Consider the following 56608-nt stretch of genomic DNA (forward strand, 5'->3'; position numbering starts at 1 on the left):
GGTGACCTTCAGGGTGCCGTCGGGGCGCAGCGTGGACTCGCCGATGCCGCCCTTGGTCTGCGAACCCTGGGTGATCTTGGTGGGGGCGCCGGTCGTACGTGTGGATCCCATGGTCAGACCGCCTCTTCCTGCCGGTCCTGGCGGGCGGCCGCGAGGCGGACGGCGTCCAGGATCTTCTCGTAACCGGTGCAGCGGCAGAGGTTGCCGGAGAGCGCCTCGCGGATGTCCGCGTCGGTGGGCTGCGGGTTGTGCTCCAGCATCTCGTCGGCCGCGATGAGCAGGCCGGGGGTGCAGAAGCCGCACTGGACGGCGCCCGCGTCGATGAACGCCTGCTGGATTGGAGAGAGCGTCGCACGCGGGAAGGAAGCGGTGCCCTCGCCGGTCTGCGAGTCCGTCGCCTTGGCCGGATTCGCCCGCCACTGCTGGGCTTCCTGAAGCGACGTACCGCAGGCGCCGGACGCGCAACCGCCGTGCTCCTCGCGCTGCTTGGCGAAGTCGGCGAGACCCTCGACGGTGACGACCTCGCGGCCCTCCACCTGCCCCGCCGCGACCAGACACGAACACACCGGCACGCCGTCGAGGCGGACCGTGCAGGAACCGCACTCGCCCTGCTCGCAGGCGTTCTTGGAACCCGGCAGGCCCATGCGCTCACGCAGGACGTACAGCAGGGACTCGCCCTCCCACACGTCGTCGGCTTCCTGGGGACGGCCGTTGACCGTGAAGTTGACACGCATTACGCGACTCCCTCCGTGCTGCGGCCCTTGCCGCGATAGGACTCCCACGTCCAGCCGAGCGTGCGGCGGGCCATGATGCCGACGGCGTGGCGGCGGTAGCTCGCGGTGCCGCGGACGTCGTCGATGGGGTTGGCGGCACCGGAGCAGAGCTCCGCGAACTGCTTGGCGATCGACGGGGTGATGATCTTCTTGCTGTCCCAGAAGCCGCCCTCTTCGAGCGCCGCGTTCAGGAACTCCTCGGCGGCCTCGGCACGGATCGGCGTCGGGGCGGCCGAGCCGATGCCGGTGCGCACCGTGCGGGTCTCGGGGTGCAGCGCGATGCCGAAGGCGCACACGGCGATGACCATCGCGTTGCGCGTACCCACCTTCGAGTACTGCTGCGGCCCGTCGGCCTTCTTGATGTGGATGTTCTTGATCAGCTCGTCCGGCGCGAGGGCGTTGCGCTTGACGCCGGTGTAGAAGGCGTCGATCGGGATCAGCCGGGAGCCGCGTACGGACTCCACCTCGACCTCGCAGTCGGCGGCGAGCAGCGCAGGGTGCGCGTCACCGGCGGGCGAGGCGGTGCCGAGGTTGCCGCCGACGCCGCCGCGGTTGCGGATCTGCGGCGAGGCGACGGTGTGCGAGGCGAGCGCCAGGCCGGGCAGCTCGGCGCGCAGGTTCTCCATGATCTGGGTGTACGGAACCGAGGCGCCGAGCCGGACGGTGTCCGCACCGACCTCCCACTCCCGCAGCTCACCGATGCGGTTGAGGTCCAGCAGGTACTCCGGACGACGGTGGTCGAAGTTGATCTCGACCATGACATCGGTGCCACCCGCAATCGGCACAGCGGTGGGGTGCTCGGCCTTCGCGGCGAGCGCCTCCTCCCAGCTGGCGGGGCGAAGGAAGTCCATGAGTGGCTCTCTCTTCGTAATCGTGCCTGGCGGCCGGGCTCCCGCGGGGAGACCGGCCGGGGCTCACTAGGCTGACGAGCCGGGGCGAGTGATCCGGCCAAGCTGGCCCTTCGCCTCTCGACTACTCGTTCATGTGCTGTTAACGCGGAGTGGGGCAAGTACACCGCCCGGTCGTCCGATGGGGTCAGTCACCGAAACCATGAAGGAGTTGGCTGGCCAAGGCGCGAGTCTTGTAGATTCGTATGAAGAACGGGCCTCAGTAACCTCGCGGAATCCCCCTGGAAACCGTGGCGCCTTTGGGGCACCGCGGCCCCCGGACCGCCGGGAGCCACGGCCACACGTGAAATCGAGACAGATCGGCGGCGACGACACCATGCGGCTGCGCGCACTCCTTGACACCGACGCGCTGGGCCTCAGGCTGCTCGGCGGCGAGGACGAGCTCGATCGCACCGTCCGTGGCGTGATGACCACGGACCTGCGCGACCCCAGCCGCTATCTCGCGGGCGGGGAGCTGGTGCTCACCGGTCTCGCCTGGCGCCGGGACGCCTCGGACAGCGAGCCTTTTGTCCGTATTCTCGCAGCCGCCGGGGTCGCGGCGCTGGCCGCCGGCGAGGCGGAGCTCGGCGACATCCCCGACGACCTCGTGGAGTCCTGCGCCCGGCACCGGCTGCCGCTGTTCGCAGTCAACGAGTCGGTGGCGTTCGCGACGATCACCGAGCATGTCGTGCGCCAGGTGTCCGGCGAGCGGGCCGGTGACCTGGCGGCCGTGGTGGACCGGCACCGCCGCCTGATGACGTCGGGCCCCGCGGGCGGCGGCCCCGACGTGGTCCTCGACCTGCTCGGCTCGGACCTGGACCTGCGCGCCTGGGTGCTCTCCCCCGCGGGCCGCCCGGTCGCCGGATCCAGCACGGCTGGGCCCGCCCTGCCCAAGGCGGTCTGCGCGCGGCTCGCCGGGGAGCACCTGGCCGCCGCCCGCACCGGCCGCCGCGGCCCGCACCGGGTGAACGTGGACGGCGTGACGTACTCGCTGTTCCCCATCCGCTCCAGCGGCCGGGGCGCGGTGAACGCCTCCCGGGACGTGCGCGAGACGGTCCTGTCGGACTGGCTGCTCGCCGTCGAGGCGGACGCGGGCGACTGGCCCGAGGAGCGGCTCGACCTGCTCCAGGGCGTCACCCAGCTCATCGCGGTGGAGCGGGACCGCAGGGACGCGGCGCGGACGGTGCGCCGACGCCTGGCCCAGGAGGTCCTCGAGCTCGTCCAGACGGGTGCGGCGCCCGCCGAGATCGCGGCGCGGCTCCGGGTGGCGGCGCCGGTGCTGCTTCCGGGGCTCGGGGCGGCACCGCACTGGCAGGTGGTCGTGGCGCGGGTCGAGTGGGACGGCGGGAGCGCCGGGGAGATCGAGGGCGGGCCTGTGGCCCAGGCCCTCCTGGAGGAGATCCTGGTCGACCCGGCCACATCGGGACCCGACCCGTCCGACCGCATCGCGGTGGCCCACACCGGCGACGAGGCCATCGCCCTCGTGCCGCTGCCCGCGCTGCCGGCCGAGGCCGAGGGAGCCGAGCCGGGGCTGCTCGCCGACTCGCTGCTCGCGGCCGTGCGGGACCCGCTGTCGGCGGGGCTCGCGGACGACGGGCGGCTCACGCTCGGCGTCAGCGCGTCCGTGCACTCCGCGGAGGGGCTGCGGGGCGCCCTGGAGGAGGCGCGGCACGCCCGCAGGGTCGCCGCGGCGCGGCCCGGCCGGGTGTGCGCGGCGGGCCACCAGGAGCTGGCCTCGCACGTCCTGCTGCTCCCCTTCGTTCCCGACGACGTCCGCCGCGCCTTCACCGCGCGGCTCCTGGACCCGCTGCGCGAGTACGACCGCAGGCACCGCGCCGAACTCATCCCCACCCTGGAGGCGTTCCTCGACTGCGACGGCTCCTGGACGCGCTGCGCGACGCGGCTGCACCTGCACGTCAACACGCTGCGCTACCGGGTCGGGCGTATCGAGCAGTTGACGGGCCGTGACCTTTCCCGACTTGAGGACAAGCTGGACTTCTTCCTGGCCCTGCGCATGAGCTGAGCCCCGGGGGCCGGTCCGCACGGGCCCCGCCGGTCCCGCCTGCCCCTCGCTCCCCCCGCGCCCGCCTCTCGATTGCCCCTCGCCTGCCCCTGAATTGCCCCGCGATCTCCCCGCGCCCCTTCCCCCTCCTTTGTGAAATCTTTCACCCATCCCCTTGGCCGGGCGCGCCGATCCGTGCTGAGATGCGCCCACGACTCAACAGCTCAATGGCGCGCTAGGGGAGGGCAACGTGGCGCATACCGCCATGTCTGGTACCGGAACGAACGCAGGGCACGATCCACTCCAGACCGCGGTATGGCGGCTGCGCTCGCGCGGCTGCTGGACCGACGCGGCGGCGCTGCTCGCCACCCGTGAGGGCGCGGACGCCGCCGTCCAGAGAACCTCGCTGCTCGTCGAGCGGTGCCTGTTCACCGGGGACGGGTGGGACGAGGCGGAGGACAGCCTGCGCACCGCGGAGGCGGTGGCCGACGACGACGAGGCGCGCGGCGCCGCGGCGTGCGAGCGCGGCCAACTCGCGTACGCCGCAACCGTATTGAACGTACGAGACCGGGCCGACGAAGCCCGCACGGCACTCGGCCGCGCCGCCGCGCTCCTCGCCCCCGGCTCCGCCGGGCGGCCCCTCCTGGACTTCCGTCGCGGCCTGATCGCCGAGCACATCGCGGACTCGCCGCAGGCCGCCCGGGCCGCCTACCGCCGCGCCCACGCCGGCGCGACCGCCCACGACGACCCGCTCCTGCTCTCCTTCACCTGGCGCCACCTGGCCGGACTCGCCCTGCGCGAGGGCGAGTTGGCCGACGCCCGGCACGGCTTCGGCGAGTCCCTGCGGCTGCGCGAGGAACTCGGCTTCCTGGTCGGCACGGCCCCGGCCCTCGCGGCCCTGGCCGACGCCGAACCCGAACCGGAGGCCACCCGCCTCCGCGCCGAGGCCACCCGCCTGTTCCGTCTCCTCGGCGGGGTGCCGTCCTGGCTGGCGACCCAACTGACGCCACCGGCACCGGCGGCGTGAGGATCGGGGTTCAGGCGTCTCCGCCCGCGAAGTGTTCGCGCACCAGGGACTGGACGACCGGCAGGTCGCGGGCGACCAGGGCCTCCAGGAGGGCCGTGTGTTCGGCGGCGTCGGCGACCAGGTCGGCGCGGCGGCCGGTGACGGGGCCGGTGACCAGGGGCCACTGGGAGCGGCGGTGCAGGTCGTCGGCGACCTGGACGAGCTGCCGGTTGCCGGAGAGGCCGAGCAGGGCGCCGTGGAAGGCACGGTCCGCCTCGGCGTAGCGGGCGAGGTCGGCGCAGGCCGCGGCGGCCACGGTCGCCTCGGCCAGCGGGCGGAGCCGGGCCCACTGTTCGGCGGGCACGCTGCGGGCGAGGCGCAGCATCACGGGGACCTCGATGAGCGCCCGCACCTCCGCCAGTTCCCCGAGTTCGCGCGCGCTGCGCCGGGTGACCCGGAAGCCGCGGTTCGGGACGACCTCCACCGCGCCTTCGAGGGCGAGTTGCTGCATCGCCTCGCGCACCGGCGTCGCGGAGACGCCGAAGCGGTCACCGAGGGCGGGCGCGGAGTAGACCTCGCCCGGGGCGAGTTCGCCGCCGACGAGGGCGGCACGCAGGGCGTCGAGCACCTGGCCGCGTACGGAGGTGCGCTGCACGCTCCTGCGCGGGGCCGGGACGCCGTGCTGCTCACTGTGCTCACCCGGGGCCGGCACGCCTCGCCCGCCCGGGGCCGGAGCGCCGCGCTCGCTCGGGGCCGCGGCGCCCGGCTCACCGGGCGCCGACTCGTCGAGCAGCGTGGACTTCCCCAGCTCCCCCAGCTCCCCCAGCTCTCCGAGCTCCTCCAGCGTCAGCTCGTCGGACGCGGTGCGGTCGTCGCAGGGCTCACCGTGCGTGTGCTCGCCGCGCGCCACCCGCTCGCCGCGCTGCGCCCCCGGCTGCTCCGGCACACGCACAGCGGCGCACCGGGCGGCGACGTCCGCCGCTCGCGCTCTCGCCCGCTCCACCCATGCCTCCCGCGATCCCGTGCCCCGACCGTCCGAAACGTACGAGAAGCACCATAGGCGGACAGGACCGCAGTTGAAACCTCGATCATGTTGGGTAAGGTTAGGCTAACCTGCAATCGATCGTGATTCGGTGGTCCCCGCGCATGTCCGTTCCCACCCTGGAAAGCGGCGCCCGACGTACGGAGCGCGCTCAGAGCCCCGTCAGCGCCGCCTATGCCCGCCTCACCGAGGTGTTCCCCGGGCTGCGCGTCCAGGAGCTGGCCGAGGACGAACAGGCACCCCGGGGCGGCGGCTGGGTGAGCGCGGCGCGGCTCGCGGAGGGCGGCGCCGAGTTCGAGGAGTTCCTCGCCTGGGACGACGCGCAGGTTCTGAAGGACTACGGACAGCAGGCCCGGCCGGACGTCGTCGCCAGCTTCGCCCTGCACCGCTATGCCTGGCCCGCCACGCTGCTGTTCACCGTGCCGTGGTTCCTGCAGCGCCGCGTCCCCCGTTACCCCGTCGGCCAGGTCTCCTTCCAGCGCGCGTCCGGCAGGCTGGCCGTGCACACGGAGGCCTTCGCCTGCCTGCCGGACGACCCGGCGGCCACGCTGCCCGGCGCCCGCGTCGTACCGGACGAGGAGGCGCTGCGCGCCGAGGTGCGGGCGGCCGTGGCGGAGCACATGGGCCCGCTGCTCGACGGCTTCGGGCCGCGCATGCGGCGCCGGGGCCGCGCGCTGTGGGCGGTCGCCACGGACGAGATCGTCGAGGGCCTGTGGTACGTCGCCCATCTGCTCGGCGAGGAGCAGCGCGCGACGGCCGAGCTGGAGCAATTGCTTCCGGGCGCCACGAAGCCGTACGTCGGCACGGCCGCCTTCCGCGAACTCACCGGGCCGGACGGCGAGAAGCTGCCGACCCGGGACCGCGCGAGCTGCTGCATGTTCTACACGCTGCGCCCCGCCGACACCTGTGTCACCTGTCCGCGCATGTGCGACGCGGACCGCGTCGCACGACTGACGGCCGAGGCCACGGCGGCGTAGGCGGCAGCGGCGCCGCAGAACTGACGCCCCGCCCCCGTCTCGCCGCACCCGCCACACCCCAGGCCACGCCTCGCTCCACCACACCACGAGGCCTACCTTCGCGCGAATTAATCGAACTCAACCCCCGCCCCTCTCGCATGAGTTCGAGGTATTCGGCGCTCGGTACGGCATTCACCACCCCCTTGGCGTCCTCTTGCCGGAAAACCGCCTTGAGCGCCGTGCGGCGTGGGCCACTATGGCGCCCGAAAACGCCCTACCGCGACGCAAGGGACGCCAGATGAAACTGACCGAGATATCGCTGGACTGGCTGCTGCCCGGCGGCATCCTGCTCCTGGGCATGGCAGTGGCGGTGGCGGTGCTCGCGCGGGGCAAGAAAGCCCAGGCGAAGGGGGCCCGCTCCGCCATGGACGACTCGTGGGAGCGCAGCGAGGAGCGCCGCCGCCGCAAGGAAGCCGTCTACGGCACCGCCTCCTACGTCCTGCTCTTCTGCTGCGCGGCCGTCGCCGCCGCCCTCTCCTTCCACGGCCTGGTCGGCTTCGGCCGGCAGAACCTGAACCTCTCCGGCGGCTGGGAGTACCTGGTCCCCTTCGGCCTCGACGGCGCCGCCATGTTCTGCTCCGTCCTCGCGGTGCGCGAGGCCAGCCACGGTGACGCGGCGCTCGGCTCGCGCCTGCTGGTGTGGACGTTCGCGGGTGCCGCCGCCTGGTTCAACTGGGTGCACGCGCCGCGCGGCATCGGGCACGCGGGGGCCCCGCAGTTCTTCGCCGGGATGTCGCTGTCGGCGGCGGTCCTCTTCGACCGCGCGCTGAAGCAGACCCGCCGCGCCGCCCTGCGCGAGCAGGGCCTCGTACCGCGGCCGCTGCCGCAGATCCGCATCGTGCGCTGGCTGCGGGCGCCCCGGGAGACGTTCGGCGCGTGGTCGCTGATGCTGCTCGAAGGCGTACGCACGCTCGACGAGGCCGTCGAGGAGGTGCGCGAGGACCGGCGCGAGAAGGAGCAGGCGCGGACACGGCGCCGGGACCAGGAGAAGCTGGAGCGGGCGCGGCTCAAGGCCATCAGCCGGGGGCACGGGCCCCGTGGGTACCACGGGCGTGCCGGGCGGCAGGTCGAGGTGCAGGTCGGCTCCGCGGGCGGGTCCGCGCAGGTCGGCGCGGACCCTGCCATAGTGGCGCCGCCGCCCTCCCCACCACCGCAGGAAGAGCTGCCCGTACGGTCCCGGCCCTCCCTTCAGGCCGTCCCGAATGACCCGGCCGCCGGTCCCGTGACCGTCGACCTCACGGCCGAGGACGACACCCAGACGCTGCCGCGTCTGGACTCGCTGGAACAGAAACTGAAGGACCTGGAGCAGCAGTTCGGCTGACCGCGTGCCGTGGTCACCGCCACGGGGGCTCCGCCCCCGAACCCCCGCTCCTCAAACGCCGGAGGGGCTATATCCCCCACCCACCCGCCCTTTCATCGCGCTGCCGCGCTCGTCCTCAAACGCCGGACGGGCTGAAATCCCCCCGGTCCGGCTGTTCCGGAAGGTAGTAAGGGCGGGTGGGTGGGAAAAGCCCGTCCGGCGTTTGAGGACGAGCCGCGAAGCGGCGACAGCCGGGGGTCCAGGGGGCAGAGCCCCCTGGTTACGGGAAGGGGCGCCCGCGCGCGGAGCGCGCTGATGGATGCAGCGGGGAAAGCCCCGCAGGGCCTCACCCCCCACCCCCCTCCAGCTCGAACCACACCACCTTCCCCACCTCCTGCGCCCGCACCCCCCACGCGTCCGCGAGGGACTGGACGAGGAGGAGCCCCCGCCCGTGGGTGTCCTCGCCGTCGTCGGGGGCACCCGGCCGCGGCCGGCACCCCACGAAGTCGCGGACCTCGACCCGCAGCCGCCGCACCCCCACCGTGGCAGTGAGAACCGCCTCCCGATCGGTGTGCACGAGCGCGTTCGTGACCAGCTCGCTCGCGAGCAGCTCCGCGGTCTCGGCCCGCCCCGGCCGCCCCCAGTGCCGCAGCAGCTCCCGCAGCTCCCCCCGGACCTCGGACACTGCCCGCAGGTCGGCGCGCCCCAGTCTGCGCCGCAGCTGGACGCCGCCGGCAGCGAGGGCGCCCGCGGCCGGCTCGTCCGCTGGTTTCGGAACGGACGCCTCCACGCCGATGGAACCGATGGAGGCGCCTCCTCTTAGGTGTCTCGTCATGAACCCCGCCCACCCGATGACCAAGCCCCCCGCCCGGCCGCTGCACTCAACTCGAACACGCTCACGGAATGCATGCCCGCCCCTCCAGACGGCACGCATGTCCATTCGTCAACCAAAGAAGCGGATGCGCCGATGGGTTGAGGGGAAGTGAAGCCGAGTACTCCCCGATCGACCCACGACCGACAGGCAACCGATCCACCATCGGCACCCGATCGGCCCGTGCCCCCCGATCGATCCACCCACGTGAGCGACCACGCGAAGGAGCCGCCGTGCACGACGACCGACAGCTGGTGGAGGAGCGCCTGGACCGCGCGCTGCGGCAGTTCATCCGGCCCGCCCAGTACGCGGCCCGGGCACCGCTCGCCCTCTCCGTGTGGCACGCGCCGGGCGAGCCGGTGCCCGTGCTGGACGCCCTCGCGGCCGCGTACGAGCCCTTCGAGGCCGGGAGCGACTGGGGGAAGCCCTGGTCGACGAGCTGGTTCCGGCTCGAGGGCGAGGTGCCGCAGGAGTGGGAAGGGCGGCATGTGGAGGTGGTGATCGATCCAGGGTTCACCGGGGACGGGCCCGGGTTCCAGGCCGAGGGTCTGGTGTACGACGCCTCGGGTGTGCCACTGAAGGGCATTCACCCGCGCAACCGTCATGTGCCGGTGGCCACCCGCGCGCGGGGCGGCGAGCCGGTACACCTGCTGCTGGAGGCAGCAGCCAACCCGGCCGTGCTGCACGACTTCGTACCGACCCCGCTCGGCGACGTCCTGACGGCCGGCGATCGGCCCATCTACCGATTCGCGGCTGCCGACCTCGCCGTACTGGACGAGGACGTCTGGCAGCTCGTCCTGGACATCGAGGTCCTGTCGGAACTCATGCGGGAGCTGGACGCGGGGCGGCAGCGACGCCAGGAGATCCTGCGGGCGATCGAGGACATGCTGGACGCGCTCGATCTGCACGACGTGTCCGGCACCGCCGCCGCGGCCCGCGCCGAGCTCGCCGAGGTGCTCGCGCGGCCCGCGCACGCCAGCGCCCACCGCGTATCGGCAGCCGGGCACGCGCATATCGACTCGGCGTGGCTGTGGCCGCTGCGCGAGACGGTGCGCAAGGCGTCCCGGACGTTCGCCAATGTGACGGCGCTCGCGCGTGACTATCCGGAGCTGGTGTTCGCGTGCTCGCAGGCGCAGCAGTACGCGTGGGTCAAGGAACACCAGCCGCACATCTGGGAGCGCATCAAGAAGGCCGTGGCGGAGGGCAATTGGGCGCCGGTGGGCTCCATGTGGGTGGAGTCGGACGCCAACATGCCGGGCGGTGAGGCGCTGGCCCGGCAGATCGTGCACGGGAAGCGGTTCTTCCAGGAGGAGTTCGGGGTCGAGACGGAGGAGATCTGGCTGCCGGACTCCTTCGGATACACCGCCGCTTTCCCGCAGTTGGCGAAGCTCGCGGGCGTACGGTGGTTCCTCACGCAGAAGCTGAGCTGGAACCAGTCCAACAAGATGCCGCACCACACCTTCTGGTGGGAGGGCATCGACGGGACCCGGGTCTTCACGCACTTCCCGCCGGTGGACACGTACAACTCGCAGCTCCACGCCTCCGAACTCGCCCACGCGGAGCGGAACTTCGCCGACAAGGGCCGTGCCACCCGCTCCCTGGTGCCGTTCGGCTGGGGCGACGGCGGCGGCGGTCCGACCCGCGAGATGCTGGAGCGGGCGCGCCGGCTGCGCTCCCTGGAGGGCTCGCCGCGCGTCGAGGTCGAGAAGCCGTCGGCGTTCTTCTCGGCGGCCGAGGAAGAGTACGGCGAGCGGGCGCCGGTGTGGTCCGGCGAGCTGTATCTGGAGCTGCACCGGGGGACGTACACGTCGCAGGCCGCCACCAAGCGCGGCAACCGGCGCAGCGAACACGCCCTGCGCGAGGCCGAGTTGTGGTGCACGGCGGCCGCCGTGCGGGACCCGGCGTACGCCTATCCGTACGACGACCTGGACCGGCTGTGGCGGACGGTCCTGCTGCACCAGTTCCACGACATCCTGCCGGGCTCGTCCATCGCCTGGGTGCACCGGGAGGCCCGCGACACCTATGCGCGGGTGCTCGCCGAGCTGGACTCGCTCACCGCGGAGGCGGTGCGGCACCTCGGTGGCGGCGAGGCCTCGGTGCTCAACGCGTCGCCGTACGAGCGCGGTGACGTAGTCGAGCACGAGGGGCGGCTCGTGCACGTGAACGTCGGCGGGTTCGGCACCCAGGAGCTCGCGCGGGCCGCCGGGCAGGAGCGGGACGCGGGCGCAGTGACGTCCGCGACCCGGACCGGGCAGGAGATCGTGCTCTCCAACGAGCATCTGCGGGTGACCGTCGACTCCGACGGGCTCCTCGCCTCCGTGCTCGACCGGGCCGCCGACCGCGAGGTCCTGGCCCCCGGCAGCCGCGGCAACCTCCTCCAGCTCCACCCCGACCACCCCACGCACTACGACGCCTGGGACCTCGACCAGCACTACCGCCACCGGCACACCGACCTCACCGGGGCGGAGTCGGTGGAGCTGGTGGAGGACGGGCCGCTGCGGGCGTCCGTGCGGGTCGTGCGGTCCTTCGGGGCCGGGTCGCGGATCACGCAGGAGCTGCGGCTCGCCGCGGGCAGCCGGCGCCTCGACGTGGTCACGGAAGTGGAGTGGCACGAGTCCGAGAAGGTGCTCAAGGCCGCGTTCCCGCTGGACGTGCAGGCCGAACGGTCGGCTGCGGAGATCCAGTTCGGGCATGTGCACCGGCCCACGCACGCCAACACCACGTGGGACGCGGCGCGGTTCGAGATCTGCGCGCACCGGTGGCTGCGGGTCGCCGAGGACGGGTACGGGGTCGCGGTGCTCAACGACTCCACGTACGGGCACGACGTGACCCGCGCCCCGCACGCCGAGGGGCTCGGCACGACCGTCCGCCTCACCCTGCTGCGCGCGCCCCACAGCCCCGACCCCGAGACCGACCTCGGCACCCACCACTTCACGTACGCGCTGCTGCCCGGGGCCGAGACCGGCGACGCGGTCGCCGAGGGGCTCGCCCTGAATCTGCCGCTGCGGGTCGCCGCGGCGCCCGCTGTGGCGCCCCTCGTGCGGGTCGATCATCCCGGGGTGACCGTCGAGTCGGTCAAGCTCGCCGAGGATCGCAGTGGCGATGTGGTGGTGCGGTTGTACGAGTCCCGGGGCGGGCGGGCCCGTACCGTCCTGACGACGTCGTTCCCCGTCACCCGCGCCGACGTCACGGACCTCCTGGAACGCCCCCTCCACGCGGCAGCCACCTCCGGCGCGGGGCTCTCCCTGACCTTGCGGCCCTTCCAGGTGGTGACTCTGCGACTGCGTCCGGCGTAGCCCTCGCGGGTGCGCCCCGCTGCGTCCATCAGCGCGCTCCGCGCGCGGGCACCCCTTCCTGGCTGCGACACTTCGCGGCTCCGCCGCGCGGGGGGGGCTCCGCGCCGCCGGAGGGCTCCGCCCCCAGACCCCCGCTCCTCAAACGCCGGAGGGGCTATATTTCCCCGCCCACCCACCCCACCACGCCCGAAGGGCGAAAAGGGCGGGCGGGTGGGGGAAAGCCCGTCCGGCGATTGAGGACGAGCCGCGGAGCGGCGATACGGGGGTCCAGGGGGCGGAGCCCCCTGGTTACGGGAAGCCCCGCCCTCCGGCGAGGGTGGCGGTTGCGCGGCTGGCGGCACGGGGGGCCAGAGCAGTGCGTACGGCGCGCGATGGCAGGATGGCGGCATGGGGACGATTCAGGCGTGGACGGGGCTTCACGGTGATCTGCTGGCGGCGAAGGCGCTGGTGTACGACGCGTGCGGCTTCGCCTGCTCGGAGCCGGTGCCCGAACCGGAGAGCGCCGAGTACGCGGCGTGCGCGTTCACGCTCGACGGCCGCTCGGTCCGGTTCCGCGTGGCCAGGACCACCCCGACGAAGGTGGGCCAGTTCGTCACGGTGTGGCAGCGGTCCGAGGAGGGGCCGATCCGGCCCTTCGACGCCGACGACGGGGTGGACCTCTTCGTCATCAGCAGCCGCGACGACGACGGCTTCGGACAGTTCGTGTTCCCGCGCGAGGTGTTGTGCGAGCGCAACATCGTCTCCCGCGACGGCTCCGGCGGGAAGCGCGGATTCCGCGTCTATCCGCCGTGGGTGAGGACGACCAGCAGGCAGGCCCGCAGCACCCAGGCATGGCAGGTGGATTATTTCTTCAGCCTCGGCCAGGCCCAGGCCGGGCACGCCGACCAGTCGCGCGCCCGCGCCCTCTACCACCCCTAGGCGCCCGCTGGGCCACGGTGTCCGGTCACGCAGCAGAGAGCCCCGGCTGTCGCGGGGACAACCGGGGCTGTTACTGCTTGGCGCGCGTACCTGCGTACTAGTTCGAGCAGGAACCTTGGCCAAGGATCCCGAGACCGCAGAGGAGATTGAGGCCGATACCGGTGGGGCCGTCGGGGTGGGGGTCGGAGTCAGAGGCGGCTGCGGCGCCGGAGCTTCCCAGAACGGCGGCAGCGGCCAGAGCGACGGACACGAGTGCGGTTCGGATACGCATGGGCCCTCCAAGGGGTCGCGTGCTGGGTCAATGATCAGGCTGCCTCACGGATCCCACGCGCACGACATGAGCCGTGCAATCGGGTGACCAGCGCGGATGAGCTGCACGGATCAAGGCCTCGGCACGTTGCGCAAGTTGGAGCGGGCCATCTGGAGCATGCGGCCCACGCCGCCGTCCAGGACGATCTTGCTGGCGGAGAGGGCGAAGCCGGTGACCATTTCCGAGCTGATCTTGGGCGGGATGGACAGGGCGTTGGGGTCGGTGACGATGTCGACGAGGGCGGGGCCCTTGTGGGAGAAGGCGTCCTTGAGGGCGCCCGCGAGCTGCTTGGGCTTCTCCACGCGGACTCCGTACGCCCCGCAGGCGCGGGCGACGGCCGCGAAGTCGGGGTTGTGGTTGGCCGTGCCGTAGGACGGCAGTCCCGCCACCAGCATCTCCAACTCCACCATTCCCAGTGAGGAGTTGTTGAACAGGACCACCTTCACCGGCAGGTCGTACTGCACGAGCGTGAGGAAGTCGCCCATCAGCATGGCGAAGCCGCCGTCGCCCGACATCGAGACCACTTGGCGCTTGCGGTCGGTGAACTGGGCGCCGATCGCCTGCGGCAGCGCGTTGGCCATGGAGCCGTGGCTGAAGGAGCCGATGATGCGGCGCTTGCCGTTGGGTGAGATGTAGCGGGCCGCCCAGACGTTGCACATGCCGGTGTCGACGGTGAAGACGGCGTCGTCGGCGGCGAGTTCGTCGAGGACGGAGGCGACGTACTCGGGGTGGATCGGGATGTGCTTCTCGACCTTGCGCGTGTACGCCTTCACCACGCCTTCGAGGGCGTCCGCGTGCTTCTTCAGCATCTTGTCGAGGAACTTGCGGTTCGACTTCGGCGAGACGCGCGGGGTCAGGCAGCGCAGGGTCTCGCGTACGTCGCCCCAGACGGCGAGGTCCAACTTCGAGCGGCGGCCGAGGTGTTCGGGACGCACGTCGACCTGGGCGATCTTGACGTCGTCGGGCAGGAAGGCGTTGTACGGGAAGTCCGTGCCGAGCAGGATGAGGAGGTCGCACTCGTGGGTCGCCTCGTACGCGGCGCCGTAGCCGAGCAGTCCGCTCATGCCCACGTCGTACGGGTTGTCGTACTGGATCCACTCCTTGCCGCGCAGGGCGTGCCCCACCGGAGACTTGATCTTCTCGGCGAACTCCATCACCTCGGCGTGGGCGCCCGCCGTGCCGCTGCCGCAGAAGAGGGTGACCTTGTCGGCCTCGTCGATCAGCGCGGCGAGCTTGTCGATCTCGGCGTCGCCGGGGCGCACGGAGGGGCGGGAGGTCACGAGGGCGCTCTCGGCGGCCTTCTCCGGGGCGGGCTCGGAGGCGATGTCGCCGGGCAGCGACACCACGCTGACGCCCGACTGGCCGACGGCGTGCTGGATGGCGGTCTGGAGCAGGCGTGGCATCTGCTTCGGGCTGGAGATCAGTTCGCTGTAGTGGCTGCACTCGCGGAACAGCTGGTCCGGGTGGGTCTCCTGGAAGTAGCCGAGGCCGATCTCGCTGGAGGGGATCTGGGAGGCGAGGGCGAGGACGGGCGCCATGGAGCGGTGGGCGTCGTACAGGCCGTTGATGAGGTGCAGGTTGCCGGGGCCGCAGGAGCCCGCGCAGGCGGCGAGGGAGCCGGTGATCTGGGCCTCCGCGCCGGCCGCGAAGGCGGCGGTCTCCTCGTGCCTGACCTGGATCCAGTCGATCGCCTTGGTGCGGCGGATCGCGTCCACGACGGGGTTCAGGCTGTCCCCGACGACTCCGTAGAGGCGTTTGACTCCGGCGCGGACGAGGATGTCGACGAACTGCTCGGCGACGTTCTGCTTGGCCATCTCTTCATGCACCCCTTCGCTCTCTTTGGGTCCATGAATTCACAGCGAGCGCGCTCACGCCTCCCAAACGGCGGCAGCCGTGCGGTCGTCCGCGTAGCCCTTGACCCGGACCTGGGTGTCGGCGAGGAACGCGGCGAGGCCGGGCGGGCCGCCTTCCGCCCACCGGCGGGTGAGGTGGCGGGCCAGCTCCGGCTCGCCGCGCAGGGGCTCGGCGAGGCCGCCGCTGCACAGCAGCAGCGTGTCACCCGGGCGGGCGACGGAGGCCCGGAAGCGGAACGGGTCGCGCTGCGGGACGGGCGCGGGTTCGTACGGGCTCGGGGGCGTCGTGATGCCCAGGTCCATGGTGAGCCGGTCGCCCTCGGGGGTCTCGGCGGGCGGCGAGCCGAAGCCGACGACGGGCTCGCCCGCGAGGTCCGCCGCCCGTGGCTCGATGTCCTGCCACTCGCCGCCGCGCAACCGGAACAGGCCGCCCGCGCCGACGCCGAAGAACACCCGGGTGCGGCACTCCGGGTCTGCCGGGAGCAGCAGGCAGCGCAGCGATGCCGTGTACTCGTCCGGTCCCAGGCCGAGTTCGGCGGCGCGGGCGCGGAGTCTGCCGAGGCTGCGGTCGGTGAGGCGGTGCAGGCCGGACTTCAGGTCGCCGCGCCGGGCGGCGCGGATGTCCTGGGCCAGGCGGGCGTGGCTGCGGCCGACGGCCCGGCCGAGCCACGCGCAGGCGTCGGCCGCCGCCCGGTGCGCGCCCGGCGCGGCGCGGGCGCCGGTGGCCATGGCGACCAGGACGAGGGCGTCGTCGCCGGTGCCGAAGCGGGCGGTGAGCAGGGCGTCGCGGCGGGGTTCGCCGCGGAACCGGGCCGAGTCGCCGCGTACGGACGCGGCGCGCAGCGTGGACGTCCCGTAGCGGGCGCCGTCCAGGACGGTGTCCGCGACGAGTTCCCCGAGGGCGTCCGGGTCCGCCGCGGGCAGCCCCGTCGGCTCCGCCTCGTACGTGGGCGGCCCGTCCCCCACGTACGCGGGCACGCGCCCCGGAGGATCATCGCCCGCGTTCCCCGTCCCTCCGACAGCCCCCGAACTCCCCTCGCTTGACGGCGCCCCCTCCGCCGTCGAGCCCTCGAACGGCCCTTCCGCGACGTCCGGTTCAGGCTCGGGCTCGGGCTTCCGCGCCGCCGGAAACGTCACGGGCCCGCCGGACGCGGCGGAGGGCGCCCAGGGGGCGGGGGCACGGTAGGCGGGCGGGTCGTGGGGTGGCGTGGGCGGGGGTGCGGCCTGCCCTGGTGGCTCGGGGGTCGGGGGCTGGGGAGCCTGCGGCGGCTCCGGGACCGGGCGCTCAGGTCGCTCGGGCGCCGCAGGCCGAGGTGGCTGCGGGGGCTCCGGGGTGGGCCGTTGGGGTGGCCGAGGCACGGGGTTCGTCAACCAGTCCGGGAGGACGCCCCGTTGAGGTGTGCGGGTGGGCCGCTGGGCCAGGTCGGCCGCACGGTGGCCCGAGTCGGCTTCGGACCGGGCGGCCTGGTCGGCCCCACCCAGCCCCAGGTCGGCATCCCGGTGAGCCGAAGTCGCCTCCCCCGCCGCCGCGCCCCGTTGGCCGGGAACACCCCCCGGCTCGCCGGAGCCCCCGGGAGCGTACGCAGTACTCCCCTCGTCGGCAGAGGCCGCTGGAGTTCCGTCCGGTGCGCCCCCGCCAGACAAGGCGCCCTCGTCGGAAACAGTGACCGCCGCCGAAGCGAACCGGTCGTCCAGAGAATCAGCCGCGGCCGCAGGCCCCGCGTCGTCCTTCGACTCGTCGTACAACTGCCCCCACCAGTCGTCCTCCTGGCCGGAACTGGCCCCGCGACCGGTGTGCCTCTCCCCCTGCTGGCTCATGCCCCTATTGTCCACCGCACAGGGCGTACGAAAACGGTGCATCCGGAAATTTCAGCGAGGGGCGGGCCGCGGTGGCGCGCCGAGCGCCGGGCGGCCCCACCCCCCACGGGAGGACCGCCCGGCGCGGGGGACACCTTGGCAGACCGGCGGGTACTGCGGGGATGATGTCCGCGGCGGGTTTACGCCGTGGCTGTTTTCCGCCACGGGAGAGCGGAACCCGCCGGCACCATCGGGAGGCCGGGCCTGCCCGGAGAGCCATCGGGGAGGGACGTCGCCGCATGCTGGCTGCGATAGGTCTGGACGAGACGCACGAGGCGGCGTACCGGGCGCTGGTGTCCGTGGGCGCCGCCGACGTGCCCGACCTGGCGCGCCGCCTCACGCTGGGCGAGCCGGAGACCGAGCGCGCGCTGCGCCGCCTGGAGCGGCACGGCCTGGCCGCGCAGGCGTCGGGCCGGGCGGGCCGCTGGGTGGCGGCGCCGCCCGGCGTGGCCCTGGGCGCGCTGCTCACCCAGCACCGGCACGAGCTGGAGAAGGCGGAGCTCGCGGCGACCCTGCTCGCCGAGGAGTACCGGGCGCGGGCCGCCGAGCCCACCGTGCACGACCTGGTCGAGGTGGTGACCGGCGCGGCCGCCGTCTCGCAGCGCTTCCTCCAGCTCCAGCTCGGCGCGAGCCGCGAGGTGTGCGCGCTGGTCACGGGCAGGCCGGTCGCGGTGACCGGCGTGGAGAACGTCGCGGAGGAACAGGCCGCCAACCGGGGCGTGCGCTACCGCGTGGTCATCGAGCGCGAGGTGCTCGCCGCGCCCACCGGCCTCCTGGAGGTGTCCGCGGCGATGCGGCGCGAGGAGCGGGTGCGGGTCGCCGACCGCGTACCGACGAAGCTGGTGGTCGTGGACGGCTCCCTGGCGATGGTGCCGCTGACGTCGCGCACGGCGGAGCCCGCGGCGCTCGTGGTGCACGCGAGCGGCCTCCTGGAGTCCCTGACGGGCCTCTTCGAGGCGGTGTGGCGCACGGCACTGCCGCTGCGCCTGGGCGAGGACGGCGCGGTGCGCGAGGCGGACACCGAAGGGCCGGACAGCACGGACCTGGAGGTCCTGTCGCTGCTGCTCGCCGGGATGACGGACGCGAGCGTCGCCAAACAGCTCGACCTGGGGCTGCGCACCGTACAGCGCCGGGTGAAGCGGCTGATGGAGCTGACCGGCGTGACGACGCGGCTGCAGCTGGGCTGGCACGCGTACGAACGCGGCTGGGTGGCCCGCGAGGCGGCCGCGCCCACGGCCGCGGCCACAGCCACAGCCACAGCCACAGCAGCGGCTGCCCCCACGAGCCCGCGGGACTGACCCCGACCTGCGGTTTCGCACCCGCTCCTGCACCCTGGGCAGATGGGAGCGTGGGAACTCCTGCTGGTCGGCGTGGTGATGCTGCTCGGCCTGTGCGGAGTGCTGGTGCCCGGCGTACCGGGGTCCTGGCTGGTGTGGGCCGCGACCGCGTGGTGGGCGCTCCAGGACCCGAGAGGGCTCGCCTGGGGGGTCCTGGTCGGCGCGACCCTGGTTCTCCTGCTGTCGCAGGCGGTGCGCTGGCAGTTGCCGCCGCGGCGGCTGCGGGCGTCCGGCGCGACCCGGCGCATGGCGGTGTTCGCGGGCGGGGGCGCGCTGCTCGGATTCTGCGTCGTGCCGGTGCTCGGCGCGCTGCCGGGGTTCGTCGGCGGTCTGTACGTGGCCGAGCGGGTGCGGCTCGGCGGGCACGGTGAGGCGGTGACGGCAGTGCGGACGGCGCTGCGGGCCGGGGGGTGGAACGTGTTTGTGGAGCTGTTCACGTGCCTGCTGATCGTGGGGGCGTGGGTGGGGGTGGAGGTCTGGGGCGGCTGAGGCTCCCGGTACCGGGTCTCCGTACCGGGTCTCCGAGTCTGGATCTCCGTACCGGGTCTCCAGGCCTCCGTTTTACATCCGATCTCTCCCGACTCATTGACGTACCTGTATGCCAACTCTAGCTTTCAGCGGCAGATACCTCCGATGACTCAGCCGGGAGGCCTCATGCCCAGACCGTCCAGAAGAGCCGTGCTTGCCACCGGACCCGCGCTCGGCGGGGCGATGCTCGTCGGCGGCCTCCCCGCACAGGCGGCGGCGGACGCGGCAGACGCGCCGGACGGGATGGCCGCGCCAAAGCAGCCGGAACAGTCCGCCCCCGACCCCTGGCGCACCGTCCTCGACGACGCGGACATGGTCTGGCAGCGGATGCCGAAGACCTGGTACGAGGGCCCGTTTCTGGGCAACGGCTTCCTCGGCTCGGGGATCTACGCGGAGCCGGGCCGCGAGACGAAGGCGGTGCGCTTCAACGTCCAGCACTCCGAAGTACAGGACCACCGCCCGCAGTTCGGCTCCCTCTTCGGTCTCGCCCGGCTGCCGATCGGCCACTTCACGCTGGAGCCGGTCGGTACGGTCACCGGCCTCGACTGGCGGCTGCGGCTGCGCGACGCCGAGCTGACGGGGACGCTCACCACGGACCGCGGCACGCTCCGCGTCCGCGCGCACGTGCACAGCTCGCGCGCGGTCCTGGCGGTGGAGGTGACCGCGAGCGCGGGCGAGCGCGGCTTCCGCTGGGTGTTCCACCCGGCGGCGGCGATCAGCCCGCGGGCCGCGTTCAAGCCGGTGCCGACGGGGTACGAGGGCAACCCGCCCGCGCGCGTCGAGCAGCACGACGGCGTGTCCGCGGCCGTGCAGCCGCTGCTCGCGGGCGGCCAGCACGTCACCGCGTGGCGCGAGCAACAGCGGGGCGGAGCACGGACGTTGTACGTCCACGTGGCGCACTCGCACCCGAAGAACACGGCCCGCGACCGGGCGGTGCGCGCGGTGCGGTCCGCCGCCCGGCTCTCGTACGACGCCTTCGCGGCGCCGCACCGCGCGTGGTGGCACGCCTACTACCGGAAGAGCTTCCTGTCGCTGCCGGACGCCCGGATGCAGCGCTTCTACTGGATCCAGCTCTACAAGGCGGCGGCCGCGGCCCGCCGCGACGCCCCGGTGATGGCGACCTGCGGCCCCTGGCTGGAGCCGACGCCCTGGCCCAACACCTGGTGGAACCTGAACGTGCAGTTGGAGTACTGGCTGATCCACGGCTCCAATCACGTCGAACTCGACGCCGTGACGCGGGCGTTGAGCGAGTTCCGGGACAACCTGGCCAAGGAGGTCGCCGCGCCGTACCGCGCCGACTCCCTCGGCGTGCCCCGCACCACCGACACCCGCCTGGTCAACGGCGCCTCCGTCACCAACGGCGGCTACGGCGTGGGCATTCCGGGCCAGGACCCTCCGACGCCCGAGGTCGGCAACCTGACCTGGGCGCTGCACAACGTCTGGCTGAGCTACCGCCACACCATGGACACCGCGATCCTGCGCGACGTCCTGTTCCCCCTCCTGCGCGGCGCCATCACCTACTACCTGCACTTCCTCCAGCCCGGCCCCGACGGCAAACTGCACCTGCCGGCGACCTTCTCCCCCGAGTACGGCGGCAACAGCCGCGACTGCAATTACGACCTGATGCTCCTCACCTGGGGCTGCCACACCCTCCTGGACACGGCCGAACTCCTCGGCGTCGACGACGAGTTGGCGCCGCGCTGGCGCGAGGTCCTGACCAAGCGCGTCGCGTACCCGACGGACGCGAACGGCTACATGATCGGCGCGGACATCCCCTTCGCGAAGTCACACCGCCACTACTCCCATCTGCTCGCGGTCTATCCGCTGTACGAGGTGACGGGCCGCACCCCGGCCGAGAAGGCGCTGATCGAGAAGTCCCTGGCGCACTGGGTCGGCTTCGAAGGCGCCTTGCAGGGCTATACGTTCACCGGCGCGGCGTCTGTCTCGGCGCTGCTCGGCAAGGGCGAGGACGCCCTGAAGTACCTCGGCGAGCTGATGAGCCGCTTCATCCAGGCCAACACCATGTACAAGGAGTCGGGCCCGGTCATCGAGACTCCGCTGTCGGCCGCGCAGTCGCTGCACGACATGGTGTGCCAGTCGTGGGGCGGCGTCATCCGCGTGTTCCCGGCGCTGCCCGCCGCCTGGGCGGACCTCGCCGTGCACGACTTCCGTACGCAGGGGGCGTTCCTGCTCGGCGCGGTGCGCGAGAAGGGGGCGACACGGTGGGTGCGGCTGGTGAGCGAGGCGGGCGCGCCGTGCGTCGTGCGCCACGGGATCGCCGGGCCGATCGAGGTCCGGGACGGGCGGGGGCGGCCGCTGCGGTACGAGGACGCGGGCGGCGGCGCGATCCGTATCGCGCTCGGCAAGGGCGGATCGGCGCTGATCACGGCGCGCGGCGACCGGCCCGACCTGCGGATCAGACCGGTCGAGCCGCATGCCGAGGCGCCGCGCTGGGGACTGCCCGCGGCCAACACCGAAGTGACGGGCAGGCGTTGACACGGACCGCCAGAGCGACTTAGGTATGCCTTACCTAAGTAGAGGCTCGCTCCGGCGTTCCTCTTCCCCGACACCCCGAGAGGTGCCGTCAACCATGCCCACCCGTACCCGCGTTCGCACCCGCGCCTACGTCACCGCCCTCGCCGCCGCCGCGCTCACGGCCGCCTTCGCCGGAACCGCGACGGCGGCCGACGTCACGGCCGAGCGCACGATCACCGACGGCGGCACGACGTACCACCTGAAGCTCACCGGCCCTGACAGCGCCGCGGCCGGGGGCGCCAACGTCACGGTGTCCGGGGTGGGTTACAACACCGGGCAGGGCGTGTACGTCGGCCTGTGCGCGGTCTCCGGGGCGCCCGGCGCCAACAAGCCGACGCCGTGCCTGGGCGGCCAGGACCAGTCCGGCACGACCGGCGCCTCGCACTGGGTGTCCAACACCGGCGGCGGCACCGTACCGAACAGCTCCCGCTTCGGCGCGGGCGGCAGTTTCTCGGTGAAGATCCATGTGAAGGCCGACCTGGGCAACGGCCAGGTGTGCGGCGAGACGGTGGAGTGCGCCATCGTGACGCGCGCCGACCACTTCGACTCCGGCGACCGCAAGTACGACGTGCACATCCCGGTGACCTTCCAGTAGCCCGGGGCGGCCACGCGATGAGACGCAGCTCCTTGCTGACGGCGTCGGCGCTGACGCTCGCCACGCTCACCACCGGCTTCGCGCCCGGGTCCGCCAACTCTCCTGAGGAGAAGGAGAGTTACCGGCGCACCGGCGACTTCACCACGGCGGGCAAACCCCTCGACGTACTGATCCACCCCGACTCGAAGAAGCTGTACGTCGGCTCCGACGACGACGCGGGCACGGCGGACGTCAACGAGATGGGCCTGTACGTCCTCGACCGTTCCGACGGCGCCGTGCGCGGCTGGACCGGCAAGGCGCCGGGCTCGAACGGCGTGCCGCGCGAGTCGGCCGTCCGCAGGATCGCCGGTCCACTGCCGGGCGACGGCGTCGTCTTCCACTACCCGCTCAAGGGCCTCGGCACGGCCAAGGACGGCGACAAGGAGGCGAAGGGCGTCTGGCTCGCGGGCGCCAAGGTGACCGATGTCGGTCCGGGCACGGCGGAGGGAACGACGCTGGTCGCGCAGGGCGCCGCGCTCACAGAGGTCGAGACGGCCACCGGCACGGTCAAGCGGTCGCTGACCCTGCCGGGCGCCGGGCAGTTCGCGGTCGACGCCCGGCGGGGCGCGGTGTGGTCCGCGGACCTCGCGCAGAACAAGCTGCACCGCGTCGACACGGCGTCGTTCACCGTGGCGAAGACCGTCGAACTCCCCGTGTGGGAAGGGTCGGAGGGCTTCACCGCGGTCGATCCGGCGACTGGCTCGGTGTGGGTCGGACGACAGGACGAAGTGATGGTGTTCGGCCCGGATGGCTCGCCGCGCGGGAGCATCAAGGGCACGGACCTGGCACGGGACGTGGCCTTCGACGGCACGCGCGCGTACGTCGCCCGGCAGGACGTCGGGGACCCGGGGGCGCCCGGCTACGACGGGCGGGGTTCGCTGACCGTCGTCGACACCGTCACCTTGAAGGAGGCCGCCGAGCCGGTCGCGCTGCCCGGAAACGAGGCCCAGCTCGGCTCCGCGGCGGTGGCCGTGGCGCCGGGCGGCGCCGAGGTCTTCGTGACGAGCCCGGCCCAGGGCCGCGTCACCCGGATCGAACGGAACACGGCCCCTCACATCACCGAGTCGCCCTCAAACACGACGGTCACCGCCGGGTCCGAGGTCACGTTCACCGCCCGGGCCGAGGGCTCCCCGGAGCCTTCCGTGCGGTGGCAGGAGAGCACCGACGACGGCGCTTCGTGGCACCCGGTCGGGGGCGCCACCGAGCCCTCGTACACCTTCAAGTCCCGTACGACGCAGGACGGTTACCGCTACCGCGCCGGGTTCACCAACGACGCGGGGACGGCCCGCACGGAGCCGGTGACGCTGAGGGTGCGCGCGAAACCGGGTGGCGGGGGGCCTGGTGCGGGGCCCGGCGCGGGGGACGGCGGACCTGGCGAAGGATCCGGTGACGGTTCCGGCGACGACTCCAGCAGCGGAGGTGTCAACGGCGGGGCTGCCGTGGGCAGTTCGGCCGGCGGCGGCTCCGGGGGCGGGACGTCCTCCGCAGGAGCCGGGGCGTCCGGCGCGGCAGGCGGATCGGGCGGCAGCGCGGCGTCGGACGTGTCCGCCGGGTCCGTCGGCGGACCGGGGCCGGACGGCAGCCTGGCGTCCACCGGTCAGACGGGGACCGGGGTCGCGGCACCGGGCGGCAGCGCGGCGTCGGACGTGTCCGCCGGGTCCGTCGGCGGACCGGGGCCGGACGGCAGCCTGGCGTCCACCGGTCAGACGGGGACCGGGGTCGCGGCACTGGCGGCGGTGCTGACGGCGGCGGGCTGGTACGCGGTACGGCGGGCGCGCCGGTCGGGCACCCTCCCGGAGTGAACTCACGTACTCCGCAAGGAGGTTGAAGCACCCTGCGGCACAACCGGGTCCACTACGCCGTGAGCAGCCGGTCCTCCTCCGCCCGCGGCCCCCGCCGTCCCGCGTCCGTCCGCAGATGGCGCACCGCGTACGACCGCCAGGGCCGCCAAGCGTCCGAAACCGGCTCCCCCGGCGGCGCCACGTCCGGGTCTCCGAGAGCCCGCGTCCGGATGGCCGCAACCGCCCCCGCGTCCACTCCGGCCACCGCGCGCAGCTGCCGCTCGGCGTCGTCGCGGTCGGCGCCCGCGTCCAGGCGGACGGTGCCGTCGGCGAGGGCGGCCGCGAGCGGCAGCCGGTGGGCGAGGGCTTCGGGCGCGGGGAAGACGTGCGTGAGCGTGCCGCACGGCGACGGCAGCGGCGTGCCGTGCTCGACGACTAGGCGCCGCGCCTCCTCCTTGCTCACGACCGCTCGCACGGCGAACTCCTCCGGGTCGGCCGCGCCCGGTGAGCGCAGGCCGGGGCGGGCGCGGACCAGCGGGGCGAGGCGGGGGGCGGCGGCCAGGCGTTCGTCGACGGCGTACGGGTCGGCGTCCAGGTCGAAGAGGCCGCGCAGCCGCTGGACGGCGGTCGTCAGGTCCCGCAGGTCGGTCAGGTGGAGGCGGGCCTCCAGCCAGCCGCAGCGGTGGGTGTCGCCGCCCCGGCGCGCGTCGCGCTCCTCGACGGCCACGATCCCGGAGGCGTACGGCAGCCGCAGCGTACGCCGGTACGTGCGGGCGCCGCGCTCTCCGCCGACGTCCTCCACGCCCGGCAGGGCCTCGTGGGCAAGCAGGTCGAAGACGGCGGCGGCCTGGTAGGGGCCGCGGTGGGCCAGGCGCAGCGGGATACCGGCGGACGGGGTGCCGCGGCCGCCGCCCCGCTTGGGCGCGGCGGCGCGCAGGCCGGTGGGCGTCAGCTCGTACACGGCGCGGATGGTGTCGTTGAACTGCCGGACGCTGGCGAATCCGGCGGCGAAGGCGATCTCGGTGACCGGCAGGTCGGTGGTCTGCAGCAGCACGCGGGCGGTGTGGGCGCGCTGGGCACGGGCGAGGGCGACCGGGCCCGCGCCGAGCTCGGCGGTGAGCTGGCGCTGGACCTGGCGGGCGCTGTAGCCGAGGCGGACGGCGAGGCCGCCGACGCCCTCGCGGTCGACGACGCCGTCGCCGATCATCCGCATGGCGCGGCCCACGACGTCCGCGCGGACGTTCCACTCGGCGGAGCCGGGCACGGCGTCCGGGCGGCAGCGGCGGCAGGCACGGAAGCCGTTGCTCTGCGCGGCGGCGGCCGTCGGGTAGTAGCGGACGTTCTGGCGCTTGGGGGTGACGGCCGGGCAGCTCGGCCGGCAGTAGATGCCGGTCGTCTCGACGGCGAAGAAGAACTCACCGTCAAAACGCGCGTCGCGGCTGCGCACGGCCTCATACCTGGTGTCCTGATCACTCACGTAACCCAGTGTGGGCCAGGGCGAGCACCCGGGCTAGCGGAAATCGGACATGACGCTCCCCACCGCACCGGGGACCAAGCGGCCCCGGTGCGGCAGGGCGCCCCGCAAGGGGCGCGGGGAACTGCGCGACAAGCCCCCACCGACCCGCAGGTCAAATCACCGCCCGGCCCCCGGGACACTCAGCGAAGCCGCCCACGCTTCGCCTCCATCGCAGCCTTCCCCTCGGCGCCCCGCCGCTTCCACTCGCGGCGCATATCCGCCCGGAGGCGCGCATCGGTCTTGGCGACAATGCGCTGATTCTCACGGATCAACTTGCGGTAACTGTCCAACCGCCGCTCAGGAAGAGTGCCGTCCTCAAGGGCGGCAAGCACAGCGCAGCCGGGCTCCGCGACGTGCGCGCAGTCCTGGAAGCGGCAGCCCTCGGCGAGCTCCTCGATCTCGGCGAAGACCTGCCCGACGCCGGTCCCGGCGTCGTAGAGGCCGACACCGCGCAGCCCCGGCGTGTCGATGAGGACACCGCCGCCGGGCAGGACGAGCAGGTTGCGGGTGGTGGTGGTGTGCCGCCCCTTGCCGTCGACGTCACGGATCGCCTGTACGTCCATGATGTCGGCGCCGACGAGCGCGTTGGCGAGGGTGGACTTGCCCGCGCCGGACTGCCCGAGCAGCACGGACGTACCACCGGACACGACCGCCGCGAGGACGTCCACGCCGTCGCCGTGGGCGGCGCTGACGGGCAGCACCTGCACGCCGGGCGCGGTCGTCTCCACGTCCTCGACGAGGTACGACAGCGCGGTGGCGTCCGGCACCAGGTCGGCCTTGGTGAGGGCGATGACCGGCTGCGCGCCGGACTCCCAGCCGAGCGCGAGGAACCGCTCGATGCGGCCGAGGTCCAGCTCGTCGGCGAGTGACACGGCGATGACGGCGTGGTCGACGTTGGCGGCGAGGATCTGCCCCTCGGACCGCTTGGAGGAGGTGGACCGCACGAACGACGTGCGCCGCGGCAGATAGTCCCGCACATAGCGCGGGTCGCCGCCCGGCGCGTCCACGACCGCCCAGTCGCCGGTGCAGATGACCCGGAGCGGGTCGTGCGGCGTGACGTACGTGGTGTCGGCGCGGATCACGCCTTCGGCGGTGACGACCAGGTCGCAGCTGCCGCGGTCGACCCGGACGACCCGCCCGGGCAGGAGCCCGCGCTCCGCGTACGGGGCGAAGGCGGCGGCCCACTCCTCGTCCCAGCCGTAGTCGGCGAGGGTGTGCGAGGCGGAGCCGGAGGAGAGAGAAGAGAGGTCGGGCCCGACGGAGGAACCCGGAAAAGCTGAGGAGGACAAGGGGGAACCCTTCACAAGGGTGGCCCCGGCCCGCGCGCCCGACAGGCACGCAGAGGAAGAAGGAAGGTCAGCCGGAGACCACGGAGGTGGTGTGCATGAACGTCCGAATGCGGGCAGCGCCCTGCGCAACGACAGCCATGGGTCACACCTCCTGAGTCCTGCTCAGCCGACAGCGGCGGTGATGATGGTGACGCACCGCCGGGGAACGCTCAGCACTGTAGCCCTCGCCTCCGACGGGCCGCCACTCCTTTTTTCCGCACCTGAACGCCCCGGCCTTTCCCGCACCCGAACGCCCCGCCCGCTTTCCGCACCCGAACACCCCGCCCGCCCTCCGATTCGTCCAATCCGTTCATCAAGAATCCAACAACCCTCCGTCGCAAAGAATTGAGCCCCACCACCCCGGCGCGTTCTGATGGAGGCATGGAGCTCCCCTACCACGAGGACGTGTCCCCCGGTACCGGCGGTCTGCCGCCGCGTGTGTGGTGCGCCGGGTCGGACGCCGTCTCCCTTTCGCTGAACGGAAGCTGGCGGTTCCGGCTGTCGCCGGGTGCCTCTGGGCCCGACGAGTCGTTCGCCGCCGACGGGTTCGACGCCGCGGCCTGGGACGAGGTCGTCGTGCCCGGGCACTGGGTGCTGCAGGGCCACGGCCCGCCCGGCTACACGAACCAGATGTATCCGTTTCCCGTCGACCCGCCGCGGGTGCCGACGGAGAATCCGACGGGTGACCACCTGCGCGGCTTCGACCTGCCGGAGGACTGGCCAGAGGGCTGGCCTGCGGGCGGGGACGCGGTGCTGCGGTTCGACGGGGTCGAGTCGTGTGCGCGGGTGTGGCTCAACGGGACGCCGCTCGGCGACTTCAAGGGCTCGCGGCTGCCGCACGAGTTCGCGGTCGGGCACCTGCTGCGGCCGGCGGGCAACGTCCTGGCCGTGCGGGTGCACCAGTGGTCGTCGGGGTCGTATCTGGAGGACCAGGACCAGTGGTGGCTGCCCGGGATCTTCCGGGACGTGACGCTGCTGCACCGGCCCGAGGGCGCCGTGCGGGACTTCTTCACGCATGCCTCGTACGACCACGAGAACGGCACCGGGACGCTGCGCGTGGACTCCGACGTGCCGGGGCGGGTGACGGTGCCGGAGCTGGGTGTCGACGTCGCCACGGGCGGGAGCGTGACCGTGCCGGTCGAGCCGTGGTCGGCGGAGCGGCCCCGTCTTTACGACGCCGTGCTCGCCACGCCCGGCGAGCGGATCGCGCTGCGAGTGGGGTTCCGGACGGTCGCCCTGACGGACGGGCTGATCACCGTGAACGGGCGGCCGCTGCTGTTCCGGGGCGTGAACCGGCACGAGTTCCACCCGGAGCGGGGCCGCGCCCTCGACCTCGCCACGATGCGCGCCGACGTCCTGCTGATGAAGCAGCACAACATCAACGCCGTGCGCACGTCCCACTATCCGCCGCACCCGGCGTTCCTGGACCTGTGCGACGAGCTCGGCCTGTGGGTCGTCGACGAGTGCGACCTGGAGACGCACGGCTTCACGATGCTGGGCTGGCGCGGCAACCCCGTCGACGACGACCGCTGGACCCCGGCCCTCCTCGACCGCGCCGCCCGCATGGTGGAGCGGGACAAGAACCATCCGTCGGTGATCGTGTGGTCGCTCGGCAACGAGTGCGGCACCGGCGAGGGGCTGCGCGCGATGGCCGCGTGGATCCGGGAGCGGGACCCGGACCGGCTGCTGCACTACGAGGGCGACCCCTCGTGCCGGGACACCGACATGTACTCGCGGATGTACGCCGAGCACGCCGAGGTCGAACGCATCGGCCGGGGCGAGGACGACGGTCCCGAGGCCCGGCGTCAACTCCCCTTCATCCTCTGCGAATACGGGCACGCCATGGGCAACGGCCCCGGCGGCCTCGGCGAGTACCAGGAGCTGTTCGAGCGGTACGAGCGGCTGCAGGGCGGATTCATCTGGGAGTGGATCGACCACGGCCTGAAGCACCCGGCGCACGGCTTCGCCTACGGCGGCGACTTCGGCGAGGAGCTGCACGACGGGAACTTCGTCTGCGACGGCCTGTGCTTCCCCGACCGCACCCCGTCCCCCGGGCTCGTCGACTACAAGCGGGTCATCCAGCCGGTGCGGTTCGGCTACGACCCGGTGTCCGGCACGGTGTCGGTGACCAATCTGTACGACTTCGCGGACCTGTCGGAGCTGGCCTTCGAGTGGACGTACGTCATGGACGGCACGGAACGCGAGGCCACCGGGCCGCTGGACGTACCGCCCGAACTCGGCCCCGGCGAGAGCGTCGAGCTGAAGCTGCCCGACCCGCCCACGGCCGCGAAGGGCACCGAGGCCCGGCTGCATCTGACCGCCCTGGTCTGCGAGGAGACCAACTGGACGGCGCTCGACCACGTGGTGGCGCGCGCCGACTTCGCCGTCACGCCGCGCCCCGCGGTGCCCGTCGCCACCGGCGAACGCCCGCGCCGCCGCGGCTACGACCTGGCCCTCGGCCCCGGCCGCTTCGACGCCCGCACGGGCGACCTGCGCGCCCTGGACGCGCTCACCCTGACCGCCCCGCCACGCCTGGACGTGTGGCGCGCGCCCACCGACAACGACGACGGCGCGCCCTGGCAGCCCGACACCCGCTACGGCCCGCTGTGGCGCAAGCTGGGCCTGGACCGCATGCAACACCGCCTGGACTCCATCGAGTCGGGCGCGTCGGGGGACGCGCTCACCGTCCGCACCCGGGTGGCGCCCGCGGCCCGCGACCTGGCGCTGCGCACCGTCTACCGCTGGACGTCCGACGGCACCGACCTGCGGCTCGCGGTGTCGGTGACACCGGAGGGCGACTGGGAGGTGCCGCTGCCCCGGCTCGGCGTGCGGCTCGGGCTGCCCGCCGCGCTCGGGTACGCCCACTGGTTCGGCGGCGGGCCCGGTGAGGCCTACCCCGACACCAAGTCGGCGTCCGACGTGGGCCGTTGGTCCCTGCCCGTGGACAACATGCAGACGCCGTACGTCCGCCCGCAGGAGAACGGCGCCCGCGCCGACGTCCGCTGGGCCGAGCTGCGCACCGGCGGCGACGGCGAGGGCGTACGGATCGTCGGCGACCCCGCGTTCTGGTTCACGGCCCGCCGCTGGAGCAGCGAGGAGCTCGACGCGGCGGCCCACCGCACGGATCTGACGCCGGGTGACACGGTGTGGCTGCACCTCGACCACGGGCAGCGCGGCATCGGCTCGCAGTCGTGCGGGCCCGGCGTGCTGCCGCGGCACGAACTCCTGGTGGCGCCCGCGGAGTTCACCTTCACCTTCTCGGTGGCCACAGGGAGGCGGTGACAGCAGGAGGACGGGGCGGCGCGCCCCGCGGCCACCGGACTTCCGGAACGTCCCGACCCGGACTTCCGGAACCGTCCTGACCCGGAGAAACACGGTGACGGCCGCCTAGACTGGGAATCACGACGACCCACGCGCCGCCCTGGGGGGAGGGAACACCCTGTGTCACAGCAGCAGCTCGGCCGCAGCCCGGTCCGGCCGGATCCCGCGCCGCCTCCCCCGGGCGATTCGCGCCAGGGCCGGTTCGTGGGCTGGCTCGGCGGCTTCGGCTGCGCCGCCGCGGGGTACGCCGTGTTCCAGTCCCTGGTGGGCGTGTTGCCGCAGGAGATCTCCGGCGACGCCGCGCGGTACGGCATCGCGGCGGTCAGCGGCGTCGGCACGGGCCTAGCGGCCTGGCTTGCGGCGGCGCTGCTGCGCGCCAGGTCGGGCGGGGGCGGCGCCGTGACCGCCCTCGCGCGGCACGCCCGGGGCACCGCAGCGGGGTCGGCCGCCGGCCGCTCCCCCGGCCCGTTCCCGGCGCTCGCCGCCGCCGCGCACCGCACCCTGCACGCGGAAGTGGCGGTCGTCGACGACCCCGACCGCGGCCTCCTCACCGGCTGGCCGCACGCGCTCGACGAGCAGACCGAGCCGGTGCGGCCCACGCCCACCGGCACCGCGTACGGCCTGCACCTGGTCCTCGAACTCGGCGTGCAGGACGGCAGGTTGAGCCCGTCGGAGCTGGTCGAGACGCTGTGGCGGCTGCGCCTCGCGGACGGCGGCTGGGCCGCGCGCTCCCAGGGGTCGGTGCCCAGGCCCGAGGTGACGGCCCTGGTCCTCGGCGCGCTCGCCCGCGCGGGCGCGGACCCGACGCGGCTCGCGGACGAGGCGGCGCGCTGCGCGGCCCGCTTCACGGCGGACCTGGAGCCGTCCGGCCTGGCCCGCACCCATGTGGTGACGACGGTGCTGCGGGGCCTGCTGCGCGCGGCGCCCGACTCCCCGGCCATCGCCCGGCTGCGGGACGAGCTGGTCGACCGGACGATCACCGACCCGGGCCGGGAGCACCGCCGCTGCTGGGGCCCGAGCCTGCGCGCGTCCGCGGCGCACCCGACCCGCCCCTCGCCCGCGCACACCGCGCAGGCCGTCGTCGCCCTGGACCGCGCGGCCCGTGTCCTCGGCGAGGACACCAACACCCGGGCCGCGCGCGAGGACGGCATCCGCTGGCTGCTGTCCTGCCCGATGCCGGAGCACCGGACCTGCGCGGACCTGCTCAACACGCAGGAGGAGGTGCGCCGCCCGCACCCGCAGGACTCCTGGCGTCAAGAGGTCCTTTTCGTACGGCACTTCACGGCCGCGTGGATGGTGCGCGCGCTGCTGACGCCGGGTGCCTGGGAGATCGCCGCGGCCGAGGACCGCGAGGACGCGTGGCGGGTGCTGCTCGCGGACGCGGTCGCCGGTGTGCTGCGCCAGCAGGACGACGGGATCTGGAACTGGGACGGGCACGATCTCGGCCGCCCGCTGTGGATGACCTATCAGGGCCTTTCGGCGCTGCGCGCCCATGCCGTATGGATGTATCAGCCGGAGGGCTGAACTCCGGCAGCCGGAGGCCTCAACTCCGGCTGCGTGTCCCGTCCCGGCGGGCGAGGCGGGCGGCATCCGACGGAAGGCGGCGTTACTGCATGGGTGGTCGGCACGTGCTGCGGGCCAGGCGGCTGCTCGAGGGAGCCCTCGACGGCCCCGCCGACCTCGACGAGGAGGAGCTGGTGCGGGCGGCGCGCGCGGTCGTCGCCGAACTGGGCTCCCCCGACCGGCTGTTGGCGCTGGTGGCCGAGCTGGCGTCGGGGGTCGGCGATCCGTCGGGGTGCGCACGCCTCTCGTACCGGCACGTCCTCGGCTTCGACAAGCTGCTCCTGATCGACGTCGGCACCCGGCACATGCTGCGGGCCCACGTCTGGCACCCCGGCTCGCACCGGGCGGGCCGCGAGGACATCCACAACCACCGCTCCCCGCTCGCCTCCTACGTGGTGCGGGGCACCCTCGGCATGGAGCTGTACGAGACGGCGGGCGACGGCCCGCTGGCGGCGGCGCGCTACCGCGAGTCCCTGTCGGAGGAGGTCAGCGACTGGCTCCTGGAACCGGCGGGCCGGGCCCGGCTCCGCCTGACGCAGACCGCCGAGTACGCCGCGGGCAGCGGCTACGCCCTGCCGTCGTACGCCCTGCACCGGGCGTGGTGCGCCTCGCCCGGGACGGCGGTGACGCTGTTCCTGGAGACGGGCGTGGGCCGGCGGCGCTACACGGACGTGTTCACGGGCGGCGCTTCGGGTCGGCGCGCAAAGGCGTACGCCAAGGAGCCGCTGGCGGTGCCGGAGTATCTGGCGGAGCTGCGGACGCTGACGGAACTGATCGGCGGCGGCGAGGAGTTGGCCTGCTCCTAGCGCGCGCTGCCCGATGCTTCCCCCGCGCGCTCCGCGCGTCACGCTCACTCCCGTGCGCCCCTCCTGTGGGGGATGGCGGCTCGCCGACCGGATCAACAAGCCTGGCCCTCTATGACAACGGGCTCTCGGGCCCCGACTGTAAAGGCGGACGACCATGCGCAAGGTCGCTACGACAAGGAAGAAGCTCTCCGTGCTGCTCGCGGCGGTGGCCGCCGCGGCCGCCACCGTGGTGCCGGTCTCCACGGCGCACGCCGCCGACGGGTACGACCGGTGCCCCGACAGCTACTACTGCATGTTCTCGGGCCTCGACGGGACCGGCGACATGATCGCCCTCAGGGGCGACACTCCGGATCTCGCGGCGCTCGGCATGAACGACCGGGCCAAGTCGGACTGGAACCGCACGCCTTCGACCATCTACCTCTGGTCCGGTCTCCACTACACCGGCTGTACGGCGGTGACCTCTGCGGGTCCGACGGGCAAGGGCAACTTCTTCCCCACGTACCGGGACTTCTTCAGCTCGGTGCAGTTCGACGGTCCGGGCGGCCCGAGCTGCGGCACGCCTCCCGGGGAGGACCGCTGAGCGACTGCCGATCGTCAGCGGCCGCGCAGCCTGCTGAGGGCCTGCTCCACGATGTCGCGGTTGTAGTCGTCGATCTCGACCGTGCCGAGTTCGTCGGGGGTGAGCCAGCGGTGGTCCTGGTCGGGGTGGGGCAGTGAGATGTCGAAGCTGAGGGGCCTGACCAGGAAGTTGTCCTGCCAGTTCTTGACCTCGTGGCCCTTGTACCGGCTGACGAAGGACGATTCGCCGACCTTGCGCACCACGTGCCCGAGCAGGCCGGTCTCCTCCTTGAGCTCCCGCAGCACGCCGTCGCGCGGGCTCTCGCCCGGTTCGAGCTTTCCGCAGGGCACCCCCCAGACGCGTGGCAGGAACCGCTCGGTCTCGCTGCGCCGCACGAGCAGCACACGGCCCCGGTGGGCCACGACGGCTGCCGCCAGATGGTTCTCGCCAGGGATACCCATGACACCACCGTAGCGAGGATTCGGGGCCCGGGACAGCCACGGGCACCGCCCGCGCCCCGGCCGGGCACCCGCGCGCGGCCGCGTGTCCCCCGCCGCACGTCCGATTCCTTCAAGACCCCGCGCCGCGCCGCTGCCTACGCTCACAGGCATGAACAGCAACGACATCAACACCACCGACAAGACCGACGAGACCGACGAGAACACGGGCAAGAGCACCGGCACCACGCCGCGCGTCACGCCCCGTCTCGATCTGGTGGGCATCGTCACGTCCGACCTGAGGGCGTCGCTCGCCTTCTACCGCAGGCTCGGGCTCGACTTCCCCGCCGACGCCGAGGAACAGCCGCACGTCGAGGCCACCCTGCCGGGCGGCCTGCGCGTCGCCTTCGACACCGAGGAGACCGTCCGCTCCTTCCACCCCGACTGGCAGGCCGTGCCCGGCGCCGGGCGGATCGGGCTCGCCTTCCACTGCGGGACGCCCGCGGGCGTGGACGCGGTGTACGAGGAGCTGGTGGCGGCCGGTTACCGCTCGGAGCTGAAGCCGTTCGACGCGGTGTGGGGGCAGCGGTACGCGACCGTGCTCGACCCCGACGGCAACGGCGCCGACCTCTTCGCGCCGCTGCCCGGCTGACCGGTACGCCGCGAGGCCCCCGTCAGACCGCCGGTCCGTCGAGCAGTTCACTCAGCCGCATGCCCGTCAGTTCCTTGACGTCGCGGGCCAGATGGGCCTGGTCGGCGTAGCCCGCCGCGGCTGCCGTGTCCGCGTACGGCAGCCCGGCGCGGGCCAGCGCGAGCGCCCGCTGGAGCCGCAGCACGCGCGCGAGGGTCTTGGGGCCGTAGCCGAACGCGGGCAGGGCGCGGCGGTGCAGTTGCCGCGCGCCGATGCCCGCGGCGTCGGCGGTCTCCGCGACGCCGCGTCCCGCGTTCAGGGACCGCACGACCTCGGTCAGGAGCGGGTCGGGCGGCGGCCGGTCCGCGGCGCGCTCGCCGGCGATGTGCTCCAGGGCGGCCATGGGGTCGTCGGCCGCGTCCACGCGTGCGGTGAGGCGGCGCACCTCGGCGGCGCGCCACAGGTCCGTCAACTCCACGCGCTGGTCGCGCAGTTCGTGGGCGGGGGCGCCGAGGAGTGCGGGGGCCGTGCCGGGGGCGAAGCGGATGCCGACGAAGCGGCATGGTTCGTGGGTCTCGTCGGTTCCGGGCCGGTACGCGTGCGTGTCCGGGCCCGCGACGAACAGTCGGCCCTCGGTCCACAGCAGGTCCATGCAGCCGTCGGGCAGCACGGGGGAGGCCGCGGGGGCGCCCGGCGCGGGGGTGGGCGACGCGGGCGTCGTCCACTTCGTCCATACGACGGCGCCGGGCAGCGCGGTGGAGTGCCGCTCGGCGTACGCGGTGCCGGGCGGGTCGGCGTACGTGGATGTGTCGACGTACGTGGATGTGTCGACGTACGTGGATGTGTCGACGTACTCGGACATGTCAGTGTAATCGGATGTATCGGCGTACGAAGCGGGCGGCGCCGTGCGCCTGCGTCCTCTCCCGACGGCCGTCATACCGCCAGGCTACGACGCGCCCGTGCGGTGCTCCTGCGGGCTGACCCCGTACACCCGCTTGAAGGCGCCGGACAGCGCGAACGCGCTGCCGTAGCCGACCTTGCGGGCGATGGAGGCGATCGTCAGGTCGCTGTCGCGCAGCAGGTCGGCGGCCAGGGCGAGGCGCCAGCCGGTGAGGTACGTCATCGGGGGCTCGCCCACGAGGTCGCTGAAGCGCCGGGCCAGGGCCGCGCGGGAGACGCCCGCCTTCGCGGCGAGCGAGGCGACGGTCCAGGGGTGCGCCGGGTCGTCCTGGAGCAGCCGCAGGACGGGGCCGACGACGGGGTCGCCCATGGCCCGGTACCAGGCCGGGGCCGCCGCCTCCGGGCGGGAGAACCAGGCCCGCAGGGCGGCGATGAGCAGCAGGTCGAGGAGGCGGTCGAGGACGACCTCCTGGCCGGGCTCGTCCTTGGTGATCTCCTCCGCGAGGAACGGCGTCAGCGGGCAGTCCCACACCTCGGTGGGCAGCACGAGCAGCGGCGGCAGGGCGTCGAGGAGGCGGCCTGTGATCTCGCCGCGCATCTGGTACGTCCCGATGAGCAGCTCCACCGAGCCGTCCCGCTGGCCCCACGCACGCAGGCCGAGGTCCGCGTAGTGGCCCTCGGGGGCGCCGTTCAGCGGTGCGCACCGCTGGCCGGGGCCGATCTCCGCGAAGGGCTCGGTGGCCGGGTCGCCCGCGACCAGGTAGTGGTCGGGGCCGCGGGCGATGGCCAGGTCGCCGGGGCGGATCAGGCGGGGCGGGTGGCCGTCGCGGCGGGTGCCGCCCGGGCTCTCCGGGACGATCCAGGCCTCGCCGTGCACGACGATCATGACCGAGACGGGGGCCTCGTCGGCGATGCGGACCGCCCAGGGCGGCTCGAAGCAGGCGCGGATCATGAAGGCTCCGCGGGCGCGGGGGCCTTCCAGGAGACCGGCGAGTACGTCCATGGGGGCAGCGTAGACGCACGCGTATGGGCGTGAGCCCTTCGCGGATGGCTCCCGTGCGAGGGCGGCAGTTGACTACAGGCATGAAGAAGAACACGCAGAACAAGACACAGAGCGCACCGAACGCGCAGGCCGCTCAGGACACTTCGGCGGCGGCCCTGACGGTGTTGGTCACCGGAGCGACCGGGCGGGTCGGAAGCCGGGTCGCCGAGGCGGCCCGCGCGGCCGGTCACGAGGTGCGGGCCGCGTCGCGCTCCGGCGCGGTGACGTTCGACTGGTACGACCCGTCGACGTGGGCGGACGCCCTGCGGGGCGCCGACGCCGCGTTCCTTGCCTACCAGCCGGACGTCGGCGCGCCCGGAGCCGCGGATGCGGTGGGGGCGTTCGCCCGGCAGGCCGTCGAGCTGGGGGTGCGCCATCTCGTGCTCCTGTCGGCGCGGGGCGAGGAGCAGGCGCACCCGACGGAGGCGGCGCTCGCGGAGTCCGGGGCCGCCAGGTGGACGGTGGTGCGGGGCAGCTGGTTCGCGCAGAACTTCAGCGAAGGGCCGCTGGCGGACACGATGCGGGAGAGCGGCGAGCTCGTCTTCCCCGGCGGGGAGGTCCTCGAGCCCTTCGTCGACGTGCGGGACATCGCGGATGTGGTCCTTGCGGTGCTGGCCGGCGGGGACCGGTACGCCGGGCGGACCCTTGAGGTGAGCGGGGGGCGGCTGCTGTCCTTCCGGGATGCGGTGGGCGAGATTTCCGCCGTGGGCGGGCGGGAATTCGGGTACGTTCCCGTGGCGGCGCGGGAGTACGGGGCGGCGCTGGTGGAATTCGGGGTGCCCGACGCCGAGGTGGAATTCCTCATCGAGCTGTTCGAGACGAACCTGGACGGCCGCAACGCGCACATTTCCACCGGTGTACGGGACATACTCGGCCGCGAGCCGCGGGAATTCACGGACTTCGTCCGCGAAGCGGTGGCCTCCGGCACCTGGAAGGGGTGACCCCCAGGGGGCTCCGCCCCCTGGACCCCCGCTCCTCAAACGCCGGAGAGGCTATCTCCCCCACCCACCCGCCCCATCCAGTCCTACGGCACGTAGTCGGCACACCCGGGGAACCATCAGCCCGCCCGGGGCTCGGGGGCGGGCGGGCGGGAAATAGCCCGTCCGGCGCTTGAGGACAAGGCCGCAGGCCGACCGGCGGGGGTCCGTCCCACCCGCCCAGGACACCCACCCACACCCAGCCCGTCCGGCGTTTGAGGACGAGGCCGTTCAGGCCGATCGGGGGTCCGGGGGCGGAGCCCCCGGTTCGGGAAGGGGCGGGACTGGGGCGCCCCCGCGAGGGCCTACCCCCCGTCGTCCTCCCCGTTTCGCCTCGAATGGTGGTGGGCCCGCAGGCGGGACGACACGTCGTCGGGGGGCAGGAAGCGGGACCAGCGTTCGGGGAACTCGGCGGGCATGTCGGGGTCGTCGGGATCCTCCGCGGCGCGCGCGGCAGCGGCGCGGGCGACGATCTCGGCGGCCTTGGCCTCCCGCACCCGCTCATTGGCCTCACGCGCGGAAGCCGTGGCGACGGACGGCCACACCCGGTCTATGGCGGCGTTCACGGCGGCCCCGACCAGCACCGCGAAGGCGGAGATGCCGATCCACAGGAGCACGGCGACGGGCGCGGCCAAGGAGCCGTAGATCGTGGGCCCTTCGACGGTGCTGGTGAGATAGATGCGCAGCAGGAAGCTGCCGAGCACCCACATGCCGAGGGCGATGAGCGCGCCGGGCATGTCCTCCACCCAGGGCGACCGCACGGGCACTGACACGTGGTACAGCGTGGTCAGGAAGACCACGGACAGGATGGTGACGACGGGCCAGTACAGGATCTGGACCACCGTCGCCGAGCCGGGCACGAGCTTCACCACCGCGTCGGGCCCCGCCACCATCAGCGGCAGCGCGACGGAGCCGATGACGAGGGCGACGAGGAAGAGGCCGAAGGCGAGCAGCCGCGTCTTGACGATGCCGCGGGCGCCGTCGAGGCCGTACATGACGGTGATCGTGTCGATGAAGACGTTCACGGCGCGCGAGCCGGACCAGAGGGCGAAAAGGAACCCTATAGAGATGACGTCCGGCCGCCCGACCTTCATGACGTCTTCCAGGATCGGCTGCGCGATCTCGCGGACGCCCTTGTCGGACAGGATCGTGCGGGACGCCTCCAGGATGTTGTTCTCGACGCTGGTGATGGTGTCGGCGCCGGTCCACCGGTCGACGTACGCGAGCAGACCGATGAGGCTGAGCAGCAGGGGCGGCACGGACAGCAGCGTGAAGAACGCCGCTTCCGCCGCGAGTCCGAGGACGCGGTACTCGATGCAGGAGTTGACGGTGTCCTTCAGCAGCAGCCAGGCAGTCCTGCGCTTGGAGACGTTGCGGTAAAGAGCGCGGGCCCGTTTCCAGCGGCCGTGTGGCCGCCCGGGTGTTTCTTTTGCCTGGTGCACCTCCTTACCGTAGCGGCATGGCAGCCACCACCCACACAGTGACCAACCAGGCTCCGCCCCTGGTGGGATATGACGTCTTCGCGTGCGACCGCGCCCTCGTGGAGGCCGTCGAACGCCATCTCGACCCGGCGCTCCTGGACGACGCCCGCGCCGAACTCTCCGGCCTCGGCCGCACCGCGGGCTCCGTCCAGGCGCAGGAGTGGGGGGTGCTCGCCAACGAGAATCCACCCGTTCTGCGCACACATGACCGCTATGGGAACCGCATCGACGAGGTCACCTTCCATCCGTCCTGGCACCGGCTGCTCGGCAAGGCCGTCGGCGCGGGCCTGACCGCGGCCTGGAACCGGCCGGGCGGCCATGTGCGGCGCGCGGCGGGCTTCCTGGTGTGGACGCAGACCGAGGGCGGGCACGGCTGCCCGGTGTCGATGACGCACGCGGCGGTGCCCGCGCTGCGCGCCGACCCGGCGCTGGCCGCCGAGTGGGAGCCGCGGCTCACCTCCACGATCTACGACCAGGGATTGCGGCCGGCCGCCGAAAAAGCGGGCGTGCTCTTCGGAATGGGCATGACGGAGAAGCAGGGCGGCAGCGACGTCCGCGCGAATACGACGCGGGCGCGGGCGCTCGCCGAGGACGGGACGTATGAACTCGTCGGGCACAAGTGGTTCTGTTCCGCGCCGATGTCCGACGGTTTTCTGGTGCTCGCGCAGGCCGAGGCCGGACTGACCTGTTTTCTGGTGCCACGCGTTCTGGAGGACGGCTCGCGGAATGTCTTCGCGATTCAGCGGCTGAAGGACAAGCTGGGCAACAAGTCGAATGCCTCCAGTGAAGTCGAATTCGACGGTACGTGGGCGCGCCGGGTCGGGGACGAGGGGCGCGGGGTGCGCACCATCATCGAGATGGTGGCGGCGACCCGGCTCGACTGCGTCATCGGCTCCGCGGCGCTGATGCGGCAGGCGGTCGCGCAGGCCGTGCACCACGCCACGTACCGCGAGGCGTTCGGCGGCAAGCTCGTCGACAAGCCGCTGATGCGCAACGTACTGGCCGATCTGGCGCTTGAGTCGGAGGCGGCGACGACGCTCGCGCTGCGGCTCGCGGCGGCGTACGACGACGGGGGCGAGCGGGAGCAGGCGTTCCTGCGGCTCGCGGTGCCGGCCGCGAAGTACTGGGTGACCAAGCGGTGCACGCCGCTCGCGGGCGAGGCGCTGGAGTGCCTCGGCGGCAACGGGTACGTGGAGGAGTCCGGGATGCCGCGGCTGCTGCGCGAGGCGCCGCTGAACTCGATCTGGGAGGGCTCGGGCAACGTCCAGGCGCTCGACGTGCTCCGGGCGTTGCAGCGGGAGCCGCACGCGCTGAACGCCTTCCTGGAGGAGGTGGGTTCGGCCCGCGGCGCCGATCACCGGCTGGACGGCGCGATCAAGGACCTGCTGGCCGAACTCGCCGATCTGGACGGCATCGAGGCACGGGCGCGGCGGCTCGTGGAGCGGATGGCGCTGGTGCTCCAGGGCTCCCTGCTCGTGCGGTACGCGCCGCCGGAGGTGGCCGACGCGTTCTGCGCCTCGCGGCTCGGCGGGGACTGGGGCGGGGCGTTCGGCACGCTGCCGCACAGCCTGGACCTGGGGGCCGTGGTGGAGCGGGCGGCCGTACGGCTCTGAACGTGAACGCGCCCGGCCGGTTGTGGTCCGGCCGGGCGCGCACAGTCCTGCGGGGAGGTTCACGCCCGACGGCGCTGTCACGGGGGTGGTGCTGCGCCGACACGGCACCACCCCCGGTCTTCAGGCCCCGTCGGGACGGACGCCGCTCGGGGCGGCGCACGGCCAAGTTTCAAACACCGCACGACTGTTCGCCAGAGTTGCAGAGGGTTGCAACTCTGGACGCCGCTCGTGGTCCGGTCTTGCACGACCTGGGTGAACCATGTCCTTCCGCGCGCCCGGAAGGGCACGATGGATGACGTGTCCCCCTCTGTCGGCGGGCTCGGGGAGCGGGAGGAACCGGTGATGAACACGCACGCGACGTTCGACCTCGAACGGCTCACGGCCGTGAACGCCGCGCAGGCCGCGCGGCTGCTGCGGGAGGTGCGGGACGCCCGGATCGCCGGACAGCGCCCCCGCGTCGGGCCCAGGCCGGTGATCGGCGCGTCCTGGGACCGGATGCTGGCGAGCGGCGTCGATCCCGAACACGACTTCCGCTCGGGCGTGCTGAGCACGGACGAGATCGAACGGCGGCGCCAGGCGTCACCGCTCCGGCACATCCTTCCCGTGCTGCGGGAAGGACTTCTTTCGGTCGCGGACGTCGCGCAGCACATCATGGTCGTCGCGGACGCCGAGGGGCGGCTGCTGTGGCGCGAGGGCAACAAGTCGGTCCTGAAGATGGCCGACGGGCACGGCTTCGAGATCGGTGCCGACTGGCGCGAGAGCATCGTCGGCACGAACGGTATCGGCACGCCGCTGGTGGCCCGGCGCCCCGTGCAGGTCTTCTCCGCCGAGCACTTCGTGCGCACCCACCACCGCTGGACGTGCACGGGCGCGCCGATCACCGACCCGAGGGACGGGCGGCTCCTCGGCGTCGTGGACATCAGCGGGCCGCTCGACACCATGCATCCGGCGACGCTCGCCCTCGTCGGCTCGGTCGCCAAGCTCGCCGAGGCGCGGCTGCGCGAGGAGCATGTGACGGCGCTGGACCGGCTGCGGTCGGTGGCCGCGCCGGTCCTCGCCCGGCTCGGCGGGCGCGCGGTCGCGGTGGACAGCCACGGCTGGACGGCCGCGGTCACCGGCATGCCGCCGGTGGACCGGCTCACGCTGCCCAAGTCCCTGGCCGACGGGCGCGCCTGGGTGCCGGCGCTCGGCATGTGCGCGGTGGCGCCGCTGCCCGGGGGCTGGCTGCTGCGGCTCGACGGCGGCGGGGCCGGGGCGGCCGGGCCGGACGAGGCGGTGACCGGCGTCGCGACGCGGGTCGTGGTGGACGTCGCCGGTGCCCACCGCTGGACGGTCACCGTCACCGGCAGCGCGGGCTGCTGGACGCATGAACTCTCCCCGCGGCACGCCGAGTTGCTGTATCTGCTCGCCGTGCACCGGGCGGGCCGCACCGCCTCGGGCCTTGCCGCCGATCTGTTCGGCGATCCGGCGCGTACGGTGACGGTCCGCGCGGAGCTGTCCCGCGTCCGGCGCTATCTGGGCGGCCTGCTCGCGCACCGGCCGTACCGCTTCCAGGAGGACGCCGACGTCGAGCTCGTCCTGCCGGACGACCGGTCCCGGCTGCTTCCGCACTCCTTCGCGCCCGCGGTGCTGCGGGCGCGGGCGGCGGCAGAGCCTTGATCGCCTCTGGCCGGGGGCCCTGGACCGACTGACACGAGTCATGTGGCGGCCGGTACGGTCCACCCATGAGCATCACTGTCACCACCTGGTCCCTGGAACAGACCTCGCCGGCCGATCTGGTGCCGGCCGCCGCGCCGGAGGGCGATGTGCGGATCGTGCGGGCCGAGGTGCCCTCGCCCGAGTTCAGCCGGTTCCTCTACTCCGCCGTCGGCGGCGACATCAGCTGGCTGGACCGGCTCTCGCTCAGTTACGAGCAGTGGCAGGAGCATCTGTCCCGGCCGGGCGTGGAGACCTGGGTCGCGTACGACCGCGGCACGCCCGCGGGGTACGTGGAGCTGGACCCGCAGGACGACGGGGTCGTCGAGATCGTCTACTTCGGCCTCATCCCGGCGTTCCGGGGCCGCCGCATCGGCGGCCATCTCCTCTCTTACGGGACGGCCCGCGCGTGGGACCTGGCCGACCGCTGGCCGGAGCGGGAGGCGACGAAGCGGGTGTGGCTCCACACCTGCAGCCTCGACGGGGAACACGCCATGGACAACTACCTGCGGCGCGGCTTCAAACTCTTCGACACAAAGGTCTCCCAGGAGCCGGACCAGCACACCCCTGGCCCCTGGCCGGGCGGGAAGTAGCCCGTCCGGCGTTTGAGGACGAGGGCCGGAGGCCCGATGAGGGGGAGAGGGGGCGAAGCCCCCATAAGGGCCCGGCCGGGACGGCATGACCAGGATGCGGGACGGGTACGTCCAGGATACGGACAGAGGTGGACTGCGCCGAAAGGCGCGTGCCACGCTTCCGTCATGTCCCGCGCCGGAATCGCCTTGGTGAGTCGACGTCACGTCGACTTCTGCCGCATGTCCAGCGCCATGTGTCCGGCGAGCTGAGAGACCCAGCAGACCCAGCACCCGCCGCACTTTTCCCGAGCTCTCCAGATCCGGCACCACCTGACCCAGCCTCGCGCACCGCCGCGCCTTTTGCGCGAAGTGTGCAGGTCAGAGCCGCTCTCAGCCCGCTGTTGAAGGACGTACCCCCATGGCTGCCACTCCCGAAGACTCCGCGACCGCCGCCCCCCGCGCGCCCCGGCGCAAGGCGAGCCGCCACCGCGGCGAGGGCCAGTGGGCCGCCGGCCACTTCACCCCGCTCAACGGCAACGAGCAGTTCAAGAAGGACGACGACGGTCTCAATGTGCGGACACGTATTGAGACGATCTACTCCAAGCGCGGCTTCGACTCCATCGACCCCAATGATCTTCGGGGGCGGATGCGCTGGTGGGGGCTCTACACCCAGCGCAAGCCCGGGATCGACGGCGGCAAGACCGCGATCCTGGAGCCGGAGGAGCTGGACGACGAGTACTTCATGCTGCGCGTCCGCGTCGACGGCGGCCGCCTCACCACCGACCAGCTCCGCGTCATAGGCGAGATCTCGCAGGAGTTCGCGCGCGGCACCGCCGACATCACCGACCGGCAGAACATCCAGTACCACTGGATCCGCATCGAGGACATGCCGGAGATCTGGCGCCGCCTGGAGGGCGTGGGCCTGTCCACCACGGAGGCATGCGGCGACACCCCGCGCGTCATCCTCGGCTCGCCCGTCGCCGGGATCGCCGAGGACGAGATCATCGACGGCACGCCCGCCGTCGACGAGATCCACCGCCGCATCGTCGGCAACCCGGCGTTCTCGAACCTGCCCCGCAAGTTCAAGTCCGCGATCTCCGGCTCGCCGCTCCTGGACGTGGCGCACGAGATCAACGACATCGCGTTCGTCGGCGTCGTCCACCCCGAGCTCGGGCCCGGCTTCGACCTGTGGGTCGGCGGCGGCCTGTCCACCAACCCCAAGATCGGCCAGCGGCTCGGCGCGTGGGTGCCCCTGGAGGACGTACCGGACGTCTACGAGGGCGTCATCTCGATCTTCCGCGACTACGGCTACCGCCGCCTGCGCACCCGCGCCCGGCTGAAGTTCCTCGTCGCCGACTGGGGCGTGGAGAAGTTCCGCCGGGTCCTGGAGGACGAGTACCTGCTCCGCACGCTGGCCGACGGGCCCGCCCCCGACCAGCCGGTCCAGCGCTGGCGCGACCACGTCGGCGTGCACCGGCAGCAGGACGGCAGGTTCTACGTCGGCTTCGCGCCGCGCGTGGGCCGCGTCGACGGCACCGTCCTCACGAAGATCGCCGACCTGGCCGCGGCCCACGGCTCGGGCCGCCTGCGCACCACCGTCGAGCAGAAGATGATCGTGCTCGACGTCGCGGAGGACCAGGTGGACTCCCTGGTGGCGGGCCTGGAGTCGCTGGACCTGACGGTCCGCCCGTCCACCTTCCGGCGCGGCACGATGGCCTGCACCGGCATCGAGTTCTGCAAGCTCGCGATCGTCGAGACGAAGGCGCGCGGCGCCTCCCTCATCGACGAACTGGAGCGCCGCATCCCGGACTTCGACGAGCCCATCACCATCAACATCAACGGCTGCCCGAACGCCTGCGCCCGCATCCAGGTCGCCGACATCGGCCTGAAGGGCCAGCTCGTCCTCGACGACGACGGCAACCAGGTCGAGGGCTTCCAGGTGCACCTGGGCGGCGCGCTCGGCCTGGAGGCCGGGTTCGGCCGCAAGGTCCGCGGCCTGAAGGTCACCTCCGCCGAGCTGCCGGACTACGTGGAGCGGGTGCTCAAGCGGTTCCAGGCGGAGCGCGAGGACGGCGAGCGGTTCGCGACCTGGGCGGCGCGCGCTTCCGAGGAGGCCCTCTCATGAGTGAGCGCGCGGCACCCTTCTACTGCCCCTACTGCGGCGACGAGGACCTGCGCCCGAGCGAGCAGGGACACGGCGCGTGGGAATGCGCGGCGTGCAACCGAGCCTTCCAGTTGAAGTTCCTCGGGCTTCTCACCCGCGGACTTCAGCGCAACGACCCTGGAGGGGAACGGATATGACGACAGCTCAGGAGCCCGACACAGCGACCGCGGCCGAGCTGCGGGCGCTGGCCGAGCAGGCCGGGCGCGACCTGGAGGACGCCTCCGCGCTCGACATCCTCCGCTGGGCCGCGGACACCTTCGGCGCGCGGTTCTGCGTGACCTCGTCGATGGAGGACGCGGTGGTCGCCCACCTCGCCTCGCGTGCCCGGCCCAGCGTGGACGTGGTGTTCCTCGACACCGGGTACCACTTCCCGGAGACCATCGGCACCCGTGACGCCGTCGAGGCCGTCATGGACGTCAACGTCATCACGCTCACGCCCCGGCTGACCGTGGCCGAGCAGGACGCCGCGTACGGCCCGAGGCTGCACGACCGCGACCCGGACCTGTGCTGCGCGATGCGCAAGGTCAAGCCCCTCGAAGAGGGCCTGGCGGGCTATGCCGCGTGGGCGACCGGGCTGCGCCGCGACGAGTCCCCCACCCGCGCGAACACGCCGGTCGTCGGCTGGGACGAGAAGCGGCAGAAGGTCAAGGTCTCGCCGATCGCCCGCTGGACGCAGGACGATGTGGACGCGTACGTCACCGAGCACGGCGTCCTCACCAATCCGCTGCTCATGGACGGCTACGGCTCCGTGGGCTGCGCGCCCTGCACGCGCCGCCTGCTGGAGGGCGAGGACGCCCGGGCGGGACGGTGGGCGGGACGCGCCAAGACCGAATGCGGGCTGCACGGATGACGGCCCCTCAGATCATTCAGGAGACCCACGTGACCGGAGCCACCGTCTGGCTCACGGGCCTGCCCAGCGCGGGCAAGACCACCATCGCGCACGAGCTGGCGACGACGCTGCGCGGCGAGGGCCGCCGCGTCGAGGTCCTCGACGGCGACGAGATCCGCGAGTTCCTCTCGGCGGGCCTCGGCTTCAGCCGCGAGCACCGGCACACCAACGTGCAGAGGATCGGCTTCGTCGCCGAGCTCCTCGCCCGCAACGGCGTCCTCGCGCTGGTGCCGGTGATCGCGCCGTTCACGGACAGCCGTGAGGCGGTGCGCAAGCGCCACCAGACGGGCGGGACCGCGTACTTGGAGGTGCATGTCGCCACGCCCGTGGAGGTCTGCTCCGTACGCGACGTGAAGGGTCTGTACGCCAAGCAGGCCGCGGGCGAGATCTCCGGGCTCACCGGTGTCGACGACCCGTACGAGGAGCCCGAGTCGCCCGATCTGCGCATCGAGTCCCAGGACCAGACCGTGCAGGAGTCAGCGGCAGCGGTGTACGCGCTGCTCAACGAAAGGGGTCTGGCATGACGACCGCCGCCACTGTTCATGAGGCCGCCGACAACTCCGGTGACCGGCAGGGCAGTTCCGCGGGTGACAGCCCGTACGCGCTGTCGCACCTGGACGCCCTGGAGTCCGAGGCCGTGCACATCTTCCGCGAGGTGGCGGGCGAGTTCGAGCGGCCGGTGATCCTGTTCTCCGGCGGCAAGGACTCGATCGTCATGCTGCACCTGGCGCTGAAGGCGTTCACGCCCGCCGCGGTTCCCTTCTCGCTGCTGCACGTCGACACCGGGCACAACTTCCCCGAGGTCATCGACTACCGCGACCGGGTCGTCGCCGAGCACGGGCTGCGGCTGCACGTCGCCTCCGTGCAGGACTACATCGACCGCGGCGTGCTGCGCGAGCGCCCCGACGGCACCCGCAACCCGCTCCAGACCGTGCCGCTCACCGAGAAGATCCAGAGCGAGCGGTTCGACGCGGTCTTCGGCGGCGGGCGGCGCGACGAGGAGAAGGCGCGCGCCAAGGAGCGGGTGTTCTCGCTGCGCGACGAGTTCTCGCAGTGGGACCCGCGCCGCCAGCGGCCCGAGCTGTGGCAGCTCTACAACGGCCGGCACGCCCCCGGCGAGCACGTCCGCGTCTTCCCGCTGTCCAACTGGACCGAGCTGGACGTATGGCAGTACATCGCCCGTGAGGGCATCGCGCTGCCGGAGATCTACTTCGCGCACGAGCGGGACGTCTTCAAGCGTTCCGGGATGTGGCTGACCGCGGGCGACTGGGGCGGACCCAAGGACGGCGAGGACGTGGAGCGGCGCCAGGTGCGCTACCGCACCGTCGGCGACATGTCCTGCACCGGCGCCGTCGACTCCGACGCCACCAGCCTGGAGGCCGTCATCGCGGAGATCGCCGCGTCCCGGCTCACCGAGCGCGGCGCCACCCGCGCCGACGACAAGCTCTCCGAGGCCGCGATGGAAGACCGCAAGCGCGAGGGGTACTTCTAGCCATGACCAGCACCACCGACACCACCGCGGCCGGGCAGTTGGCCGGCCTGTCCGCGACCACGCTGCTGCGGTTCGCCACCGCGGGCTCCGTCGACGACGGCAAGTCCACGCTCGTCGGCCGGCTCCTGCACGACTCCAAGTCGGTCCTCGCCGACCAGCTGGAGGCCGTCGAGCACGCCTCGCGCAGCCGCGGCGCCGAGGGCCCCGACCTGGCGCTGCTCACCGACGGCCTGCGGGCCGAGCGGGAGCAGGGCATCACCATCGACGTGGCGTACCGCTACTTCGCCACGCCCCGGCGCCGCTTCATCCTCGCGGACACCCCCGGCCATGTGCAGTACACGCGGAACATGGTCACCGGCGCCTCCACGGCCGACCTGGCCGTGGTCCTGGTCGACGCCCGCAACGGCGTGATCGAGCAGACCCGCCGACACGCCGCGGTGGCCGCGCTCCTCCGCGTGCCACACGTGGTGCTCGCCGTGAACAAGATGGACCTCGTCGGGTACGCGGAGGCGGTCTTCGCGAAGATCGCGGAGGAATTCACCGCGTACGCGGGCGAGTTGGGCGTGCCGGAGATCACGGCGATCCCGATCTCGGCGCTCGCCGGGGACAACGTGGTGGAGCCGTCCTCGAACATGGACTGGTACGGCGGCCCGACGGTCCTGGAGCACCTGGAGACCGTGCCCGTCAGCCACGACCTGACGAGCTGCCACGCGCGGCTGCCCGTGCAGTACGTGATCCGTCCGCAGACCGCCGAGCACCCGGACTACCGGGGGTACGCGGGCCAGATCGCCGCGGGCACCTTCCGCGTCGGCGAGTCGGTCACCGTACTGCCGTCGGGCCGCACCTCGAAGATCGCGGGCATCGATCTGCTGGGGAAGCCGGTCGACGTGGCCTGGACCCCGCAGTCCGTGACGGTCCTCCTTGAGGACGACCTCGACGTCTCACGTGGTGATCTGCTCGTCCCGAGCAGTGATACGCCGCCGACGTCCCAGGACATCGCGGCCACCGTCTGCCACGTCGCCGACCAGCCGCTGACCGTGGGCCAGCGGGTGCTGCTCAAGCACACCACTCGCACGGTCAAGGCGATCGTGAAGCAGATCCCGTCCCGGCTCACTCTGGACGACCTGTCCCAGCACCCGAACCCGGGGCAGCTCGTCGCCAACGACATCGGCCGGGTCCTGGTGCGCACCGCGGAGCCGCTCGCCCTTGACGCGTACGCCGACTCGCGCCGCACCGGCTCCTTCCTGCTCATCGACCCGGCGGACGGTACGACGCTCGCCGCGGGCATGGCGGGCGAGGCGTTCGCCAAGGCCGCCGACGCCGAGCCGGCCGTGGCCGACGACGAGGGCTGGGACTTCTGACCATGACCTCCATCGACGTGTACGCGACGTTCGCCAAGGAAGGCGGCCGCGTCGGCAGCGGCGCCCTCGGCGCGGGCACGGGAGGGGTCGCCCGATGTGCGGCGTGACGCCTTCGGCGGGGCAGGCGCCGGCGCACCCCTCGCGCGCCCACTCCCCCCGCCGGCCCATCCGACGCAAGCGAAGATCCGCCGACCTTCGCCCGGCCGCACCCTGACGGTGCGCGCACCGGGCCAACGAGAGGAACACCTCCCGTGCCTGCCATCCGCGCCCCCCGCACGACCGCCCGCCGCCGGGCGCCGCACCGCGGCCGCCTGGCCGCGCTGACCGCCCTGCCGCTGCTCGCGCTGACCCTCTCCGCCTGCGGATACGGCTCGGAGGCGGACTCCGGCGACAGCGGCAAGGCCAGGATCGCGGCCGGAGCGAAGAAGATCGACGGCCTGGACACGGTGAAGATCGGGTACTTCCCCAACCTGACGCACGGCACGGCGCTCGTCGGCGACCAGGAGGGCCTGCTCCAGAAGGAGCTGGGCGCCACCAAGGCCACGTACTCGCAGTTCAACGCCGGGCCGTCGGAGATCGAGGCGCTGAACTCGAAGTCCATCGACATCGGCTGGATCGGCCCCTCCCCCGCCATCAACGGCTACACCAAGTCCCAGGGCAAGAACCTGCGCGTCATCGGCGGTTCGGCGTCCGGCGGCGTGAAGCTCGTGGTGAACCCGGACAAGATCAAGTCCCGCGACGACGTCAAGGGCAAGAAGATCGCGACCCCGCAGCTCGGCAACACCCAGGACGTGGCCTTCCTCAACTGGATCAAGCAGAAGGGCTGGAAGGTCGACGCGGAGAGCGGCAAGGGCGACGTGTCCGTGGTGCGCACCGACAACAAGATCACCCCGGACGCGTACAAGTCGGGCTCCATCGACGGCGCCTGGGTGCCGGAGCCGACCGCGTCCAAGCTGGTCGCCGAGGGCGGCAAGGTGCTCCTTGACGAGGCCGACCTGTGGCCCGGCAAGAAGTTCGTGATCACGAACATCATCGTGTCCCAGGAGTTCCTGAAGAAGCACCCGAAGGTCGTCGAGGCCGTGCTGCGCGGCTCCGTGAAGACCAACCAGTGGATCAAGGACAACCCGGCCAAGGCGAAGGCGGCGGCCAACGCCAAGCTGAAGCAGCTGTCCGGCAAGCCGCTGCCCGACGAGATCATCGACCCGGCGTGGAAGTCGATCGAGTTCACCGATGACCCGCTGGCCGCGACGCTCGACACCGAGGCCGACCACGCGGTCGAGGCGGGGCTGCTCGACCAGCCCGACCTGAACGGCATCTACGACCTCGGCCCGCTCAACAAGGTCTTGAAGGCGGCGGGCAGGCCCGCGGTCGACGACGCCGGACTCGGCGTCAAGTAACCCCCGATACAGGCCAGTTCAGGTTCCCAGGAGGTGACGACCATGGCCACCGCGCTCGCCAAGTCCACGCTCGCCAAGCCCGCCAAGGGCACAGTCGGCGAGGGGGCGGCACTCGATGTCGCCGCGCGCATCGAGCACGTCTCGAAGTCCTTCGCCACACCGGCCGGGCAGCAGCTCGTCCTCGACGACATCACCCTCGACGTCGCACGGGGCGAGTTCGTCACCCTCCTGGGAGCCTCCGGGTGCGGCAAGTCGACGCTCCTCAACCTGGTGGCCGGGCTCGACCGGCCCACCGCGGGCGCCATCGGCACCGACGGCCGGCCGGCGCTGATGTTCCAGGAGCACGCCCTGTTCCCGTGGCTGACCGCGGGCAAGAACATCGAGCTGGCCCTCAGGTTGCGCGGCGTGCCGAAGGCCGAGCGGCGCGAGCGCGCCGAGGAACTCCTCGGTCTCGTACGCCTCCAAGGGGCGCACGGCAAGCGGGTGCACGAGCTGTCCGGCGGCATGCGCCAGCGCGTGGCGCTGGCCCGCGCGCTCGCGCAGGACAGCCAACTGCTCCTGATGGACGAGCCGTTCGCCGCCCTCGACGCGATCACCCGGGACGTGCTGCACGACGAGCTGATGCGCATCTGGCGCGAGACGGGCGTGTCGGTCCTGTTCGTCACGCACAACGTGCGCGAGGCGGTGCGGCTCGCGCAGCGCGTCGTCCTGCTGTCGTCGCGGCCCGGCCGGGTGGCGCGCGAGTGGAGCGTCGACATCGACCAGCCGCGGCGCATCGAGGACGCCGCGGTGGCGGAGCTGTCCGTCGAGATCACCGAACAACTGCGTGGGGAGATCCGCCGCCATGGGCAGCACTGACACGAAGACGCCCGGCACGGCCGAGGGCCCGGCGGACGCCCACGACCTGGCCGGTCTGGAGGCGGGCCTCGACGCGCTCGAGACCGTGCAGACACGGCGTGCCACGCTGCGCGAGACCCTCGTGCAGAAGGTCCTTCCGCCGGTCACCGCCGTGGTCCTGGTCCTGGTGGTGTGGCAGATCCTGGTGTGGGCGAAGGTCACCGACAGCTACAAGCTGCCCGCGCCGTCGGCGGTGTGGGACGAGGTGGAGGCCGCCTGGCTGCAGGGCACCCTGTTCGACTACATCTGGACGAGCGTCCAGCGCGGCCTGCTCGGCTTCGGCATGGCCCTGGTCATCGGCACCCCGCTGGGCCTGCTCGTGGCGCGGGTCCGCTTCGTGCGCGCGGCCATCGGGCCGATCCTGTCCGGACTGCAGTCGCTGCCGTCCGTGGCGTGGGTGCCGCCCGCCGTGCTCTGGCTGGGTCTCAACGACTCGATGATGTACGCGGTGATCCTGCTCGGCGCGGTGCCGTCCATCGCCAACGGCCTGGTCGCGGGCGTCGACCAGATCCCGCCGCTGTTCCTGCGGGCGGGCCGCACGCTCGGCGCGACGGGCCTGCGGCACACCTGGCACATCGTCATGCCGGCCGCGCTGCCCGGCTATGTGGCGGGCCTGAAGCAGGGGTGGGCGTTCTCCTGGCGCTCCCTGATGGCCGCGGAGATCATCGCGCAGTCGCCCGACCTCGGCATCGGGCTCGGCCAGCTCCTGGAGGCGGGCCGCACCAACAGCAGCATGTCCCAGGTCTTCCTCGCCATCCTGCTCATCCTGATCGTCGGCATCGCCATCGACCTGCTCATCTTCAGCCCGCTCGAGCGGTGGGTGCTGCGCAGCCGCGGCCTCCTGGTGAAGAGCTGATTCCCATGTTCCGTACGCATCGCACGCACCGCCGCCCCGAGCACCGTCCCGTCCTGCTCGTCGTCGCCCACGGCAGCCGGGATCCGCGGCATGCCGCGACCGTGCGGTCCCTGCTGCGTACGGTGCGGGGCCTGCGGCCCGGGCTGCGCGTCGAGGTGGGGTTCCTGGACTTCGACACCCCGTCCGTGCCGGACGTTCTCGACTCCCTCGCCGCGGAGGGGGTACGTGACGTCGTCGCCCTGCCCCTGCTGCTCACCCGCGCCTTCCACGCGAAGGCCGACATCCCGGCGGTGCTTCGGGAGGCTCCGCCGGGGCTGCGGGTGCGGCAGGCGGGGGTGCTCGGGCCCTCGCCGCTGTTGCTCGCCGCGCTCGAGACGCGGTTGTACGAGGCGGGGCTCGACCCCGCCGACAAGCCCACGACCGGGGTCGTCCTGGCCTCGGCGGGCTCCACCGACCCGGAGGCGATCGCAGTGATCGCTGACATCGCGCGGGAGTGGCGGCACACCGGTTGGTGCGCCGTGCGGCCTGCGTTCGCCTCCGCGACTCTTCCCCGCACGTCGGATGCGGTGCGCATGCTTCGGGCGGAGCCCGGGGTGCGGCGGGTGGCTGTCGCCCCGTACGTCCTGGCACCCGGCTTCCTGCCGGACCGGATCGCCCGGGGGGCCGGGGAGGCGGATGTCCTGGCGGACGTGCTGGGTGACTCCCCGCTTGTCGCCCGGCTGCTCCTTGACCGCTTCGATTCGTGCCGCCGCTTCGCGGCGGATTACTCCCACCCACCCGCCCGTGCGGGGCGCAACTCCTTGCCGGCCGCAGGCTGAGCGCTCCCGCTTGCAGCGCTCAACATGCGGCTCCGCCGCGGGGCCGCGGGCCGTCAACCGTCTGCGACCCCGTCGTGGCTGGTCGCGCAGTTCCCCGCGCCCCTTCAGGGCGCAGCCGAACCGCAGCGTCCCGGGCCCCGTTAGGGGCGAAGGGACACGCCGAGCTGATCCCCGTTAGGGGCACAGGGAGGAACTGTGCCATCAGCCCCGTTAGGGGCACAGCGAGGAACTGTGCCATCAGCCCCGTAAGGGGCGCGGGGAACTGCGCGACAAGCCCCCACCGGCCCGCAGGCGAAAACAAGGCACCCGGCCCCGGCCGGATCTTGGCGCGGGCCTACGGCCGGAAACCGCTTGCAGGGGCTCGCGGCCCCCGAATACCGTCTCGCGGATGACATCCGCACCCCTCACCCCCGAACTCCGCTCCGAGCGCCTCGTGCTCTCCGCGTACGTCGCGTCCGACGAGGCGGACTTCGTGGCGCTGTTCCAGGACGAGGCGGTGGGCCGCTGGTTCGGGGACGGGATGCAGAGCGCCGAGGAGGACCGGGCCCTGTTCGCGCGGCTGTTCAGCATCGTGTACGCGGAGCGGCGGTTCCCGGTGTGGGCGGTGCGGCACGAGGGCCGGTACGCGGGGCACGCCGAGATCAAGCCCTCGCCCGAGGCGTGGCTGGACGGGCACGAGATCATATACGGCCTGTCCAAGGACAGTTGGGGCCTCGGCCTCGGCACGGAGCTCGCGCGGCTTCTCACCGACTACGGCCACCGGACCCTGGGCCTGGCCGAGGTGCACGCCACCGTGGACTCGCTCAACACGCCGTCCGTCACCGTCCTGAAGCGCCTCGGCTACACCCAGGGCCGCGAGGTGCGCGAGGACGACGGCCGCACGACGCTCCAGTTCACGTCGCGGGCCGACGCCCGGCCCGCCTAGCGGCCGAGGACCGGCCCGCCTGGAAGCCGACGGCAGTCGCTACGCCGCCTTGTCCACCAGCGCGACCAGCTCCGCCACCGGCATCGACCCCGCCTCCCTGCGCTCCCGCGCGAACTCGTTGGCGAGCCGCTGGAGCGTGTCGTTCACCGGCGTCGGCACCCCGTGCAGCCGGCCGAGGAGCGCGATCTCGCCGTTGAGGTAGTCGGCCTCGATGGTGCCGGTGCCCCGGCTGAGGCTCTGCCAGGAGGAGCCGCCGCCGCGCGGGCTGCCGTCGAAGGGCTCGAAGCTGATCCGGTCCCCCCGGCTCTCCTTCTGCTCCTGTTCGCCCACGGCCTCGATCCCGGCCGCGGCCAGCACGGCCTCGCCCTCGGCCCGGGCCCGCCGGAACAGGCCCAGGGCCGCCTCCCCGGCGATCGGCCCGGTGAGCGCCTCGACGGCGTTGGCGAGGTTGGCGAGGAGCTTGCCGTACTTCCAGCGCATCACGTCCGCGACCACCGGCGCGAGCAGCCGGGCGCTCTCCAGGTCGGCGGCGATCCGGCGCGCGGTGTCGTCGGTCCCCGCCGGGTAGCGGCCGAGGTGGAGGATGCCCGTGTAGGGGGCACCGGCGGCCGAGACGGTGCCCGGCTCGACGTACGTGGACGGCAGCCACACGCACATGCCGTACACACGGCGGAAGCGGCGCAGCGCCATCCGCTCGCTCTCGACGCCGTTCTGCGCGCAGACCAGCGGCAGCGCCTCGGCGGCGGTCCCGCCGCCCGCGACGGGCCGTGTGCTCCAGGCGCCGAGCGCGGCCTCGGCGTCCTGCGTCTTCACGGTCAGGAAGAGCACGTCGTCGGGGCGCAACTCGCCCAGTTCGGCGGGGTTCTCGACGACGGGCAGGCGGTGGGTGCGGGGCCCGTCGGGAGTTCTGAGCGTGAGTCCGCGCTCCCGCAGCACCTCGCGGTGCGCGCCGCGCGCGACCAGGACGACCTCGTGACCGGCCCCGGCGAGGCGCCCGCCGACGCTGCCGCCGACGGCCCCCGCTCCGATGATGATGTAGCGCATGCGGTGAGCCTCGCACAGCCGATCGGTGATCGGTCAAGATCCGTTCGGATACTGGACCTTGCCCCTGGGGCAGACTCCACGCTGCCGCCATGGACAGCGACTACCTGACCCAGAGCCCGTACACCGCCCCCGGCCCCCGCCTCGACGCCCTCCTCGGCGCCGCCCCGCTCCCCCGCGACCCGGCCGCGCTCGCCACCCTCGTACGCGGTGTGCTGCTGCACCGCGAGGAGGGCGACCGCTTCGGCTACCGGGTGCCGGAGGAGCGCATGCGCGAGGACGCCGAGTCGCGGTACGCCGACGACGTCCTGCGCATCCTCGCCGAGCGCGGTGCGACGCCGCTGACCGAGAGCCGGGAGCCCGCGGCCCGGTTCGTGGGCACCTGCCGGGACTTCGCGCTGCTGCTGTGCTCGCTGCTGCGGGCCACCGGCACCCCGGCACGCCTGCGGTGCGGCTACGGGACCTACTTCCAGGAGGGCCTGAACGACAACCACTGGGTGACGGAGTTCTGGACGGCCGGCCGCGGCTGGGTCCTGGCGGACGCGCAGCTCGTCGGCGGCTGGTACGGCACCTCCTTCGATCCCATCGACGTACCGCGTACGGAGTTCCTGGTCGCCGGTGACGCGTGGCGGGCGTGCCGGGACGGCCGCGCGGACCCGGACACGTTCGGAGTGAGCACCGTGCCCGCGATCAAGGGGTGGCCGCTGGTGCGCGCGGACGTGGTGGCCGACCTCGCGGCGCTCGGCGGCGTGGAGGCGCTGCCGTGGGACGGCTGGGGCCTGATGGAGAAGGACGGCGCGGACGTCACTGAGGAGGATCTCGCGCTGCTCGACACCGTGGCCGCCGCCACGTCGGCCGCTGGGCGCGCGGCGGATGCCCGGCGGCCGGACGCCGTGCGCCGCCTGCTCGACGACCCGCGTCTTGCCGTGCCCTCCGAGATCGTCTCGCACACCACGTACGGCGGGGAACGCACCGTCAGTCTGCCGGCGCCGCCCGCTCGGGGGTGAACGGCGTGCCCTGATGGAACCAGAGCAGCCAGCCCTCGGGGGTGCGCCGCCACAGTGAACTGCGGTGCGCCAGGCGGCCGTTGGTGTCGGTGTCGAAGGTCAGGTGCACCACGTCGTCGGCGAGCTGGACGCCCCGCATGCGGGAGGTCGTGGTGGCCCGGCCGCCGGGGTCGGGGCGGCCGGCGAGGACCTTGACGATGGACTCGCGGTCCCAGCGCGCGCCGGACGCGCCGAACTCGGTGAACTCCGGGTGCAGGAAGCTGCCGAACACCTCGGGCGAGGCCCGCACTTCGGGGTCGAGCAGGCGCAGTTCGTTCTCGATGGCGGCCTCGACGGCGGGCGAGCGGCGGGGCACGCCGGGCAGGAAGGGCGTTTCGGGCATACCGGGTGTGTCAGGCATCGGTCATCTCCACGAGCTTGGTGACGGTGTTCCAGTTGCGGCTGGTGGCGATGAGACCCTTGGTGAGCGCCGGGCGCGCGAGGGCGTCGGCGAGCTTGGAGCGCCCGAGGCCGTCGGGCGCGTACAGATACAGCGCGCGGTCGCCGAGCCGGAACTCCTCCGGCAGGTAGGCCGCTTGGTCGAGGGCGGCGAACCGGCCGGCGGCGACGGGCGCCGAGAAGTACGTGACGTGCAGTTGCCGGGCCTCGAGAGCGGCCGCGGGGAACGGGCAGGCGTCGGCCACGGCCTTCAGATACGCCGCGTCGCGCACCAGGACGTCGACGGTGAACCCGAATTCCCGTTCCAGCGCGTCGCCGATCTCGGCGGCCAGGCTCTCCTCGTCGCCGTGGTCCGCGGTGAAGACGGCGTTGCCGCTCTGCAGATGGGTGCGTACGTCGCCGTGGCCGAGCCCTTCGAGGAGCGCGCGCAGGCGTGCCATCGGCACTTTTCTGCTGCCGCCCACATTGATGCCGCGCAGCAGCGCCGCGTAGATCTTCGTCGCCATGCGCACACGATAAGGCGGCCGCCGTGCCCCGTGGGGGTGGGCACGACGGCCGCCGGCTTCAGAGGGCCGTGATTACTCGACGACCTTCAGGAGCTTGTTGGGCGTGCCCTCGCTCGGGTTGGAGATCTTGTCCGGCGTGGCACCGTCGGTCAGCGCCTTGGCGACGGCGTCCGGCTTGGCGTCCTTGTGGGCGCCGAGGTAGACGGCGGCGGCGCCGACGACGTGCGGGGTCGCCATCGAGGTGCCGGAGATCGTCTTGGTGGCGTCGTCGCCGGTGTTCCAGGCGGAGGTGATGTCCGAGCCCGGGGCGTAGATGTCCACGACGGAGCCGAAGTTGGAGAAGTCCGACTGCTCGTCGTCCTTGGTCGAGGAGGCGACCGTGATGGCCTCCTTGACGCGGGCCGGGGAGCCCTGGCCGGCGTCGCTGGAC

At 72.9% G+C, this 56608-nt stretch carries 50 protein-coding genes (2 of these 50 cut by a window edge); 33 read left to right on the forward strand and 17 right to left on the reverse strand.

All coding sequences use genetic code 11. The features are described from left to right. The 3 genes in view from AC0KTA_RS07575 to AC0KTA_RS07585 are tightly spaced (at most 2 nt apart) and all read right to left on the reverse strand, a layout consistent with a single transcriptional unit that may run on beyond the window. Positions 1-111, reverse strand: the start of a protein-coding gene (locus tag AC0KTA_RS07575) for a xanthine dehydrogenase family protein molybdopterin-binding subunit (RefSeq protein WP_481054337.1). The gene continues 2280 nt to the left of window position 1, outside the view; 111 of the gene's 2391 nt are visible here — the first part of the coding sequence; it begins with the start codon at positions 109-111; the stop codon falls past the left edge of the window. A gap of 2 nt (positions 112-113) precedes the next feature. After that, positions 114-734 carry a (2Fe-2S)-binding protein gene (locus AC0KTA_RS07580; protein ID WP_481054338.1) on the reverse strand — a complete coding sequence of 207 codons (621 nt, stop codon included), beginning with the start codon at positions 732-734 and terminating at the stop codon, positions 114-116. Next, on the reverse strand, positions 734-1624 hold the full coding sequence (locus AC0KTA_RS07585) for an FAD binding domain-containing protein (protein WP_481054339.1): 891 nt from the start codon (positions 1622-1624) through the stop codon (positions 734-736). The genes AC0KTA_RS07580 and AC0KTA_RS07585 overlap by 1 nt, the downstream gene beginning before the upstream one ends. Positions 1625-1997: 373 nt before the next feature. Here AC0KTA_RS07585 and AC0KTA_RS07590 point away from each other — a divergent pair, with 373 nt between their 5' ends. Beyond that, positions 1998-3683, forward strand: a complete 1686-nt coding sequence (locus AC0KTA_RS07590; RefSeq protein ID WP_481056345.1) for a PucR family transcriptional regulator — start codon at positions 1998-2000, stop codon at positions 3681-3683. A gap of 229 nt (positions 3684-3912) precedes the next feature. Further along, positions 3913-4689: a hypothetical protein gene (locus AC0KTA_RS07595; protein WP_481054340.1), complete on the forward strand. Its 777-nt coding sequence runs from the start codon at positions 3913-3915 to the stop codon at positions 4687-4689. Between the two features lie 10 nt (positions 4690-4699). Here the strand turns inward: AC0KTA_RS07595 and AC0KTA_RS07600 are convergent, their stop codons facing one another. Next, positions 4700-5614, reverse strand: coding sequence for a GntR family transcriptional regulator (locus AC0KTA_RS07600; RefSeq protein WP_481056346.1), 915 nt, complete (start codon positions 5612-5614; stop codon positions 4700-4702). Positions 5615-5814: 200 nt separating this feature from the next. On the opposite strand from AC0KTA_RS07600, the gene AC0KTA_RS07605 reads away from it, so the two are divergent. Both AC0KTA_RS07605 and AC0KTA_RS07610 read left to right on the forward strand, forming a co-directional pair. Next, positions 5815-6687, forward strand: coding sequence for a (2Fe-2S)-binding protein (locus tag AC0KTA_RS07605; protein WP_481054341.1), 873 nt, complete (start codon positions 5815-5817; stop codon positions 6685-6687). A 277-nt stretch (positions 6688-6964) separates the two neighbouring features. Beyond that, positions 6965-8047 (forward strand): DUF2637 domain-containing protein, encoded by a 1083-nt coding sequence (locus tag AC0KTA_RS07610; RefSeq protein ID WP_481054342.1) that lies wholly within the window; start codon positions 6965-6967, stop codon positions 8045-8047. Positions 8048-8372: 325 nt separating this feature from the next. Here AC0KTA_RS07610 and AC0KTA_RS07615 read toward each other — a convergent pair whose 3' ends face one another. After that, entirely contained in the window at positions 8373-8861 is a 489-nt protein-coding gene (locus AC0KTA_RS07615; protein ID WP_481054343.1) for an ATP-binding protein, read from the reverse strand. 269 nt (positions 8862-9130) lie between these two features. Here AC0KTA_RS07615 and AC0KTA_RS07620 point away from each other — a divergent pair, with 269 nt between their 5' ends. Together AC0KTA_RS07620 and AC0KTA_RS07625 are read left to right on the forward strand one after the other, a co-directional pair. Continuing rightward, positions 9131-12193, forward strand: coding sequence for an alpha-mannosidase (locus AC0KTA_RS07620; protein WP_481054344.1), 3063 nt, complete (start codon positions 9131-9133; stop codon positions 12191-12193). A gap of 387 nt (positions 12194-12580) precedes the next feature. Beyond that, positions 12581-13111: a MepB family protein gene (locus AC0KTA_RS07625; protein WP_481054345.1), complete on the forward strand. Its 531-nt coding sequence runs from the start codon at positions 12581-12583 to the stop codon at positions 13109-13111. 381 nt (positions 13112-13492) lie between these two features. Here AC0KTA_RS07625 and AC0KTA_RS07630 read toward each other — a convergent pair whose 3' ends face one another. Together AC0KTA_RS07630 and AC0KTA_RS07635 are read right to left on the reverse strand one after the other, a co-directional pair. Next, positions 13493-15235, reverse strand: a complete 1743-nt coding sequence (locus AC0KTA_RS07630) for a pyruvate dehydrogenase (protein WP_481054346.1) — start codon at positions 15233-15235, stop codon at positions 13493-13495. Between the two features lie 54 nt (positions 15236-15289). Continuing rightward, positions 15290-16252 (reverse strand): protein phosphatase 2C domain-containing protein, encoded by a 963-nt coding sequence (locus tag AC0KTA_RS07635; RefSeq protein WP_481054347.1) that lies wholly within the window; start codon positions 16250-16252, stop codon positions 15290-15292. A 1118-nt stretch (positions 16253-17370) separates the two neighbouring features. Here AC0KTA_RS07635 and AC0KTA_RS07640 point away from each other — a divergent pair. From AC0KTA_RS07640 to AC0KTA_RS07660, 5 genes are all read left to right on the forward strand, one after another. Beyond that, on the forward strand, positions 17371-18429 hold the full coding sequence (locus AC0KTA_RS07640) for a helix-turn-helix domain-containing protein (protein ID WP_481054348.1): 1059 nt from the start codon (positions 17371-17373) through the stop codon (positions 18427-18429). A gap of 42 nt (positions 18430-18471) precedes the next feature. Further along, complete coding sequence (locus AC0KTA_RS07645) at positions 18472-18957, forward strand: DUF456 domain-containing protein (RefSeq protein WP_481054349.1); 486 nt, start codon at positions 18472-18474, stop codon at positions 18955-18957. A 165-nt stretch (positions 18958-19122) separates the two neighbouring features. After that, entirely contained in the window at positions 19123-21492 is a 2370-nt protein-coding gene (locus tag AC0KTA_RS07650) for a glycosyl hydrolase family 95 catalytic domain-containing protein (protein ID WP_481054350.1), read from the forward strand. A gap of 94 nt (positions 21493-21586) precedes the next feature. Continuing rightward, the gene (locus tag AC0KTA_RS07655) at positions 21587-22126 is read left to right on the forward strand and encodes a hypothetical protein (protein WP_481054351.1); all 540 of its coding nucleotides are present in this window, start codon (positions 21587-21589) and stop codon (positions 22124-22126) included. A 17-nt stretch (positions 22127-22143) separates the two neighbouring features. After that, complete coding sequence (locus AC0KTA_RS07660; protein ID WP_481054352.1) at positions 22144-23967, forward strand: immunoglobulin domain-containing protein; 1824 nt, start codon at positions 22144-22146, stop codon at positions 23965-23967. A 52-nt stretch (positions 23968-24019) separates the two neighbouring features. On the opposite strand, the gene AC0KTA_RS07665 is transcribed toward AC0KTA_RS07660, so the two are convergent. Then, positions 24020-25423: a DNA-3-methyladenine glycosylase 2 family protein gene (locus AC0KTA_RS07665; RefSeq protein ID WP_481054353.1), complete on the reverse strand. Its 1404-nt coding sequence runs from the start codon at positions 25421-25423 to the stop codon at positions 24020-24022. 179 nt (positions 25424-25602) lie between these two features. Then, a complete protein-coding gene (rsgA, locus tag AC0KTA_RS07670) occupies positions 25603-26751 on the reverse strand; it encodes a ribosome small subunit-dependent GTPase A (protein ID WP_481054354.1) in 1149 nt (382 codons plus the stop codon). Positions 26752-27171: 420 nt separating this feature from the next. Between rsgA and AC0KTA_RS07675 the strand changes: the two genes are divergently transcribed. The 4 genes from AC0KTA_RS07675 to AC0KTA_RS07690 all read left to right on the forward strand — a co-directional run bounded on the left by AC0KTA_RS07675 (position 27172) and on the right by AC0KTA_RS07690 (position 33060). Continuing rightward, positions 27172-30072, forward strand: a complete 2901-nt coding sequence (locus AC0KTA_RS07675) for a glycoside hydrolase family 2 TIM barrel-domain containing protein (RefSeq protein WP_481054355.1) — start codon at positions 27172-27174, stop codon at positions 30070-30072. A 159-nt stretch (positions 30073-30231) separates the two neighbouring features. Then, on the forward strand, positions 30232-31635 hold the full coding sequence (locus AC0KTA_RS07680; RefSeq protein WP_481054356.1) for a prenyltransferase/squalene oxidase repeat-containing protein: 1404 nt from the start codon (positions 30232-30234) through the stop codon (positions 31633-31635). An 89-nt stretch (positions 31636-31724) separates the two neighbouring features. Next, the gene (locus AC0KTA_RS07685) at positions 31725-32480 is read left to right on the forward strand and encodes a hypothetical protein (RefSeq protein WP_481054357.1); all 756 of its coding nucleotides are present in this window, start codon (positions 31725-31727) and stop codon (positions 32478-32480) included. 154 nt (positions 32481-32634) lie between these two features. Next, positions 32635-33060 (forward strand): peptidase inhibitor family I36 protein, encoded by a 426-nt coding sequence (locus tag AC0KTA_RS07690; RefSeq protein ID WP_481054358.1) that lies wholly within the window; start codon positions 32635-32637, stop codon positions 33058-33060. A gap of 14 nt (positions 33061-33074) precedes the next feature. Here AC0KTA_RS07690 and AC0KTA_RS07695 read toward each other — a convergent pair whose 3' ends face one another. Further along, the gene (locus AC0KTA_RS07695) at positions 33075-33500 is read right to left on the reverse strand and encodes an NUDIX hydrolase (protein ID WP_481054359.1); all 426 of its coding nucleotides are present in this window, start codon (positions 33498-33500) and stop codon (positions 33075-33077) included. 148 nt (positions 33501-33648) lie between these two features. Between AC0KTA_RS07695 and AC0KTA_RS07700 the strand changes: the two genes are divergently transcribed. Further along, the gene (locus AC0KTA_RS07700) at positions 33649-34128 is read left to right on the forward strand and encodes a VOC family protein (protein ID WP_481054360.1); all 480 of its coding nucleotides are present in this window, start codon (positions 33649-33651) and stop codon (positions 34126-34128) included. Between the two features lie 22 nt (positions 34129-34150). On the opposite strand, the gene AC0KTA_RS07705 is transcribed toward AC0KTA_RS07700, so the two are convergent. Further along, positions 34151-34969, reverse strand: a complete 819-nt coding sequence (locus AC0KTA_RS07705; RefSeq protein WP_481054361.1) for a helix-turn-helix domain-containing protein — start codon at positions 34967-34969, stop codon at positions 34151-34153. An 84-nt stretch (positions 34970-35053) separates the two neighbouring features. Then, complete coding sequence (locus AC0KTA_RS07710; protein WP_481054362.1) at positions 35054-36010, reverse strand: AraC family transcriptional regulator; 957 nt, start codon at positions 36008-36010, stop codon at positions 35054-35056. A gap of 80 nt (positions 36011-36090) precedes the next feature. Between AC0KTA_RS07710 and AC0KTA_RS07715 the strand changes: the two genes are divergently transcribed. Continuing rightward, on the forward strand, positions 36091-36990 hold the full coding sequence (locus tag AC0KTA_RS07715) for an NmrA family NAD(P)-binding protein (protein ID WP_481054363.1): 900 nt from the start codon (positions 36091-36093) through the stop codon (positions 36988-36990). A gap of 341 nt (positions 36991-37331) precedes the next feature. Here AC0KTA_RS07715 and AC0KTA_RS07720 read toward each other — a convergent pair whose 3' ends face one another. Continuing rightward, on the reverse strand, positions 37332-38468 hold the full coding sequence (locus tag AC0KTA_RS07720) for a YihY/virulence factor BrkB family protein (protein WP_481054364.1): 1137 nt from the start codon (positions 38466-38468) through the stop codon (positions 37332-37334). Positions 38469-38485: 17 nt separating this feature from the next. Here AC0KTA_RS07720 and AC0KTA_RS07725 point away from each other — a divergent pair, with 17 nt between their 5' ends. The 15 genes from AC0KTA_RS07725 to AC0KTA_RS07795 all read left to right on the forward strand — a co-directional run bounded on the left by AC0KTA_RS07725 (position 38486) and on the right by AC0KTA_RS07795 (position 53186). Continuing rightward, positions 38486-40120: an acyl-CoA dehydrogenase family protein gene (locus AC0KTA_RS07725; protein ID WP_481054365.1), complete on the forward strand. Its 1635-nt coding sequence runs from the start codon at positions 38486-38488 to the stop codon at positions 40118-40120. Positions 40121-40462: 342 nt separating this feature from the next. After that, the gene (locus tag AC0KTA_RS07730; RefSeq protein ID WP_481056347.1) at positions 40463-41779 is read left to right on the forward strand and encodes a GAF domain-containing protein; all 1317 of its coding nucleotides are present in this window, start codon (positions 40463-40465) and stop codon (positions 41777-41779) included. Positions 41780-41844: 65 nt separating this feature from the next. Further along, a complete protein-coding gene (locus AC0KTA_RS07735; protein ID WP_481054366.1) occupies positions 41845-42408 on the forward strand; it encodes a GNAT family N-acetyltransferase in 564 nt (187 codons plus the stop codon). A gap of 165 nt (positions 42409-42573) precedes the next feature. Next, positions 42574-42657: a putative leader peptide gene (locus tag AC0KTA_RS07740; protein ID WP_481056348.1), complete on the forward strand. Its 84-nt coding sequence runs from the start codon at positions 42574-42576 to the stop codon at positions 42655-42657. A gap of 148 nt (positions 42658-42805) precedes the next feature. Continuing rightward, positions 42806-44512 carry a nitrite/sulfite reductase gene (locus AC0KTA_RS07745; protein WP_481054367.1) on the forward strand — a complete coding sequence of 569 codons (1707 nt, stop codon included), beginning with the start codon at positions 42806-42808 and terminating at the stop codon, positions 44510-44512. Then, entirely contained in the window at positions 44509-44688 is a 180-nt protein-coding gene (locus tag AC0KTA_RS07750; RefSeq protein ID WP_164319220.1) for a hypothetical protein, read from the forward strand. Before AC0KTA_RS07745 ends, AC0KTA_RS07750 begins: the two co-directional genes overlap by 4 nt. Next, positions 44685-45401, forward strand: coding sequence for a phosphoadenylyl-sulfate reductase (locus AC0KTA_RS07755; protein WP_481054368.1), 717 nt, complete (start codon positions 44685-44687; stop codon positions 45399-45401). The genes AC0KTA_RS07750 and AC0KTA_RS07755 overlap by 4 nt, the downstream gene beginning before the upstream one ends. Continuing rightward, complete coding sequence (cysC, locus tag AC0KTA_RS07760; RefSeq protein WP_481054369.1) at positions 45398-45964, forward strand: adenylyl-sulfate kinase; 567 nt, start codon at positions 45398-45400, stop codon at positions 45962-45964. Before AC0KTA_RS07755 ends, cysC begins: the two co-directional genes overlap by 4 nt. Beyond that, positions 45961-46932: a sulfate adenylyltransferase subunit CysD gene (cysD, locus tag AC0KTA_RS07765; RefSeq protein ID WP_481054370.1), complete on the forward strand. Its 972-nt coding sequence runs from the start codon at positions 45961-45963 to the stop codon at positions 46930-46932. Before cysC ends, cysD begins: the two co-directional genes overlap by 4 nt. Positions 46933-46934: 2 nt before the next feature. Continuing rightward, complete coding sequence (locus AC0KTA_RS07770; RefSeq protein ID WP_481054371.1) at positions 46935-48293, forward strand: sulfate adenylyltransferase subunit 1; 1359 nt, start codon at positions 46935-46937, stop codon at positions 48291-48293. A 251-nt stretch (positions 48294-48544) separates the two neighbouring features. Continuing rightward, complete coding sequence (locus AC0KTA_RS07775) at positions 48545-49690, forward strand: ABC transporter substrate-binding protein (protein ID WP_481054372.1); 1146 nt, start codon at positions 48545-48547, stop codon at positions 49688-49690. 42 nt (positions 49691-49732) lie between these two features. Further along, positions 49733-50548 (forward strand): ABC transporter ATP-binding protein, encoded by an 816-nt coding sequence (locus tag AC0KTA_RS07780; protein WP_481054373.1) that lies wholly within the window; start codon positions 49733-49735, stop codon positions 50546-50548. Then, positions 50535-51443, forward strand: coding sequence for an ABC transporter permease (locus AC0KTA_RS07785; protein WP_481054374.1), 909 nt, complete (start codon positions 50535-50537; stop codon positions 51441-51443). Before AC0KTA_RS07780 ends, AC0KTA_RS07785 begins: the two co-directional genes overlap by 14 nt. Positions 51444-51448: 5 nt before the next feature. Then, positions 51449-52261: a sirohydrochlorin chelatase gene (locus AC0KTA_RS07790; RefSeq protein ID WP_481054375.1), complete on the forward strand. Its 813-nt coding sequence runs from the start codon at positions 51449-51451 to the stop codon at positions 52259-52261. Between the two features lie 388 nt (positions 52262-52649). Further along, positions 52650-53186, forward strand: a complete 537-nt coding sequence (locus AC0KTA_RS07795; protein WP_481054376.1) for a GNAT family N-acetyltransferase — start codon at positions 52650-52652, stop codon at positions 53184-53186. A 39-nt stretch (positions 53187-53225) separates the two neighbouring features. On the opposite strand, the gene AC0KTA_RS07800 is transcribed toward AC0KTA_RS07795, so the two are convergent. After that, on the reverse strand, positions 53226-54230 hold the full coding sequence (locus AC0KTA_RS07800; protein ID WP_481054377.1) for a ketopantoate reductase family protein: 1005 nt from the start codon (positions 54228-54230) through the stop codon (positions 53226-53228). Positions 54231-54319: 89 nt separating this feature from the next. Between AC0KTA_RS07800 and AC0KTA_RS07805 the strand changes: the two genes are divergently transcribed. Next, the gene (locus AC0KTA_RS07805) at positions 54320-55234 is read left to right on the forward strand and encodes a transglutaminase-like domain-containing protein (RefSeq protein WP_481054378.1); all 915 of its coding nucleotides are present in this window, start codon (positions 54320-54322) and stop codon (positions 55232-55234) included. Here AC0KTA_RS07805 and AC0KTA_RS07810 read toward each other — a convergent pair. From AC0KTA_RS07810 to AC0KTA_RS07820, 3 genes are all read right to left on the reverse strand, one after another. Beyond that, positions 55203-55616 carry a nuclear transport factor 2 family protein gene (locus AC0KTA_RS07810; protein WP_481054379.1) on the reverse strand — a complete coding sequence of 138 codons (414 nt, stop codon included), beginning with the start codon at positions 55614-55616 and terminating at the stop codon, positions 55203-55205. The genes AC0KTA_RS07805 and AC0KTA_RS07810 overlap by 32 nt on opposite strands. 10 nt (positions 55617-55626) lie before the next feature. Next, complete coding sequence (locus AC0KTA_RS07815; RefSeq protein WP_481054380.1) at positions 55627-56178, reverse strand: DUF1697 domain-containing protein; 552 nt, start codon at positions 56176-56178, stop codon at positions 55627-55629. Between the two features lie 72 nt (positions 56179-56250). Beyond that, positions 56251-56608: the end of a S8 family peptidase gene (locus AC0KTA_RS07820; protein WP_481054381.1), read on the reverse strand. Its footprint extends 851 nt past the window's final position; only the last 358 of its 1209 coding nucleotides appear in the window; its start codon lies beyond the right edge, outside the window; its stop codon occupies positions 56251-56253.

This window comes from Streptomyces sp. Y309 (assembly GCF_056712025.1).

Excerpts from the sequence above, each read along its gene's own strand:
- AC0KTA_RS07580 (WP_481054338.1), bottom strand. The coding sequence starts at position 734 with ATGCGTGTCAACTTCACGGTCAACGGCCGTCCCCAGGAAGCCGACGAC.
- AC0KTA_RS07585 (WP_481054339.1), bottom strand. The coding sequence starts at position 1,624 with ATGGACTTCCTTCGCCCCGCCAGCTGGGAGGAGGCGCTCGCCGCGAAG.
- AC0KTA_RS07590 (WP_481056345.1), top strand. The coding sequence starts at position 1,998 with ATGCGGCTGCGCGCACTCCTTGACACCGACGCGCTGGGCCTCAGGCTG.
- AC0KTA_RS07605 (WP_481054341.1), top strand. The coding sequence starts at position 5,815 with ATGTCCGTTCCCACCCTGGAAAGCGGCGCCCGACGTACGGAGCGCGCT.
- AC0KTA_RS07610 (WP_481054342.1), top strand. The coding sequence starts at position 6,965 with ATGAAACTGACCGAGATATCGCTGGACTGGCTGCTGCCCGGCGGCATC.
- AC0KTA_RS07615 (WP_481054343.1), bottom strand. The coding sequence starts at position 8,861 with ATGACGAGACACCTAAGAGGAGGCGCCTCCATCGGTTCCATCGGCGTG.
- AC0KTA_RS07625 (WP_481054345.1), top strand. The coding sequence starts at position 12,581 with ATGGGGACGATTCAGGCGTGGACGGGGCTTCACGGTGATCTGCTGGCG.
- AC0KTA_RS07630 (WP_481054346.1), bottom strand. The coding sequence starts at position 15,235 with ATGGCCAAGCAGAACGTCGCCGAGCAGTTCGTCGACATCCTCGTCCGC.
- AC0KTA_RS07640 (WP_481054348.1), top strand. The coding sequence starts at position 17,371 with ATGCTGGCTGCGATAGGTCTGGACGAGACGCACGAGGCGGCGTACCGG.
- AC0KTA_RS07645 (WP_481054349.1), top strand. The coding sequence starts at position 18,472 with ATGGGAGCGTGGGAACTCCTGCTGGTCGGCGTGGTGATGCTGCTCGGC.
- AC0KTA_RS07650 (WP_481054350.1), top strand. The coding sequence starts at position 19,123 with ATGCCCAGACCGTCCAGAAGAGCCGTGCTTGCCACCGGACCCGCGCTC.
- AC0KTA_RS07655 (WP_481054351.1), top strand. The coding sequence starts at position 21,587 with ATGCCCACCCGTACCCGCGTTCGCACCCGCGCCTACGTCACCGCCCTC.
- AC0KTA_RS07660 (WP_481054352.1), top strand. The coding sequence starts at position 22,144 with ATGAGACGCAGCTCCTTGCTGACGGCGTCGGCGCTGACGCTCGCCACG.
- AC0KTA_RS07675 (WP_481054355.1), top strand. The coding sequence starts at position 27,172 with ATGGAGCTCCCCTACCACGAGGACGTGTCCCCCGGTACCGGCGGTCTG.
- AC0KTA_RS07685 (WP_481054357.1), top strand. The coding sequence starts at position 31,725 with ATGGGTGGTCGGCACGTGCTGCGGGCCAGGCGGCTGCTCGAGGGAGCC.
- AC0KTA_RS07690 (WP_481054358.1), top strand. The coding sequence starts at position 32,635 with ATGCGCAAGGTCGCTACGACAAGGAAGAAGCTCTCCGTGCTGCTCGCG.
- AC0KTA_RS07695 (WP_481054359.1), bottom strand. The coding sequence starts at position 33,500 with ATGGGTATCCCTGGCGAGAACCATCTGGCGGCAGCCGTCGTGGCCCAC.
- AC0KTA_RS07700 (WP_481054360.1), top strand. The coding sequence starts at position 33,649 with ATGAACAGCAACGACATCAACACCACCGACAAGACCGACGAGACCGAC.
- AC0KTA_RS07705 (WP_481054361.1), bottom strand. The coding sequence starts at position 34,969 with ATGTCCGAGTACGTCGACACATCCACGTACGTCGACACATCCACGTAC.
- AC0KTA_RS07710 (WP_481054362.1), bottom strand. The coding sequence starts at position 36,010 with ATGGACGTACTCGCCGGTCTCCTGGAAGGCCCCCGCGCCCGCGGAGCC.
- AC0KTA_RS07715 (WP_481054363.1), top strand. The coding sequence starts at position 36,091 with ATGAAGAAGAACACGCAGAACAAGACACAGAGCGCACCGAACGCGCAG.
- AC0KTA_RS07725 (WP_481054365.1), top strand. The coding sequence starts at position 38,486 with ATGGCAGCCACCACCCACACAGTGACCAACCAGGCTCCGCCCCTGGTG.
- AC0KTA_RS07730 (WP_481056347.1), top strand. The coding sequence starts at position 40,463 with ATGAACACGCACGCGACGTTCGACCTCGAACGGCTCACGGCCGTGAAC.
- AC0KTA_RS07735 (WP_481054366.1), top strand. The coding sequence starts at position 41,845 with ATGAGCATCACTGTCACCACCTGGTCCCTGGAACAGACCTCGCCGGCC.
- AC0KTA_RS07740 (WP_481056348.1), top strand. The coding sequence starts at position 42,574 with ATGTCCCGCGCCGGAATCGCCTTGGTGAGTCGACGTCACGTCGACTTC.
- AC0KTA_RS07745 (WP_481054367.1), top strand. The coding sequence starts at position 42,806 with ATGGCTGCCACTCCCGAAGACTCCGCGACCGCCGCCCCCCGCGCGCCC.
- AC0KTA_RS07750 (WP_164319220.1), top strand. The coding sequence starts at position 44,509 with ATGAGTGAGCGCGCGGCACCCTTCTACTGCCCCTACTGCGGCGACGAG.
- AC0KTA_RS07755 (WP_481054368.1), top strand. The coding sequence starts at position 44,685 with ATGACGACAGCTCAGGAGCCCGACACAGCGACCGCGGCCGAGCTGCGG.
- cysC (WP_481054369.1), top strand. The coding sequence starts at position 45,398 with ATGACGGCCCCTCAGATCATTCAGGAGACCCACGTGACCGGAGCCACC.
- cysD (WP_481054370.1), top strand. The coding sequence starts at position 45,961 with ATGACGACCGCCGCCACTGTTCATGAGGCCGCCGACAACTCCGGTGAC.
- AC0KTA_RS07770 (WP_481054371.1), top strand. The coding sequence starts at position 46,935 with ATGACCAGCACCACCGACACCACCGCGGCCGGGCAGTTGGCCGGCCTG.
- AC0KTA_RS07780 (WP_481054373.1), top strand. The coding sequence starts at position 49,733 with ATGGCCACCGCGCTCGCCAAGTCCACGCTCGCCAAGCCCGCCAAGGGC.
- AC0KTA_RS07785 (WP_481054374.1), top strand. The coding sequence starts at position 50,535 with ATGGGCAGCACTGACACGAAGACGCCCGGCACGGCCGAGGGCCCGGCG.
- AC0KTA_RS07790 (WP_481054375.1), top strand. The coding sequence starts at position 51,449 with ATGTTCCGTACGCATCGCACGCACCGCCGCCCCGAGCACCGTCCCGTC.
- AC0KTA_RS07795 (WP_481054376.1), top strand. The coding sequence starts at position 52,650 with ATGACATCCGCACCCCTCACCCCCGAACTCCGCTCCGAGCGCCTCGTG.
- AC0KTA_RS07800 (WP_481054377.1), bottom strand. The coding sequence starts at position 54,230 with ATGCGCTACATCATCATCGGAGCGGGGGCCGTCGGCGGCAGCGTCGGC.
- AC0KTA_RS07805 (WP_481054378.1), top strand. The coding sequence starts at position 54,320 with ATGGACAGCGACTACCTGACCCAGAGCCCGTACACCGCCCCCGGCCCC.
- AC0KTA_RS07810 (WP_481054379.1), bottom strand. The coding sequence starts at position 55,616 with ATGCCCGAAACGCCCTTCCTGCCCGGCGTGCCCCGCCGCTCGCCCGCC.
- AC0KTA_RS07815 (WP_481054380.1), bottom strand. The coding sequence starts at position 56,178 with ATGGCGACGAAGATCTACGCGGCGCTGCTGCGCGGCATCAATGTGGGC.